The organism is Streptomyces sp. NRRL S-350 (genome assembly GCF_000719705.1).
Lineage (GTDB): Bacteria > Actinomycetota > Actinomycetes > Streptomycetales > Streptomycetaceae > Kitasatospora.
The window spans coordinates 229,726-281,800 of the sequence record NZ_JOHO01000011.1 but is presented as its reverse complement, the minus strand read 5'-3'; the positions used below and the strand labels follow the sequence as shown (position 1 = coordinate 281,800).

Annotated in this window: 69 protein-coding genes and 2 tRNA genes (2 of these 71 running past the window's edge); 62 read left to right on the top strand and 9 right to left on the bottom strand. The window is 73.3% G+C overall.

Annotated elements, in window-relative coordinates:
- On the bottom strand, positions 1 to 176 hold the 5' portion of the coding sequence (locus tag IF30_RS47720; protein ID WP_158834987.1) for a type II toxin-antitoxin system Phd/YefM family antitoxin. 1 nt of this gene lie to the left of the window's left edge; 176 of the gene's 177 nt are visible here — the first part of the coding sequence; it begins with the start codon at positions 174 to 176; only part of the stop codon is in view: it crosses the left edge, with 2 bases visible at positions 1 to 2.
- A gap of 102 nt (positions 177 to 278) precedes the next feature.
- Between IF30_RS47720 and IF30_RS47715 the strand changes: the two genes are divergently transcribed.
- The 18 genes from IF30_RS47715 to IF30_RS0113800 all read left to right on the top strand — a co-directional run bounded on the left by IF30_RS47715 (position 279) and on the right by IF30_RS0113800 (position 11,301).
- The gene (locus tag IF30_RS47715) at positions 279 to 785 is read left to right on the top strand and encodes a GIY-YIG nuclease family protein (RefSeq protein WP_158834984.1); all 507 of its coding nucleotides are present in this window, start codon (positions 279 to 281) and stop codon (positions 783 to 785) included.
- Between the two features lie 47 nt (positions 786 to 832).
- Positions 833 to 2,125 (top strand): hypothetical protein, encoded by a 1,293-nt coding sequence (locus IF30_RS0113880; RefSeq protein ID WP_158834981.1) that lies wholly within the window; start codon positions 833 to 835, stop codon positions 2,123 to 2,125.
- Between the two features lie 58 nt (positions 2,126 to 2,183).
- The gene (locus tag IF30_RS43520; RefSeq protein ID WP_051710174.1) at positions 2,184 to 2,615 is read left to right on the top strand and encodes a hypothetical protein; all 432 of its coding nucleotides are present in this window, start codon (positions 2,184 to 2,186) and stop codon (positions 2,613 to 2,615) included.
- Between the two features lie 120 nt (positions 2,616 to 2,735).
- A complete protein-coding gene (locus IF30_RS43515; protein ID WP_051710171.1) occupies positions 2,736 to 3,629 on the top strand; it encodes a hypothetical protein in 894 nt (297 codons plus the stop codon).
- Positions 3,630 to 3,654: 25 nt separating this feature from the next.
- Entirely contained in the window at positions 3,655 to 4,047 is a 393-nt protein-coding gene (locus IF30_RS0113865) for a hypothetical protein (RefSeq protein ID WP_030236956.1), read from the top strand.
- Positions 4,044 to 4,262 (top strand): hypothetical protein, encoded by a 219-nt coding sequence (locus IF30_RS0113860; protein WP_158834978.1) that lies wholly within the window; start codon positions 4,044 to 4,046, stop codon positions 4,260 to 4,262. Before IF30_RS0113865 ends, IF30_RS0113860 begins: the two co-directional genes overlap by 4 nt.
- Complete coding sequence (locus IF30_RS0113855; RefSeq protein ID WP_030236950.1) at positions 4,259 to 5,098, top strand: hypothetical protein; 840 nt, start codon at positions 4,259 to 4,261, stop codon at positions 5,096 to 5,098. Before IF30_RS0113860 ends, IF30_RS0113855 begins: the two co-directional genes overlap by 4 nt.
- 71 nt (positions 5,099 to 5,169) lie before the next feature.
- On the top strand, positions 5,170 to 5,676 hold the full coding sequence (locus IF30_RS0113850; RefSeq protein WP_030236947.1) for a hypothetical protein: 507 nt from the start codon (positions 5,170 to 5,172) through the stop codon (positions 5,674 to 5,676).
- Positions 5,673 to 5,876, top strand: coding sequence for a hypothetical protein (locus IF30_RS0113845; RefSeq protein WP_030236945.1), 204 nt, complete (start codon positions 5,673 to 5,675; stop codon positions 5,874 to 5,876). Before IF30_RS0113850 ends, IF30_RS0113845 begins: the two co-directional genes overlap by 4 nt.
- The gene (locus tag IF30_RS0113840; protein WP_030236940.1) at positions 5,876 to 6,568 is read left to right on the top strand and encodes a hypothetical protein; all 693 of its coding nucleotides are present in this window, start codon (positions 5,876 to 5,878) and stop codon (positions 6,566 to 6,568) included. Before IF30_RS0113845 ends, IF30_RS0113840 begins: the two co-directional genes overlap by 1 nt.
- Before the next feature lie 60 nt (positions 6,569 to 6,628).
- Positions 6,629 to 7,057: a hypothetical protein gene (locus IF30_RS0113835; protein ID WP_030236939.1), complete on the top strand. Its 429-nt coding sequence runs from the start codon at positions 6,629 to 6,631 to the stop codon at positions 7,055 to 7,057.
- A complete protein-coding gene (locus IF30_RS0113830) occupies positions 7,054 to 7,359 on the top strand; it encodes a hypothetical protein (RefSeq protein ID WP_030236936.1) in 306 nt (101 codons plus the stop codon). Before IF30_RS0113835 ends, IF30_RS0113830 begins: the two co-directional genes overlap by 4 nt.
- Positions 7,356 to 7,919 (top strand): hypothetical protein, encoded by a 564-nt coding sequence (locus tag IF30_RS0113825; protein ID WP_030236933.1) that lies wholly within the window; start codon positions 7,356 to 7,358, stop codon positions 7,917 to 7,919. The genes IF30_RS0113830 and IF30_RS0113825 overlap by 4 nt, the downstream gene beginning before the upstream one ends.
- A 3-nt stretch (positions 7,920 to 7,922) precedes the next feature.
- The gene (locus tag IF30_RS0113820) at positions 7,923 to 8,264 is read left to right on the top strand and encodes a hypothetical protein (RefSeq protein ID WP_030236932.1); all 342 of its coding nucleotides are present in this window, start codon (positions 7,923 to 7,925) and stop codon (positions 8,262 to 8,264) included.
- A 3-nt stretch (positions 8,265 to 8,267) separates the two neighbouring features.
- The gene (locus IF30_RS41420; protein WP_030236930.1) at positions 8,268 to 8,492 is read left to right on the top strand and encodes a hypothetical protein; all 225 of its coding nucleotides are present in this window, start codon (positions 8,268 to 8,270) and stop codon (positions 8,490 to 8,492) included.
- Positions 8,493 to 8,546: 54 nt separating this feature from the next.
- On the top strand, positions 8,547 to 9,182 hold the full coding sequence (locus IF30_RS43510; RefSeq protein ID WP_030236928.1) for a hypothetical protein: 636 nt from the start codon (positions 8,547 to 8,549) through the stop codon (positions 9,180 to 9,182).
- Entirely contained in the window at positions 9,179 to 10,714 is a 1,536-nt protein-coding gene (locus IF30_RS0113805; protein ID WP_030236927.1) for a hypothetical protein, read from the top strand. Before IF30_RS43510 ends, IF30_RS0113805 begins: the two co-directional genes overlap by 4 nt.
- Positions 10,711 to 11,301 (top strand): hypothetical protein, encoded by a 591-nt coding sequence (locus tag IF30_RS0113800; RefSeq protein WP_030236924.1) that lies wholly within the window; start codon positions 10,711 to 10,713, stop codon positions 11,299 to 11,301. Before IF30_RS0113805 ends, IF30_RS0113800 begins: the two co-directional genes overlap by 4 nt.
- 103 nt (positions 11,302 to 11,404) lie before the next feature.
- On the opposite strand, the gene IF30_RS0113795 is transcribed toward IF30_RS0113800, so the two are convergent.
- A tRNA-Leu gene (locus IF30_RS0113795) sits at positions 11,405 to 11,488 on the bottom strand.
- Positions 11,489 to 11,681: 193 nt separating this feature from the next.
- Here IF30_RS0113795 and IF30_RS0113790 point away from each other — a divergent pair.
- Positions 11,682 to 12,161, top strand: a complete 480-nt coding sequence (locus tag IF30_RS0113790) for a hypothetical protein (RefSeq protein ID WP_030236922.1) — start codon at positions 11,682 to 11,684, stop codon at positions 12,159 to 12,161.
- A gap of 81 nt (positions 12,162 to 12,242) precedes the next feature.
- Here the strand turns inward: IF30_RS0113790 and pyrE are convergent, their stop codons facing one another.
- From pyrE to IF30_RS0113770, 4 genes are all read right to left on the bottom strand, one after another.
- Positions 12,243 to 12,779, bottom strand: coding sequence for an orotate phosphoribosyltransferase (gene pyrE, locus IF30_RS0113785; RefSeq protein ID WP_030236919.1), 537 nt, complete (start codon positions 12,777 to 12,779; stop codon positions 12,243 to 12,245).
- A gap of 311 nt (positions 12,780 to 13,090) precedes the next feature.
- Positions 13,091 to 13,594, bottom strand: coding sequence for a hypothetical protein (locus IF30_RS0113780; protein ID WP_030236917.1), 504 nt, complete (start codon positions 13,592 to 13,594; stop codon positions 13,091 to 13,093).
- A 100-nt stretch (positions 13,595 to 13,694) separates the two neighbouring features.
- On the bottom strand, positions 13,695 to 14,324 hold the full coding sequence (locus tag IF30_RS45160; RefSeq protein ID WP_158834975.1) for a hypothetical protein: 630 nt from the start codon (positions 14,322 to 14,324) through the stop codon (positions 13,695 to 13,697).
- Entirely contained in the window at positions 14,293 to 14,610 is a 318-nt protein-coding gene (locus IF30_RS0113770) for a hypothetical protein (RefSeq protein ID WP_030236913.1), read from the bottom strand. Before IF30_RS0113770 ends, IF30_RS45160 begins: the two co-directional genes overlap by 32 nt.
- 215 nt (positions 14,611 to 14,825) lie before the next feature.
- Here IF30_RS0113770 and IF30_RS0113765 point away from each other — a divergent pair, with 215 nt between their 5' ends.
- The 8 genes from IF30_RS0113765 to IF30_RS0113725 all read left to right on the top strand — a co-directional run bounded on the left by IF30_RS0113765 (position 14,826) and on the right by IF30_RS0113725 (position 20,403).
- Positions 14,826 to 15,275: a hypothetical protein gene (locus IF30_RS0113765; RefSeq protein WP_030236910.1), complete on the top strand. Its 450-nt coding sequence runs from the start codon at positions 14,826 to 14,828 to the stop codon at positions 15,273 to 15,275.
- Complete coding sequence (locus tag IF30_RS47710) at positions 15,275 to 15,433, top strand: hypothetical protein (protein WP_158834972.1); 159 nt, start codon at positions 15,275 to 15,277, stop codon at positions 15,431 to 15,433. The genes IF30_RS0113765 and IF30_RS47710 overlap by 1 nt, the downstream gene beginning before the upstream one ends.
- The gene (locus tag IF30_RS41410; protein WP_037899886.1) at positions 15,433 to 15,654 is read left to right on the top strand and encodes a hypothetical protein; all 222 of its coding nucleotides are present in this window, start codon (positions 15,433 to 15,435) and stop codon (positions 15,652 to 15,654) included. Before IF30_RS47710 ends, IF30_RS41410 begins: the two co-directional genes overlap by 1 nt.
- A gap of 93 nt (positions 15,655 to 15,747) precedes the next feature.
- Positions 15,748 to 16,920, top strand: coding sequence for a hypothetical protein (locus IF30_RS48620; protein ID WP_051710164.1), 1,173 nt, complete (start codon positions 15,748 to 15,750; stop codon positions 16,918 to 16,920).
- Positions 16,917 to 18,236: a hypothetical protein gene (locus tag IF30_RS43495; protein ID WP_051710162.1), complete on the top strand. Its 1,320-nt coding sequence runs from the start codon at positions 16,917 to 16,919 to the stop codon at positions 18,234 to 18,236. Before IF30_RS48620 ends, IF30_RS43495 begins: the two co-directional genes overlap by 4 nt.
- Before the next feature lie 14 nt (positions 18,237 to 18,250).
- Positions 18,251 to 18,661 (top strand): hypothetical protein, encoded by a 411-nt coding sequence (locus tag IF30_RS0113735; RefSeq protein WP_063752618.1) that lies wholly within the window; start codon positions 18,251 to 18,253, stop codon positions 18,659 to 18,661.
- 3 nt (positions 18,662 to 18,664) lie between these two features.
- Positions 18,665 to 19,933, top strand: coding sequence for a hypothetical protein (locus tag IF30_RS48615; RefSeq protein ID WP_030236904.1), 1,269 nt, complete (start codon positions 18,665 to 18,667; stop codon positions 19,931 to 19,933).
- Between the two features lie 230 nt (positions 19,934 to 20,163).
- Positions 20,164 to 20,403 carry a hypothetical protein gene (locus tag IF30_RS0113725; protein WP_030236902.1) on the top strand — a complete coding sequence of 80 codons (240 nt, stop codon included), beginning with the start codon at positions 20,164 to 20,166 and terminating at the stop codon, positions 20,401 to 20,403.
- Between the two features lie 75 nt (positions 20,404 to 20,478).
- Here IF30_RS0113725 and IF30_RS0113720 read toward each other — a convergent pair whose 3' ends face one another.
- Entirely contained in the window at positions 20,479 to 21,009 is a 531-nt protein-coding gene (locus tag IF30_RS0113720) for a hypothetical protein (protein WP_030236899.1), read from the bottom strand.
- 158 nt (positions 21,010 to 21,167) lie between these two features.
- Here IF30_RS0113720 and IF30_RS0113715 point away from each other — a divergent pair, with 158 nt between their 5' ends.
- The 10 genes from IF30_RS0113715 (at position 21,168) to IF30_RS0113670 (ending at position 29,197) form a co-directional block, all read left to right on the top strand.
- The gene (locus IF30_RS0113715) at positions 21,168 to 22,664 is read left to right on the top strand and encodes a hypothetical protein (RefSeq protein WP_030236897.1); all 1,497 of its coding nucleotides are present in this window, start codon (positions 21,168 to 21,170) and stop codon (positions 22,662 to 22,664) included.
- Between the two features lie 68 nt (positions 22,665 to 22,732).
- Positions 22,733 to 23,113, top strand: coding sequence for a hypothetical protein (locus IF30_RS0113710; RefSeq protein ID WP_030236894.1), 381 nt, complete (start codon positions 22,733 to 22,735; stop codon positions 23,111 to 23,113).
- 208 nt (positions 23,114 to 23,321) lie between these two features.
- Positions 23,322 to 23,741 (top strand): SWIM zinc finger family protein, encoded by a 420-nt coding sequence (locus IF30_RS0113705; RefSeq protein WP_063752616.1) that lies wholly within the window; start codon positions 23,322 to 23,324, stop codon positions 23,739 to 23,741.
- A gap of 78 nt (positions 23,742 to 23,819) precedes the next feature.
- The gene (locus IF30_RS0113700; protein WP_030236889.1) at positions 23,820 to 24,428 is read left to right on the top strand and encodes a hypothetical protein; all 609 of its coding nucleotides are present in this window, start codon (positions 23,820 to 23,822) and stop codon (positions 24,426 to 24,428) included.
- A gap of 34 nt (positions 24,429 to 24,462) precedes the next feature.
- A complete protein-coding gene (locus IF30_RS41405; protein ID WP_037899883.1) occupies positions 24,463 to 24,825 on the top strand; it encodes a hypothetical protein in 363 nt (120 codons plus the stop codon).
- 132 nt (positions 24,826 to 24,957) lie between these two features.
- Positions 24,958 to 25,647: a nuclease-related domain-containing protein gene (locus tag IF30_RS0113690; RefSeq protein ID WP_030236886.1), complete on the top strand. Its 690-nt coding sequence runs from the start codon at positions 24,958 to 24,960 to the stop codon at positions 25,645 to 25,647.
- Positions 25,648 to 25,664: 17 nt separating this feature from the next.
- Entirely contained in the window at positions 25,665 to 26,306 is a 642-nt protein-coding gene (locus tag IF30_RS0113685) for a hypothetical protein (RefSeq protein ID WP_030236884.1), read from the top strand.
- Positions 26,307 to 26,374: 68 nt separating this feature from the next.
- Complete coding sequence (locus IF30_RS0113680) at positions 26,375 to 26,947, top strand: hypothetical protein (RefSeq protein WP_030236881.1); 573 nt, start codon at positions 26,375 to 26,377, stop codon at positions 26,945 to 26,947.
- Positions 26,948 to 27,188: 241 nt separating this feature from the next.
- On the top strand, positions 27,189 to 28,715 hold the full coding sequence (locus IF30_RS0113675; RefSeq protein WP_030236877.1) for a hypothetical protein: 1,527 nt from the start codon (positions 27,189 to 27,191) through the stop codon (positions 28,713 to 28,715).
- A gap of 41 nt (positions 28,716 to 28,756) precedes the next feature.
- Entirely contained in the window at positions 28,757 to 29,197 is a 441-nt protein-coding gene (locus IF30_RS0113670) for a hypothetical protein (protein ID WP_030236874.1), read from the top strand.
- A gap of 80 nt (positions 29,198 to 29,277) precedes the next feature.
- Here the strand turns inward: IF30_RS0113670 and IF30_RS0113665 are convergent, their stop codons facing one another.
- Positions 29,278 to 29,532 (bottom strand): hypothetical protein, encoded by a 255-nt coding sequence (locus IF30_RS0113665; protein ID WP_030236872.1) that lies wholly within the window; start codon positions 29,530 to 29,532, stop codon positions 29,278 to 29,280.
- Between the two features lie 51 nt (positions 29,533 to 29,583).
- Entirely contained in the window at positions 29,584 to 29,853 is a 270-nt protein-coding gene (locus tag IF30_RS0113660; RefSeq protein ID WP_037899880.1) for a hypothetical protein, read from the bottom strand.
- A 184-nt stretch (positions 29,854 to 30,037) separates the two neighbouring features.
- On the opposite strand from IF30_RS0113660, the gene IF30_RS0113655 reads away from it, so the two are divergent.
- The 25 genes from IF30_RS0113655 to IF30_RS0113525 form a co-directional block, all read left to right on the top strand.
- Complete coding sequence (locus IF30_RS0113655) at positions 30,038 to 30,406, top strand: hypothetical protein (RefSeq protein ID WP_030236864.1); 369 nt, start codon at positions 30,038 to 30,040, stop codon at positions 30,404 to 30,406.
- A gap of 92 nt (positions 30,407 to 30,498) precedes the next feature.
- Positions 30,499 to 30,873 carry a hypothetical protein gene (locus tag IF30_RS0113650; protein ID WP_051710158.1) on the top strand — a complete coding sequence of 125 codons (375 nt, stop codon included), beginning with the start codon at positions 30,499 to 30,501 and terminating at the stop codon, positions 30,871 to 30,873.
- A gap of 96 nt (positions 30,874 to 30,969) precedes the next feature.
- Positions 30,970 to 31,239: a hypothetical protein gene (locus IF30_RS0113645; RefSeq protein WP_030236859.1), complete on the top strand. Its 270-nt coding sequence runs from the start codon at positions 30,970 to 30,972 to the stop codon at positions 31,237 to 31,239.
- A 66-nt stretch (positions 31,240 to 31,305) separates the two neighbouring features.
- Positions 31,306 to 31,770, top strand: coding sequence for a hypothetical protein (locus tag IF30_RS0113640; RefSeq protein ID WP_030236858.1), 465 nt, complete (start codon positions 31,306 to 31,308; stop codon positions 31,768 to 31,770).
- 107 nt (positions 31,771 to 31,877) lie between these two features.
- Entirely contained in the window at positions 31,878 to 32,507 is a 630-nt protein-coding gene (locus IF30_RS46625; protein WP_030236856.1) for a hypothetical protein, read from the top strand.
- A gap of 110 nt (positions 32,508 to 32,617) precedes the next feature.
- A complete protein-coding gene (locus IF30_RS0113630; RefSeq protein WP_030236854.1) occupies positions 32,618 to 33,055 on the top strand; it encodes a hypothetical protein in 438 nt (145 codons plus the stop codon).
- Between the two features lie 64 nt (positions 33,056 to 33,119).
- Positions 33,120 to 33,503 carry a hypothetical protein gene (locus tag IF30_RS46620; RefSeq protein ID WP_030236852.1) on the top strand — a complete coding sequence of 128 codons (384 nt, stop codon included), beginning with the start codon at positions 33,120 to 33,122 and terminating at the stop codon, positions 33,501 to 33,503.
- A 65-nt stretch (positions 33,504 to 33,568) separates the two neighbouring features.
- Positions 33,569 to 37,120, top strand: a complete 3,552-nt coding sequence (locus tag IF30_RS47700) for a ParB/RepB/Spo0J family partition protein (protein ID WP_078891367.1) — start codon at positions 33,569 to 33,571, stop codon at positions 37,118 to 37,120.
- Positions 37,121 to 37,303: 183 nt separating this feature from the next.
- Complete coding sequence (locus IF30_RS0113610; protein ID WP_030236849.1) at positions 37,304 to 37,921, top strand: hypothetical protein; 618 nt, start codon at positions 37,304 to 37,306, stop codon at positions 37,919 to 37,921.
- A gap of 100 nt (positions 37,922 to 38,021) precedes the next feature.
- Complete coding sequence (locus tag IF30_RS0113605; protein ID WP_030236847.1) at positions 38,022 to 38,852, top strand: RsmD family RNA methyltransferase; 831 nt, start codon at positions 38,022 to 38,024, stop codon at positions 38,850 to 38,852.
- Positions 38,853 to 39,015: 163 nt separating this feature from the next.
- Positions 39,016 to 39,459: a hypothetical protein gene (locus tag IF30_RS0113600; protein WP_030236844.1), complete on the top strand. Its 444-nt coding sequence runs from the start codon at positions 39,016 to 39,018 to the stop codon at positions 39,457 to 39,459.
- An 86-nt stretch (positions 39,460 to 39,545) separates the two neighbouring features.
- Positions 39,546 to 40,010, top strand: a complete 465-nt coding sequence (locus tag IF30_RS0113595; protein ID WP_030236842.1) for a hypothetical protein — start codon at positions 39,546 to 39,548, stop codon at positions 40,008 to 40,010.
- Between the two features lie 76 nt (positions 40,011 to 40,086).
- Complete coding sequence (locus tag IF30_RS0113590) at positions 40,087 to 40,473, top strand: hypothetical protein (protein ID WP_030236839.1); 387 nt, start codon at positions 40,087 to 40,089, stop codon at positions 40,471 to 40,473.
- A gap of 123 nt (positions 40,474 to 40,596) precedes the next feature.
- Positions 40,597 to 41,052: a hypothetical protein gene (locus tag IF30_RS0113585; RefSeq protein WP_030236836.1), complete on the top strand. Its 456-nt coding sequence runs from the start codon at positions 40,597 to 40,599 to the stop codon at positions 41,050 to 41,052.
- A 64-nt stretch (positions 41,053 to 41,116) separates the two neighbouring features.
- A complete protein-coding gene (locus tag IF30_RS0113580) occupies positions 41,117 to 41,608 on the top strand; it encodes a hypothetical protein (RefSeq protein WP_030236833.1) in 492 nt (163 codons plus the stop codon).
- 82 nt (positions 41,609 to 41,690) lie between these two features.
- Positions 41,691 to 42,809 (top strand): hypothetical protein, encoded by a 1,119-nt coding sequence (locus IF30_RS0113575; protein ID WP_030236830.1) that lies wholly within the window; start codon positions 41,691 to 41,693, stop codon positions 42,807 to 42,809.
- A gap of 359 nt (positions 42,810 to 43,168) precedes the next feature.
- Positions 43,169 to 45,004, top strand: coding sequence for a DNA cytosine methyltransferase (locus IF30_RS0113565; protein ID WP_030236827.1), 1,836 nt, complete (start codon positions 43,169 to 43,171; stop codon positions 45,002 to 45,004).
- 172 nt (positions 45,005 to 45,176) lie between these two features.
- Positions 45,177 to 45,548 (top strand): hypothetical protein, encoded by a 372-nt coding sequence (locus IF30_RS0113560; protein ID WP_030236825.1) that lies wholly within the window; start codon positions 45,177 to 45,179, stop codon positions 45,546 to 45,548.
- Positions 45,549 to 45,621: 73 nt separating this feature from the next.
- Positions 45,622 to 46,740 carry a hypothetical protein gene (locus tag IF30_RS0113555; protein WP_030236824.1) on the top strand — a complete coding sequence of 373 codons (1,119 nt, stop codon included), beginning with the start codon at positions 45,622 to 45,624 and terminating at the stop codon, positions 46,738 to 46,740.
- A gap of 140 nt (positions 46,741 to 46,880) precedes the next feature.
- On the top strand, positions 46,881 to 47,354 hold the full coding sequence (locus IF30_RS0113550) for a hypothetical protein (RefSeq protein WP_030236820.1): 474 nt from the start codon (positions 46,881 to 46,883) through the stop codon (positions 47,352 to 47,354).
- 72 nt (positions 47,355 to 47,426) lie between these two features.
- Positions 47,427 to 47,723 (top strand): hypothetical protein, encoded by a 297-nt coding sequence (locus IF30_RS0113545; RefSeq protein WP_030236817.1) that lies wholly within the window; start codon positions 47,427 to 47,429, stop codon positions 47,721 to 47,723.
- A gap of 59 nt (positions 47,724 to 47,782) precedes the next feature.
- On the top strand, positions 47,783 to 49,798 hold the full coding sequence (locus tag IF30_RS49265; protein ID WP_051710157.1) for a phosphoadenosine phosphosulfate reductase family protein: 2,016 nt from the start codon (positions 47,783 to 47,785) through the stop codon (positions 49,796 to 49,798).
- Positions 49,799 to 50,105: 307 nt separating this feature from the next.
- Positions 50,106 to 50,177 (top strand) — tRNA-Gly (locus IF30_RS0113535).
- Between the two features lie 206 nt (positions 50,178 to 50,383).
- Positions 50,384 to 51,742 (top strand): hypothetical protein, encoded by a 1,359-nt coding sequence (locus IF30_RS0113530; protein ID WP_030236812.1) that lies wholly within the window; start codon positions 50,384 to 50,386, stop codon positions 51,740 to 51,742.
- Positions 51,739 to 52,075, top strand: partial view of a ParB N-terminal domain-containing protein gene (locus IF30_RS0113525; RefSeq protein WP_051710154.1) — the 5' portion only. It continues 626 nt past the right edge of the window; 337 of the gene's 963 nt are visible here — the first part of the coding sequence; the start codon lies at positions 51,739 to 51,741; its stop codon lies beyond the right edge, outside the window. The genes IF30_RS0113530 and IF30_RS0113525 overlap by 4 nt, the downstream gene beginning before the upstream one ends.

The window sequence follows — 52,075 nt, the reverse complement described above, 5'->3', positions numbered from 1 at the left end:
CAGTCGGCCTGGCCCTCGGGCTTCTCACCGAGGGCCGCCAAGGCGCGCTCGTAGAACTCGGGGGACACGAGGACGGCCTGGGGCTTGTCCCGGCGGGTGAGCACGATGCGCTGGTCCAGCAGCCGTGCCTTGGCGATGACCTCGGTGAGGTTGGCGCGGGCGTCGGATACGCCCATGCGGTCTTCCTGCGACTGACTCATAACGCAAGCGTACATGCCTGCCCGGCGGACGTGAATGTCCGTCGTACTTGCGTATGCGTCGTGTTGTACAATTCGAGCATGATCGAGAACGCGGATACGCCTGCCTGGATGCCGGTGCACATGCCGCTCCAACGGCTGGACCGCGAGGACCCGGTGGCCTCGCTGCACATCCCTGACGGCGCCCAGTGCGCAGCGGTGCTCTACCGCGTGTACGACGCCAGCCGCCAGGCCCTCTACATCGGCCAGACCTCCACGGTGTCGACCCGCCTCAAGGCCCACCGGCGCGATTCGAAGTGGTGGTCGCTGGCGGAGTACATCGCCCTGTCCTTCTACGGGGCGTACGGCTCGGCGGTGGAACCGGAGCGGACCGCCCTGCGGAACGAGCGCCCCCGCTTCAACACGCAGAGCGTCCGGGGCCCGGCGTACGTGCGCCTTCCGCTGCATGGAGACGTCAGGGACGCCGCTGAGCTGATCCACGCTCAGGCGGACCCGGGATTCGTGGCGGCCCTCGCGGAACTGCTGGCGGCACCGGGGAGCTTCCCCAGGCCGGCCCCGCCGCCGCCCGCGAGGCTCCCCGGCGAGTGACCCCGCCCTACTGCCCACCGCCCAGCCCAAGCAGAGGAATCGACCCCTTGAGCACCAATGCAGATCAGCAGCAGAAGGACGGGTGCCCCGTGCACACCTTCGGCCTGAGGCTGTTGCAGCACTGGACTCCCGCGATGCCCGCTGCCTTGAAGAAGTACAAGTTCGCGGGGGTGATGGCCCAGCTCCGCGCCGTGGCGCACAAGAGCGGCGAGCTGCGCCACCGGGACGGCAAGGCGTACCGCATCCAGGACATGGCGAAGTGGTGCGGGCTCCGCGAGCCGGACATGCGCCGGATGCTCCAGGCCGGCGTGCTGGCCGGGATCGTCGTGGTCATCGGTGAGAGCAAGCGGGGCAAGTCGACGCTCTACATGCTCGTGCTGTGCCCCTTCCCGAACTGGGAGGCCGCGCTGGTCTACCTCAAGGGGACCGCTCGCACGCCGAAGGACGACGAAGGCGATGCCCCGGCGGGAAGTTCGGACCACAGTGGCTCGAACTCGGAGTTCGGACCACAGTGGCCTGAACTTCCGCAGGGAACCCCGGAAGAAGTTCGGACCACAGTGGCACGACCGAGTTCGGACCACAGTGGCACGACCGGTTCGGACCACGGTGGTCCGAACAACACAGGGGGTTCCCAGGAGAACAACAGGGAGATGGCTGATGTAGTTGGTCAGCAACCCCTCCGCGCGAGCGAGGCTCACGGCCAAACCGATTTGATCTCTCGTCAGCGGAAGAACGAGCCGGTGGCGGGTGGGCTCGGCACGGGAGCCGCTGGCGCGGCCCCGGCCGAGCAGGCGACGGCCGTGCGGGTCTGCGCCTGCGGCAAGGGCCGGATCGTCCGGGCGGACCGTGACCGCTGCGGCGGGTGCCTCCGGGACGAACGCGAGGCCGAGAGCCGGGCCGAGCAGGAACGGCGGCGGGCCGAGCAACTGCGCCGGGACAACGAGAGCGCGGCGTTGGTGCTGGGCGGCGACAAGCCCGCCTCGGCCCCGGCCGCCCCTGCTCCGGCCGCTCCGGCCACCCCGGTGGATCCGGAAGCCGACCTGCCGCTGTGGGGCCCGTCCGGCGAGCTCATCGAGCCCGACGAGTACCCCGGCTGGGAGCCCCAGGACGACGCCCAGCGGCCCGCCCTGACGTCGGTGCGCGGCGAGGGCCGTCCGGCCCGGCCGGCGAAGGGCCAGGTGCCTGGGCAGAGGCCGCTGCTCGGCCTGCTCGCGGGCGGCCTGGCCGAGGGCGAGCAGACGTGCGTCGGCTGCGGCGGCACCTACCGGCCCGCCGACGAGCACGACTACTGCTGCCAGCGCTGCCGGTACGGGACCAGCGACGCAGCGGTGACCGGATGACCCCCGCACCGCCCCTGACGACCCGTTCGACGACCGACCCGTACGAAGGAGCGAGGCCATGAACCCCGACCACATCCCGGCACTGGCCGCAGCCCTGCGGGAGCTGGGCGCGATCCCGGACCAGCACGAGCTGACCGACGGCACCCTCGGTGAGATCGCCGAGAAGCTGGACCGCTGCCGGGGCCTGGTCGCCGTCGTGCGCGGCGCCGCCCGGACGAACAGCTGCGCCCGGCACCCGGCCGGCCCGGTCGACCCGACCGCGCCGAGCAACTGCCTGCTGTGCGGAGCAGCCGCCCGCCGCCCGGCCCCGCCGACCCCGGAGGGCGTCACCACCGAGATGGTCCTCGCCCTGGTCGACGAGCACGGCGAGCAGGCCGCCGCCGAGCGGTACGGCGCGCGCGCCCTGGCCCGGGCGCTCGCCAACCGGACCCGGCACCCGTCGGTGCGCCCGGCCGGCGAGGACACCGGGCCCCCGCGGGAGGCCGTATGACGACCCGTCAGCCTCCGGTCCGACGCCCGGGGGCCGCCCCGGGCGTCGGGGCCGCGAGAGCCCCACCGGCACCCCACACGAGCCGATCAACGACCAGCCCCGCAGAGGAGGAAACCGCAGTTGAGCACCGTAGACGTCCCCGAGGCCGACATCCTGACGCTGATCGGCCAGGGGCTGACCAACGCCGAGATCGCCCGCCGTACCGGCGCCGGGCGTGCCCGGGTCGGCCGGATCCGCCGTGCCCACGGCATCCCGGACGTCTCGCAAGCCGAGTACCGGGGCCGGATCGACCACCCGCAGGGACGGCTGATCCGGCTGCTCCTCGATGAGGGCTACACCAACGCGGAGATCCACCGGCGCACCGGCGCCGCCACGGACACCGTCCGCCGCTACCGCCGCCTCGGCAAGTTCGGGCCGGCGACGATCCTGCCCGACCGCACCCGCCGGCACCGCAAGCACGACGCGATCGTGGCCCGCCTCGGCCGCGCGACGAACATCCAGATCGCCGCCGAGCTCGGCGTGGACAAGACCGTCGTCAGCCGGATCCGCGTCGCGACGGGCATTCAGTTCAAGCAGCCCCGCAAGACCAGGTCGGTCACCGAGCGCTGGGCCGAGCACCTGGTCCTCGTCGACGGCGGCCACATGGAGTGGAACGGCCCGCGCTACCGGCCCGGCGGCTCCCCGACGCTCAGGATCCGGGGCCGCTGCACCTCCCCCGCACGCCTCGGCTTCGAGTGGGCCAACGGCCGGGCCCCGGTCGGCAGCGTCCTGCCCGAGTGCGGCTACCGCGGGTGCCTGACCCCCGATCACCTCGACGACGCCGCCGGGCGCACCGAGGTCCGCCTCCAGGTCCGCTACCTCCTCGGCAAGGGCGAGGTCCGCGACACCTGCACCCGCGGGCACGTCCTCGGCGCCGCGCTCCGCCTCCAGCCGGACGGCTCCGCGAACTGCGCGATCTGCCGCCGAGACGCCGAAGGGCTCCGGCGGACCCGAGGCCGCCACGCGGCGGCCTGACCAACCACCAAGGGAGACCACGAAGATGACCACCGAAAACCGGCTGAACGCCCTCGCCGCGCTCCTCGCCGCCGGCCAGACCTGGGAGAACGGCCGCCTCGTCTCCGAGCAGCGCTACTCGGCGTACGAGATCCGCGACGTCCTCGGCTGGCCCGAGCCCACCGCACCGCCCGCCCCGACCGTCACCGCCCCCGAACGCCCGGAGGACGTCGCGTTCCGCGACGCGATCCTCGCCGAGGGCGCCGACCTGATCGGCGGCGAAGCCCTCCGCCGGCTGGAGGCGATCGACGAGGACGAGCGGCGCCCCTCCGACGAGGCCCGCTACCAGGAGTGGGTGGCCGCCGGCGACGTCCTGCTCGCCGCCCGCACCTGCCAGAAGACCGGACGTGGTTGCACCTCCCCGGCGGCCGGCCGGTGACCGCCGCGACCCGCCACCGCTGGGCCGAGGTCGGCAGCCACCGCAAGCGTTGCGGTGCCTGCGACTTGCTGGCCATCCGCCGCCCGAACCCCTACGGCCGCCAGTGGTGGACCGAGTGGACCCGCGGCGAGCAGTCCTGGAACACCCTCCAGGGCGACAAGACGCCGCCCTGCCAGCCCGAGCAGCACCCCGACCGAGAGGACAACCAACCGTGATCACCCGAGAGTTCACCCACGCCGAGCTCGGCGCCCTCGGCGTCCCGCCCGGCAGCCCGGACGACATCGACGGCGACGTCATCCTCGACGACCAGAAGCTCTACACGCTCAAGTACAGCCAGGAGCGCGCCGTGGTGTTCCGCGACGCCGACGGCGACAACCGGACCTACACCGTCACCTACGAGGCCGAGCTGGACCTCGGGGACTTCGAGGTCGGCGGCGGCGCACCGGAGAACCACGGCTGGACCGGCGACACCGTCACCGCCGTCGAGGTCGAGGAGGTCCCGATCGTCGTCACCGCGTGGCGGCCCGTCGAGGCGCACTACGAGGACCCCGAGGAGCAGGCCGCGGACCGTACCGCGGTGCAGCGCCTCGTCGACCTCTACGAGGAGACCGGCGCGCACCCGGAGGACGCCCGCGAGTGGGCCGCCGCCCTCCTCGCCCAGTACGCCAAGGAGATCGGCGCGGAGCTCCCGTGCCCCCACGAGTCGTGGGAGATCACCTCCGAGTACGAGGAAGACGGGCAGCGCTGGCAGAGCCGCCGCTGCGCCGACTGCAAGGAACACATGCACCGGCTCCCCGTCACCTCGGAGCCCGCGCCCCGGCCGTCCTTCCGGGACGCCGCGGGCCGCACCGGATACGAGGGCGACACCGTCGGCGGGACCACGTCCGGCCGCTACCAGGCCACGATCCTCGGCCCCGTCATCAAGCTCGGCAAGGACCGGGTGAAGGTCCGCTGCACCACCGGTAGCGCGGGCAGCCTGCGCCCCGGCCCGGGCGACGAGGTCTGGATCAGCCACGACCGCGTCTTCCTCGTCCAGCCCGCCACCCCGTGAACGAGGCAGCCCGCCCCGACCGAACCGGGGCGGGCGCCCGCCCAGCCAACCACACGACCCCGGAGCACCGCATGATCCGCGTCACCGACGGCGAAGGCCGCACCACCGAACTGATCGCCGTCATCCCGCCCCGAACCGGCGGGCCCGCCTACGCCTACACCGACGCCAACGGCGACAAGCTGGCGGTGTTCACCGCCGTGATCCCCGCCCTCGGCCCCGGCATCCACATCGTCACCCGCAAGGCCGGCTGCCTGATCCCCGCCGAAGCCGCGGGCTGGTTCGTCCGCGAGCTGCGCACCGTCGGCCAGAGCGCCACCGGCGCCGACGAGCACGGACCGGTGGAGATCGGCGAGCCGGAGCCCGGCCCGTACAGCAAGCTCACCGGGTACCACTACGTGGACGCGGACAAGGACGTCGTCCGCATGAAGTGGTCCGCGCTCCCGGACGGCACCCCGGCCGTCCACGTCGTCACGAGCCCCGCGGGCTGCTCGATCCCGCTCGCGGCCCTGCCCCTCGTCACCGGCTGGCTCCTCACCACCGCCCGCGCCGCCGAGCAGCACCAGGGCGGTGCCCGGTGAGCGGCCTCGTCCCGGACTGGTCCTGCACCGGCCCCGACGGGGGCACCATCGGCCTCGCCCCCGTCCCGGACACCGGCATGGGCCCCGGTGTCCGCGTCACAACCACCCCGGCGGGCATCGTGATCCCCGCCACCGGACTGCAGGCGTTCGTCGCCGCCCTGGTCGACGTCACCACTGCCGCCGCCCGAGGTGAGAGCTGATGGGACTCACCGCCGAAGAACTGGCCGCGATCCGCGCCGACGTGGAACTCGCGGTCTCCGGGAAGTGGACCGGCGTCCCCGCCGGTGGGGAGCGGTTCGCCGCCGGGATGCGCGTCGCCGACGTCCACGCCGTCAAGCTCCTCGCCGAGGTGGACCTGCTGACCACGCTCCTAGCCGAGGCCCGCGAGCGGCTGGCCGCCTACGGCACCCCCGTCCTCCAGTTCCCGCCCCTGCCTGGGCCGGACCGCGGCGAGATCGAGCGGGCCAGGATCCGCACGATGATGGAGGCCGGGTTCACCGACTACCCGGCGTTCGTCGGCCTCGGGGTCTGCCCCGAGGGGGACCGCTGCCCGATGGGCCCGACCCAGGGATTTCACCTGACGAAGCGCGGCCGGCTCCCCGTCCACCGCCCGGACCTGTACGGCCGCCGCTGCGACGGCTCCGGCGAGAGGCCGCTCGTGGTCCTCGCGTACCTGCCCGAGCCCGCCCCCGAGCGGATGCGTGTCCACGACGCCACCGCCGCCTTCCCCCAGACCAAGCACGTCCTGGAGGACGACGGCCTCACTGTCTGCCGCGTGCCGGCCACCGGCCCGATCTCCGCCGAGCACGACGCCAAGCACCCGCTGTGCCGCGCCTGCCGCGAAGCCCTCACCCCCGGCACCGAGCCCGCCCCGGCCGCCGACCCGTCCTGACCCCCATGCGGCCACCGCCCGCACCGGGCGGTGGCCGCCCCGCACGAAGGGAACCACACCGTGGACTACGCCGACAGCATCGCCTCCGCCGCCGACCTGCTCCGCGCCGCCGCACGCGCCGCGAAGGTGCCCGCGCCGACCCCGTGGGCCATCGACCGCACCGGGCCCGCCGACCAGGGCGACGTCCTGTACGCCGAGAACGGCAACATCGTCGCCGACCGCTCCGCCGACCAGCCGGGCGAGGACGTCGACCTGCCCTACCTCGCCCTCGCCAACCCGGACTTCGGCCTCGCGGTCGCCGCGATGCTCGACGACGAGCTGAACGCCTACCAGGCGGCCGTCGCCGGCGTCGCCGCGACCTTCCCCCACGACGAGACCCGCCGCCGCGACTGGCTCGCCGCCCGGGAGAACGTCCACACGCTGAACCTGGCCCGCCTCATCCACGAGGCCGCCGCCCGCAACGGCCTGGCCGCGGCCGTCGCCCCGTGAACGCCCTCACCCGCGCCGCAGCGGCCCTTCCCCGACTCCTGCTCGCCGCCGCGCACCGCGCCGCCGGCTGGCTGTTCTTCGCCCTCGGCCGGTACGCCATCCCCCAACGGCCGCCCGCCCGCCCGAAGCCGCGCATGGCCACCAACGGACGCCGCCCCCGCATCCCCGAACAGCTGAACCTCGACCTGCTGGTGGCCTCCCTCATGGCCCGCTCCTGCGCCTGCGAGCGCTGGTGGACCAGCTGCGGCACCCTCCACGACCACGACTGCCCGGTCATGACCGCCAAGGAGAACTCCGGATGACCCGCCCCAGCACCCTCGACCACGCCGCACCGCCCCTGCCGGAGCTGCCCGACGGCGCCCTCGACTCCGCCGTGACCGGCGCCGCCGACGCCCTCGACGCCACCGACGGCATCCCGGACCTGCGCGACCTGCTCCACTACGCCCTCGCCGCCCTCGACCGCGACGGCTACCTCACCGACCGCCAGAACCCGGACCCCGACGGCCGCACCGAACGCCTCCTGCGCCACAACGGCCGGCTGCTGGACACCTACCACCGCCACCGCCGCGAGATCACCGCGGTCCTCAAGCAGGCCGCCCGGTGGAAGCGCCGCGCCCTGACCACCCGGGACAACGTCGGGCACCAGGCCCGCCGCGCCGCCACCGCGGAAGCCGAGAACGCCCGCCTGCGGGCCGCCGTCGCCGCCGTGCGCGCCCTCGACCAGCACCCCGGCGAGACCGAGGACGAGCGGGACGCCCGCCACCGGCAGCTCGACCCCGGCAACTACCAGTACACCCGCGGCATGGAAGACGCCCAGTGGGACGCCCGCCACGCCATCGACACCGCCCTCAAGGAGAACTGACCCGTGACCGACACCGCCCAGCCCGTCCCCGCCGACCTCGCGACGGCCGCCGCGCTCGCCTACGCCGCCTACGGCAACGCCACCGGCGGCCGGAACTTCCTCGGCGACCCGATGCCCGCCTGGGGCGACCTCCCCGAGGCCATCCAGCGCGCCTGGGGCGCCGCCGCCGCCGCGATCTGGCGGTACGTCACCCCGGCCAACGCCGACCACATGGACGAGGTCGCCCAGGCGATGCGCGAGGGGAAGGTCGGCCCCGAGGAGTGGACCAGCCGCGAGGTCCGCGACGCCGTCCAGTTCGCCGCCCGCCACCTGCGGGAGTCCGTCCACACCCCCATGGAGGGCTGACCCATGGGATGGAGCTCCGCCGGACCCAAGCTCTTCGACCCGATCGCCCGGCTCCTGGTGGACACCGGCGCCGAGCCCAAGCGCACGGAGGACGTCCTCGCCCAGGTGATCGGCGTGCTGCGCGAAGAGGACTGGGACACCGAGTACGACTCGCTGGCCCACTTCGCCGACCACCCCGCCGTGGTCCGGGCGTTCGCCCGCAACGGCGTCACCCTCACCGACAACTGACCACCCGAGCCCGGCCGCGCACCGCGGCCGGGCCCACCCCGCAAGGAGAACCCCGTGGAACAGATCCTCCTCACCGCGCCGGACCGCGCCGACCAGGCCGCCGTGCCGCTGCCGCCGTTCAGCGGCGACGAGCCGCCCTGCCCGAAGTGCCGCTGGGCCGGAGCCCTGACCTACTACCGGCCGCCCCTGCCCCGGCAGCGCTCCGAGTTCAACGGCCGCACCGACCAGCGCGGCCCCCTGCCCGAACGCCTGGAGCGCTGCTGCTCCCGCTGCGACTACCGCTGGGACGAGGCCCTGGCCGACCCCGCCGACCAGGTCGCCCAGCTCCTCGCCCACCCGGACGCCATCCCGGTGCCGCTGCTCATCACGCCCGCGATCGAGCGGCCCCCGGCCATCGAGGAGGACGTCCTCGCCATGCTGGAGCGCTGCCCGGAGGCGGACCGCCTGGACCCGGCCCACCACCGGGACCTCGCGGGCCGGCTCATCGCCCAGGCCGACATCTACCCGCGGTGGGACAGCGAGCCCCCGGCCGGAGGCTGGCCGACCCGGGCCACCCGCGAGGACGTCGCCAAGATCCTGGGCGTGGTCCTGCCGGACATGTACGTGGAAGGCCGGAGCACCCTCGCCGACACCGCCGACGTCCTCCTGGCGCACGCCATCGTCCACCTCCGCCCGGCGGCGACCGCATGACCGGCCGCATCCCGCTCGACGACCTCACCAGCGACCAGCTCGACGAGCTCTACGACCGGCTGGAATCCGCCGAGGCGGCGGCGGCCTGCACCCGGCACGCCATGCCGCTGCTGCGCCAGGCCCTCGGCGACCTGCCCGCCGCCTGCCGCTACCACGGCGCCCGCCTCGACCCCGATCGGTTCGCCTGGGGCCGGGAGGCGTGCTGCGACACCGGCGTCCCGTCCCGCAGGCGCCGGGAAGCCGAAGCCGCGCTCGACGTCCTCGCCCAGGCCGTCGAGCCCGTCCGCCGCACCGGCCCGAGCGCCGCCACGATCTCCGCGCGCGGCCAGGACCCGCGCCAGCCGGCGTGGGACGCGGTCTTCGCCATGATCGGCACGCTGCCCCGCGACGCCTCCGGCGCCGTTCACGGCGTCGCCCGCAACAGCCTGATCTGGCACGCCGTCGACGCCGCGCTCGTCGCCCTCGGCTACCAGTCCTCGTACGCGAAGCCGCCGCGTCCGGACACGGCGGCGGACAGCGTCCGGACAGCCGGACACGCCCCCGGCGGACACGCCCGCGCCCTGCCCGCGACCAGGGCGGACACCGTCCGGACGCAGCGCCGGGACAACGGAGCGCTCCGGCTCCCGTTCCGACACCGGCCGACCGCTGTCCGGGTGACCGTCCTCGGCACCGACGGCTCGCCGACGACCGCCCTCGTCGTCCACCTCCCGGAGCCCGACCCGTTCACCACGCCGGAGACCGACCCGTGGGCGACCGCGGGCCGTGTCGTCACCCGGGCCCCGGCCGACGCCTTCACCCGGCCCGCACCGACGGCCGGCGACATGACGGTGGTCCTCGACATCGCCCTCCCGGTCGACGACGGCCTGCGCCTGCTGGACATGTGCACCGTCCCCGGCGCCGACTACCCGCCGAAGATGCGGATGGTCAGCGTGGAGCTCTGGGCTCCCGCCGAGCTGCCCGGCGAGTGGGTCCACGCGACGTTCGGCGGGCTCTCCGGCCCGTCCGGACCGGAGATCGACGACGACCTGATGCGGTTCCAGTGCTCGGCACCGGTCGGCCCCCGCACGGGGCCGCTGACCACCGTGGCGGCCGCGATCCCGTCGGCCACGGACACCCGCCCGGACACCGGACACGCCACCGGCGGACATGTCCGCAGCCTGCCCGTGATCGGCGAGGGCGGGACCGGCTGCACGTTCCCGACCAGGGCGGACACCGCCCGGACACCGCCCGGACAACCGTGTCCGGACGCGGGCCCGGACTGCCCGGACACCTGCCGCCCGGACACGGCGGACAACCGGTGTCCGGACACCGGCGGACACGGCGGCGGACAGTGTCCGGACATCGTGATCAACACCAGCGGACTCGAGGACGAGACCCGCCGCCGACAGCTCGCCGCCGCGTTTGCCGCCGCCTTGGAGATCCCCGTCGACCTGATCGCCGGGCCCACCGAGGCCGTCCCGCCCGCGTGCGACCCGGCACCCGCCCACGACGCCGGCCCGTCGGCCTGCGACACCACAGGAGGGTTCGAATGACCCACCCCACCGACGAGGAGGAGACGCCGCTCCACTTCCGGCCGGACGCCCTGCGCCTGACCGTCCTCCAGCCCGACGCCCCGCCCGCCTTCACCTTCCACGCGCCGCCCAGGGAGCCGTTCTCCACGCCGGGCAGCGACCCGTGGACGATCCGCGGCCGGTCCGTCCCCCCGGACGCCGCGCACCTCTCCGGCAGCTACGACCAGCTCGGCCGCCCGCTCGCCGGCCAGCGCATGACCGCGCTGCGCATCCCGCTCCCCACCGCCGACGGCACCCGCCTCCTCGCGGCCTGCGTCACCGACACCGCCCCCGGCATCCCGCCCGCGGTCCGCCTCATCGCCGCCGAGATGTGGCTGCCCTCCACCACCCGGGGCGCGTGGACGCACCTCCTCTTCCCCGGCCTCACCCACGAAGTGGAGCTGGTCCCCAACCCGGACCGCCTGCTGCTCCACTGCCGCACCATCGCGACGAACACCTGGGGCACCGGCCCGCACGGCGACGGCCCGCCGGTCGGCCCGCACGCCCTGATGGTCGTCGCCCAGACCAGCACCCCGCCCCCGCCACCCGGCTGGAACCCCCTCAAATGAGGGCCCAAAAGTAGAACCGCCCCTACAAAGCCGCAGGTCAGCGGCACCAAAAAGCGAGAGGCCCCCGCCGCCTGCGGGGGCCTCTCACCGTTTCCGGGAGCCGTGAGCGAGGTGGGAGTCGAACCCACACGCCGCGAGCGGCCGCGACTTTTAAGGTCGCTGCGTCTGCCGGTTCCGCCACTCGCCCGAGCAAGAAGTGATCACGCTACGGCCAATCTCCCTGACCCGCCGTCACGAGTCAAGGCCGCTTCTGCGCCATCTGCCGCAGAAGCCCGGCCCAACTCCGCGTGAGCCCCGCCACGCCCCCAGCGCCCAGCACTGGGCACCACCACCCGGCAGCAGCCGGGAAACTGATGACACGTCAGCTCGAAGGAGCCACCATGCCCGCCCAGCCCACCACCACCGCGGCCACCCGCGCCGCCGCCGCGTACGCCGCCCTGACCGCCGCCCACGAGATCGGTGACTACCTGGTCCAGCGGGACGAGGACGCCGCCGCGAAGGGCCACCGCGGCCCGGCCGGCGCCGCCGCCTGCGCACGCCACGTCGCCAGCTACACCGCCACCCAGGCGCTCGCCCTCTGGGCCGCGAACCGCTACCTCGGCCTCGGCATCAGCCCGGCCCGGGCCGCCGCCGGCCTGGCCGTCTCGGCGCTCACGCACTACGCCGCCGACCGCTGCGCCGGGCACTGGGCCGAGACCGGCCCCGACGCCCCGCTGCTCGTCCGCGCCGCCCACCGCGCGGGGAAGGGCGGATGGCTCACCCGCGACCACCGCGCCGGAGCCCTCCTCGACCAGGCGTGGCACAAGGGATGGATCGCCCTCGCCGCCGCCGTCGCCGCCGGGCCCGGACACCGCGCCTGACCAGCACGGACACCGTCCGGACAGTGTCCGGACACGACAGCGGCCCCCACCCCGGAAGGGGAGGGGGCCGCCGACCCGGGCTCACAGCCCCAGGTCGTCCAAGGTGTACGCGGTCACGTACGGCAGGCCCGTCTCGGCGATCGCCGGGGCCGCGCCGCGCTCCACGATCACCGCGACACCCACCACCTCGGCGCCCGCCTCGCGCAGCGCCTCCACCGCGGTCAGCACCGAACCGCCGGTCGTCGAGGTGTCCTCCACCGCCAGCACCCGGCGGCCCTTCACGTCCGGGCCCTCGATCCGGCGCTGCAACCCGTGCGCCTTGCCCGCCTTCCGCACCACGAACGCGTCCAGCTTCCGACCGCGCGCCGCCGCCGCGTGCAGCATCGCCGCCGCCACCGGGTCCGCGCCCAGAGTCAGCCCGCCCACCGCGTCGAACTCCAGGTCCGCCGCCGCGTCCAACATCACCTTGCCGACCAGCGGCGCCGCCTCCGCGTCCAGCGTGATCCGGCGCAGGTCCACGTAGTAATCAGCCTCCAGGCCGGAGGAGAGGGTGACCTTGCCGTGCACGACGGCCTTGTCCTTGATCTGCGCCAGCAGGGCGTCCCGGTCATTGCTCATGAGTGATCAGTCTAGGGCCGCCCAGCACACCCGGAGCCCGCCCCGACCAGCGCGGACACCCCGCGACGGAAACGCCAGTGGCCCCCGCCCAGAAGGGCAGGGGCCACTCTCGAATGCATGGACGGCCGGATCAGGTACTCTCCCCAGCCGGTTGGGCCGTACCGCCCGGGCGGCCGTCCACGCCGCCCGGGCCGCGACCACCAGCAAGGCCCTGCACCAGCGCCGCTACCTCGTCCACCGCCTCACCAGACGCACCGGACAGCACCCGCCGCCGGCCAGCACAGACCACCTCCACCCAGTCGACATCCACGTCAGGTCAGCTCCTCGATGTGCGTCACCCGCACCGAGACGATGTCCCCGGCCCGGCCCGACTGGATCTCCGCACCCAGCGGCGCCGTCTCGCCCTCCGCGGTCGCACCCGCCGCCAAGTCCAAGGCGGTCACGGCCGTGCTGCCGAGCGTGTTCCCGTCCCGATCGGCGAACGTCAGCTTCGCCATGTACGACTCGGTGTCGTCGTCCGTCGACGTGATCGACCACTGCACGACGTAGGCGTGCGCCCCCCACACCGCATGATCCTGGTACCCGGCCGACACCACCGAGGCGAACCCGTCGTCATCGCCGACCTCCCCGGGCTTGAACGCCCGCTTCGCCTTCGACTTCGCCTTCGACTTCGCCTTCGACTTCGACGGCGCCGGCTTCGCCTTCTTCGACGCGGACGACGACGGCTTCGACTTGCTCGGCTTCGCGCCGTTGCAGCCGGCCAGCAGACCGACGGAGACGGCGGCCGCGAGCACCGCGGCGGTGATCCTGCGCATGGTGGAACCTGCTCTCTGTGCTGAGGTGGGTGCAGAGGGTAGCGGCCACTGGGCATGCCGGGGCCGCGCCGGGCGGCGTCGACGCCGCCGAGGTGGTGAACTACTTGGACGGCGGCGTCTCGGACGCCGACACCTTCCCGGCCCCCGTGCGGGGCCGGTCCTGGTACGAGCCGGAGTAGCCGCGCACGATGTCCTGGACGGTGCCGACGGAGACGCCGAGGTCGGCCGCGATGGCCCGGAACGTGATCTTGGCGGCGCGCTGCCTGAGGACGTACTCGCGCCGAATCCCCTTGAGGGCCTTCACTGCGCCGGGCTGGGCCTGCAAGACCTGGGTGATGGCGCGTGCCTGCGCCGCCGGGTCCTTCATCTGCTTGAGGACTTCTACGGCGGCCATGAAGCGCTGCGCCTCTTCCTCGGCGGCCCCGGCCTGGCGCACGACCTGGACCTGCGCCGGGCCGGTGTGCTGGTCGGTGCAGGCGAAGTTGTACGCCGGGTTCTCCTCCTTGATCGCGCGGCGCTCCTCCCCGTACGCGATGTCACGGCTGTCGTACCACTCGTCCGTGCGGCGCTCGACCAAGGGCCACCACGCTGTGCGCTGGTGGCCCTTGCAGCGTCCTTCGGGGTCGTACGAGGAGCCGATGTAGAGCAGCGCGCCGTCGGCGGCGTACAGCCGGTACACCGCCGCGCGCCTCGTCTCGCTACTGGGGTCCTGCCTTGTCGTGGTGCTCATCGCTGGGGGGAGCCTCCTGATCTCGCTTGAGGTCAGTCCGCTCCCCGGGGCGCAGCTTGCGCTCGCGGAAGTACTCGAGCACTGGGGGCCAGTTGAACAGGCGCAGGTTGCCCCGCTCCCAGACGGGGCCAGGGAACTCGGGGGTGGCGGCAAGCTGCCGGATGCGCGCCTCGGTCAGGCGCTTGAGACCGGCCTCCGCCAGGAGATCGGGCATCTCCGGGATGGTGCAGAGCTTCAACTGCGCCTCTTCGGCCCCGGCTTGACGCTCGTTCGGGGAGTCGGACACGGCTCCATCCTCTCAGACCTGCTTGCGCCAGCGCAAGCAGGTGGGTAGTCTCGTACTCATCAGCGGTCACCCCGGCCGACGTGGTTGCACACGGAGGCCAGGGTCGCTGAAAACGACGCTGCCCGGTGGTTGCACACCGGGCAGCGCCTAACAACCCCGCCCCGTGGTTGCACACGGGCCGGGACGTCCACCCCTGAGTCACCAGGAGCAGACGCATGAACCTTACCGATGTGATCACGCCCCCCGAAGAGGCGGCCGGTGCCGTTCTGGCGCGCGTCGCCGAGACGCTGCGCACCGCGTACCCGGGTGCCGCGCTGGGCGGCTCGGTGTACGGCCTGCTGTTCGCCGAGGCGTACAAGGCGGTCGACGCCGAGGCGGAGGCCGGGCTGCTCGCGCAGATCGCCCTCCGTCTCCTCCCGGAGATCACGGGCGGCATCACCCGCGGCGAGTACGCGCTGGTTCTCCTCAAGGCGGCCCGCGCGGCCGGCTACGAGTGGACCGAGGCGGACAACGAGCCGGTGATCCCGTCGATCCCCGGGTTCCCGCACCCGCGCAAGGAGCAGCCGGCGAAGGGCCCGGAGGACTTGGCGGAGGGCCCGCGCGGTCCGAAGGACCAGCCCGCCCCCGGTGGCTCGAAGGGCCCGCGCGCGGAGGTGGCGGCCTGATGGCGGACATCACCGAGGGCGCGGCCCGCGAGCACGAGCTCGCCCGTCAGGCGTACGGCACCCCTGAGCAGCGCGAGCAGCGGTCGGTGGACGCGCGCGATCAGCTCGCTGGCGCGCAGAGCCACGGCAACGAGGCCGCCGGATCGGTGGGTCTCTGATGCTCGACTGGCTGTTCGGCGGCAACGACGGCGAGACCGCGGCCACCGCCTACTCCGGCCGTGAGTCCGCCTCCGACCGGGCCACCCGGAAGGACCGCGAGAAGCGCCAGGCGCGGGAGACCAAGGAGAACCGGCGCCGCTCCAAGGCGGTCGGCGCGGCGGACCGCGCGGGTCGCGCGGCGCACCAGGCGGGCGAGCAGCGCCGCTTCGGCGGCCGGTAGCGCTTCCCGGCCTGCCCGCCCTGTTCACCGGCCGGGCCCACCCCCGTGGGCCCGGCCGCACCCTGTAGGACCGAGCGCGAAGGGCGCAGCAGCATGACGACCGAGACCCCGACCGAGCAGCCCCGCGTCCCTGGCGTGAAGTACCGCTTGGTGACCCGGCAGCGGATGGTCGAGACGACGATCGGCGGCGAGACCCGGCTCACCCCGCAGACCTACCAGGAGTGGGAGCCGGTACCGCCGCGCAACTTCGACGCGATCGGGCTGCGGGCGGTCGTCGGCCTCGCGGTCGGTATGACCGCCGTGTCGGTGGCCTGGTCGACGGCGAGCATCGGCGACCAGTTGTCCGGGGTGGTGACGCCTTGGATCGCCTACGGCGCGGCGGCTCTCTTCGAGCTGACGTGGATCGGTCTCCAGGTGATCGAGTGGCTGCTGCGCTACGACCCTGCGCGTGCGAAGCCGGCGATGGTCGGCGGCTTCCTCGCGCTGGCGGTCGTCGTCGCCTCGGTCATCACCCACGGCGTGGGCAAGGAGAAGGTCGCGGCCGGGGTGATCGGCGGCGGCGTCAGCATCCTCGCGAAGGGGATGTGGCTGGTGGTGATGCGGATGTTCGCGGTGCCGCTCGGTGAGGGCGCCGCTTCCTTCCTCCAGCAGAAGCGCGAGGAGCTGGCCGTCAACCGGGTCGTGCTGGGGGAGCAGCAGCGCCTCGACGGCGTCCAGGCGTACCTGGCCGCGGTCTACGGCCCGGAGGCCGCGCGGGCCATCGAGCCGCCCCGGCCCGCCCCGGCGCCGGAGCTCCCGGCTGCCGCACCGGCGGTACTCGAGGCCGCGCCGATCCCGGCGCAGCCCGAGCTCCAGCCCGTCCCGGCACCGGCCATCCCGGCACCGGCGGCGCCCGCCGCTCCGGCTCCGGTGCCCGCGCCGCCCGCCCCGCCCGTTCCGCCCGTTCCGGCCGCGCAGGTTCCGGCGCCGGTCGCTTCGGTCGCTGCCCCGGCCGCGCCCGCCGCTCCGGCGGCCCCGCCCGCCCCGGCCGCGCCCGCGCCGCAGCCGGCCCCGGCCGCACCGCCCCTCCAGGCCGTCGGCGGGACCCCGTCCGTCGCGGCTACCATCCGCGCCGCCCTCGCGGTCAACCCGGCCATCAGCGACGACGACCTGATCGCGCACGTCGCCAGCGTCCACGGCCCCAGCCGGACCTACGCCGAGACCGTGCCGCGCACCCGCCGCCGGATCGAGAACCCGACTCCGAAGAAGAGGAGCAAGACGGCATGAGCGCCACCCCGCCCAGCGACGTGAACGACCTGCTCGCCGGGATGGCCGAGGACGACGCGGCGGACGCCGCCGCGGACCTGGCCGTCGTCGAGGCTGCGGCTACGGTCGTCGAGCAGGCCGTCGGGACGGCCCGGGCCGTCCCGATCGAGGTCGATGCCCTGCTGACCAGCATGGTGGCGGCCGACGCGACGGACGCCTTCCACGACGCCGTCGGCGACGCCTTCGGCCCGATGATCGTGGTCGACCCCGAGCCCTCGGCGGCCCCGGCCATCCCGGCGCAGCCCGCCGAGTTGCCCGCGGTCCCGGCTCAGCCCGCCGAGTTGCCCGCGGTCCCGGCTCAGCCCGCCGAAGAGGAGGCCGCCGAGCCGGCCGCCGTTGAGGAGGAGCCCCCGGCGGCCCCGGCCCCGGTCATCCCGGCGCAGCCCACCGAGCCGCCCGCCGAGGTGCGCACCCAGAAGTACGACCTTCCCGAGGGGCACATCGTCGGCGGCGGCCGGTACCCGCGCCCGGGGGAGACCGTCGACCTGACCCCGCAGCCCGAGCCGGAGCCCGCCCCCGCCCCCGCCCCCGCCCCGGAGCCGGAGCCGGACGACGACGAGGAGCCCGAGGAGGAGCAGCAGGAGCCGGAGGCCGTCTTCCCCTGGTGGTCCTCCGTCAAGGTGAAGGCGTTCGCGAAGAACGCCCCCTCCGCCACCCCGGCGCCCCCGGACGGAGGCCAGGCCCCGGGCGCGCCCGTCCCGCCGAAGCCGAGCCAGCCCCCGACCGCCGGCGCCCCCGCCGCCCCGGCCGCGAAGTCCGAGTCGAAGACGGGCGGCAGCTGGAAGCCGAAGGACAAGCGCACGCGGTTCGTGCTGTTCAACGGCGCCGCCGCCGCGATCGGCTACGGCGTCGGCGGCTCCGACTACGTCTCCGGCTTCATGCCCGCCGCCGAGCACGGCATCGTCGGCACCTTCGGCCTCGCCTTCAACCTGGCCGGCTGGTACGGCGCGTGGAAGCTCCTCGGCCACCAGGCCGTGCAGCACGTCCTCCCGTACCCGTTCATCGCCCGGTTCGTCGGCACCCTCGCCGCAGGGGAGCTCGCCCGCAACCTCGCCCCGGTCGGCGTCCGCTGGGTCAACCAGTACGGCACCGAATGGGGCCTGGGCCCCAACGCCGTCTCCCTGATCCTCACCGCCGGGATCGTCAACGGCGGCCTGTACTTCCTGGTGGACCGGAGGGTCCGTCACCGCGGCGCCCTGGTCCGCTTCATCCTCCGCATCCCCCTCGCCACGGCCGCCGTCGCCACCCTCCTGTACGCCCCCGGCCCCACCCTCTGAAAGGCACCCGCACCATGAGCCAGATGATCGGCGCGATCACCTCCACCGGCTTCGCCGCCGGGTCCTCCCTCGCACTCATCGCCGGACTGCGCGGTAGCGACCGGATCAGCCTCAAGCGGGACACGGCTACCGGCCTTGGCTTCGTCACCGGGAGTCTCTGGATCGCCGCGGGGAGCATGTGGCTGGACTTCGCCAACAACGTCAACGAGATCCCCTCCTCCGTGTTCGGAGACGGCGGGGTCGGCAACGTCGGGCCCGGTGGCGTCGTCCTGTGCCTCGGGATCACCGCGCTCTGCTTCAAGTGGAAGAAGATGATCGTCCCTGCCGTCCTCGGCATCAGCATGGCCGTCTCGGCCCAAGCCGCCGGTGGCCTCGGCGGCACGGCCGTGAACGCGATCATCAAGATGTCCGGAAAGCTGGGCTGACCCATGACGAAGGGGGAGACCACCACCACCGAGGCTGCACCGGAGGACGAGCTCGACGCCCGCGCCGTCCTCCGGGCCCTCGGCCCGATCGCCGTTCTCCGCGGCTCCGTCGTCCTGGCCAAGCTGCTCCTGCTGCTCCTGATCCGCGCGCTCCGGGCCGCGGCCAACATGCAGCAGGAGGACAAGCCGGCCGAGGAGGAGGACGGGGAGGAGGGCAAGCCGAAGACGAAGGCCGCCAAGGGAAAGGGCAAGGCGAAGGCGAAGGGGAAGTCCATCGCCGACACCCTGGAGGGCCTGGGGATCGCCGCGCTGTGCGTCGCCGCCGCGGTCGGCACCGGCGGCGCGTTCGGCGGCCTCCTCTGGGCGCTCCTCACTCCCTGGCACGGCTACATCATCGGCGTGCTGATCGTCGCCTGGTACCTCGCCGCCGCCGGCGTCAGCCTGAGCCAGCCGCGCACCCGGGCTGCCGAGGAGGACGAGGAGGAGGAGGCCGAGGAGGAGGACACCGAGGAAGACGCGGAGGGCGACGAGGACGGGGAGTGGGAGTACTACGACGAGGAGGAGGCCGACGCCGAAAACGATCATGAAGCGGCGGGGGAGTGCCACTCCCCCGCGGTCCCGGCCCTCACCTTCGCGCAGGCCGAGGAGGCCCTGATGCGGCACGCCCTCTCCGAGGTCCTGGCCGCCGTCGCGGCCGGCCGGAAGGGCGTGCACCTCTCCGCCCTGGTCGAGGCCATGCCCCCAGGGTGGGACGTCTCCCTGCTGCGCATGGTCCTCGCCCGCTACCGCATCCCCGTCCAGAAGATGCAGATCCGCGGGTTCGGCAACACCTGGGGCATCCACATCGACGCCTTGAAGCGCGCCCTCAGCCGGTCCCCGGAGGAGTGTCTGGCCATGTTCGCCGACGCCCCCGGGCCGCACCTCATCGGCACCTCCTTCTGGCCCGAGCAGGTGGCCGCTCGGGCCGCCGTCCCGCCGGCCCCCGGGGCACCCGCCCAGGCCGCCCCCGGGGCACCCGCCCCGGCCGCCCCCGCAGCCCCTCCGGCCGCCCCCGTGGCCCCCGCCCCGGCCCCCGTTCCGGCCGCCCCCGTGGCCCCCGCCCCGGCCCCTGCCGCGCCCCCGGTCTCGGCCCCCGCGGCACCCCCGGCAGAGGCCCCCGTCCCGGCCCCCGCGGCACCCCTCGCAGAGGCCCCCGTCCCGGCCGCCGAGCAGCCCGCGATGGCCCGGATTCTGCACCTCGTCAAGGGCCCCTCCCCCGACCAGGTCGCGTGAGCCCGATCGGACCCGGTTGCCCCATCGACCATGGCCCCTGACCTGCGCATCTACCGTTGCCGGTTGACGGCATCAACCGCCTCCGGTTGCCCGGCGACCACCCCGGCGACCACCCCGGAAGGGGCGCTCCGGCCTCAGCTCTCGCGGCCAGAGCGCCCCTTCCCTCTTGCGCAGCGCGCTATCGTGGAGTCACACGGAGTGATCACGCCCCGGAGAAGGGGGGAGCAGCAATGCCGGCCTACCGCTGCGAGAAGTGCGGTCTCACGTCACGCGCGTTCCTGACGGCCGCCGGAGCCCGGGAGCACGGCGCCGAGCACCGGGCCCGCGCCCACGGCGGCGACTTCCCGGACGGCGAGTGCCTGGTCGCGAACGAGCCGTTCCTCCCGCAGACCTCCCAGGAGTGGAAGGCCGTCCTCGCGGTCGTCGCGCTCCTCGCCGCCTCCTGGGTCTGGCACCACGTCTTCGGCTGACCGCGGGCCGCGCCGGTCGCGACGAAGGGCCGCACCCCTAACGGTTAGGGGTACGGCCCTTCGTGCTGCCCGGGGTCAGCCGGCGAGCTTGGAGCGCAGCGTCCGCGTCTTGCGGCGGCGCCCGCCCGGGACGCCGTACTCCTTGGCGATGACGCGCACGGTCTCCTCGGTCCACGGGACGTGCTCGGCCATCTCCGAGTTGGAGATCATCGACGCCTTGAGGTCGTCGGCGACGGCCTCGCGGGCGGTCTTGCGCGCGATCTCCTCGTCCGTGACGGACTGAGCCCACGCCTTGAGCGCGGCGGCCAGCGCGGGGCTGGGCTTGTACTTCGGGCGGTCGGCGTGGCCAGGGGCGTTGCTGCGGATGAGGTCGCCGACGCCGTACTCGTTGGTGATGCCGTGGATCGTCGCGGTGGTCCACGGGACGTGCTCGGCGATCTCGGCCACGGGGATGCGGTACTCGCGGAGGTCGTCGGCGACGGCCTTGCGGGCGGCATGGCGAAGCCGCTCCTCCTCCTCGACGGAGTCGTGCCACGCCTTGAGCGCGCCGGTCAGGGCGGCGCTGGGCTCGTACGGCGGGGCGGTGGTGGCGTGATCGGTCGGCATGCCTGGAGTGTGCCACGAACCGGCTTGGGCAAACCCGCTTTGGGATGCAGGTTCGAGAGAAGTTCGGAAAATTAACTTGGGAAACCTGGGTTAGCCAAATGGATTTGAGGAAATGATGGAGGTGTACCACTCCACACCACCCCACCGAGAGGCCCCCAGTGACCGACCGCACCGACCGCGCGAGCTACGCCGAGTACCTGGCCGCGCACTCCCCGCTCGCGAAGGCCGCCCTCCTCTTCGGCGAGACCGTCGCCGAGGTCGACGCCGAGCGCGCCCTGGCCGAAGCCGAGGCCGAGATCGACGCCGCGTACGCGGACATGCCGAACACCCACTTCTTCGGCAGCAGCAAGGAGATGCGCGCCGACATCGAGCGGCGCACCGACATCAGCGACCGCGACGTCCTGGTCATCCCCAGCGAGGGCGTCATCGGCGTCCTGATCGGGAACCGGCCGGTCGCCATCACCCAGGAGCGCGGCGACCTGAACCTCCCGGCCGGCCCGATCGACGCCGAGCGATACGGCCGGAGCCTGGGCCGCGCGACCGAACTCGCCGGTCAGTACGGCTTCCCGATCGACGCCCGCCACCTGCCCGCCCCGGCCGACCCCGACGAGGGGACCACCACCCGCGGCCGATACCTGGCCATGGTCGGCTCCGAGGAGCACTGGCCGAGCTTCCACAGCCGCGACCTGGCCGTCCAGCACGCCGCCAGCTACGGCCTCACCGCCAGCGCGGTCCGCGACGTCACCGCCCAGGCCCCGGCCGCGCACCCGGCGCTGGCCCACCTGCCCGCCCTGACCGCCTCGCCGATGCCCGAACCGCACTGGACCCCGGCCGGCGGGCGGCGCGGCGAATCCGTTCTCGACGCGCTCGCCGACGCCTTCGCCAACCGGGTGGAGCCGAGCATGGCCAAGGTCGACATCCCGCTCGCCCCGAACCACTGGCAGCTCGCGTTCCAGCAGCCGCAGCCGGCCCCGGCCGCGCTCGGCACCTACCCGCGCCACGACACCCACCCCGACGTGGTCGCCGCCCGCGCCGCGCTCCTGCCCATGCCCCCCGCCCGGCTCGACGACGACTTCGACCCCGAGGATGCCGGGCCGGACGTCCATGGCTTCTTCGTCGAGCCCCGCGCCGAAGGCGAGGTCCGTGGGTTCTGGATGGAGGCCGGCCAGCTCGCCAACGTCCGGCGCGGTGCCACCGGAGGCATGCGCCTGACCGCGATGGCCGCCAAGTTCACCGCCGCGGGCTGGACCGCCCACTCGGACGGCTTCTTCGTCACCGCCCAGCGCGCCGCCGCGCCGACCGAAGGCGACCTGGTCATCGCCGAGCTCGCCAAGCTCGACCGGCGCTGCTGGCTCAACGACGAGGGCACCGGCATGACCCATCTGGTCGTCGCCCTGGACCGGCAGGTTGACGACCACGGCGACGCGCTCGGCGGCCCGCACATCCTGATCTACGCCGGCGAGCAGGCCGACCGACCCACCGCCGAGCACGACGAGCCCTGGTCCGCTCACCTCCACGGCGCCGACGGCGACTACGTCACCGAGATCGGCCCGAACTTCTCCGGCCACCTCGACGCCCGCGCCGACGCCGAGCGCATCGCCCGCGAGGTCGACGCCTGGATCCGCGCCTTCACCGGCGCCAGCACCCGCGCCTGACCGGCCCCGCCCACCGGCCGCCGGGCGCCCGCCCGGCGGCCCGCCCCATCCCACCAGGAGGAACCCCCATGTACGAGATCCGCGTCAGCCACCCCGCCCTGATCAGCCGCACCTTCACCGCGAAGGACGGCGGCGAGCTCCGCAATCTGGTCTGGGCCGTCGCCCGTGCCGCTGGCCAGCCCATCGGCGACGGCGAGGACCGCGAGATGGTCCACGAGGTCGGCGACCTCCGCTCCCGCGCCGACATCGAGGGCGTCGGTGTGCTCGACGTCCGAGGCGTCACCGTGCGGGTCATGAGCACCGCCCGCGGCGACTGGGAGGAGTGCGAGGGCCACGACGACAACCCGGACGTGGGCCTGGGCGAGACCGACTACTGCGACGGGACGTGCGTGGTCCGCCCGATCTTCGGCTGCGAGGACGAGGCCGCCCTGGCCGCCGCGCTCGCCTGACCGCGCGCCAGCCACCGGCCGCCGTGCGGCGGCCGACGGAGCCCCGTCCCCGACCCCGGGGGCGGGGCTCCGTCATGCCCGACCCGGAGAGCCTTTGCCAACTCTTTGCCAAACCAACTTGGGAAAACTGGGTTAGTCAAATCGACTTCCGGAAATGATGTGAATAGAACCACACGCCACCCCACCCCAAGAGAGCGAGGGCCCCCACATGGCCAGCACCGCGACCACCAAGGCCCCCGCCCAGCCCGAGCAGCAGCGCTGCATCAAGTGCCACCGGATCCTGCGCAACGCGAGCCCGGACGGGCTCGGCCCCAAGTGCAGGGGCCGGGTCCGCAAGGCCACCAAGGCGCCCGCGATGGCCGCCTTCAAGCCGGCCCTCGTCGAGAAGGCCGTCGAGATGTTGGAGCAGGGCGCGGTCCAGCCGCTCCGCAAGAGCGGCAAGAACGAGGTCTTCCTCGTGGTCAGCGAGGACGGCAGCCAGACCTACCGCACCGCGCGCGCCGCCTGCACCTGCAAGGCCGGGCTGCGCGGCCAGCACATGTGCAAGCACCGCATCGCGGTGATCGCCCTGACCGTGCGGGCCACCGCCGAGCAGAGCGCCCCGATCGCCCTGGGCATCGCGGCCTGACCCCCACCAACCCCCCGGCCGCCGGGCGGGGCGGGAATCCCGCCCGGCCGGCCACCCCCACCAGGACAGGAGAACGCCATGTTCGTCGAGGTCGTCACCCACGCAGGAGGCTCCACCCCCGGCATCGCCGCCGAGGCCCACGCCCTGATGCTGCTGCGGCGCGCCCGCCAGCAGGACGCCGCGATCGAGGCCACCCCGGAGGGCGGCGCCCGGATCACCTGGTCCCGCCCGGCGGGCGGCGGCGCGGTCGCGATCCGCTCGATCGAGCTCACCCCGGCCGCGACCCCCGAACCGCTGGACGCCACGGTCCTGCCCTACCTCGCGATCGTCGCCACCGGCGACGCCTGGATCGAGAGCGGCGCGAGCGGCGAGGCGATCCACACGTTCATGAACTCCATCGCGCCCGGCGCGACCGCCCGCCTGCTGGCCCGCGGCCTGGTCGCCGAGTACGGCGCGCACCGCAAGGTCCGCCTGACCCTCGCGGGCGGCCTCGGCCTGGTCGCCGCCGCCCACTACGCCGAGGCCGTCAAGACCGCCGCCCGCTGCACCTGCGGCCACGTCGACGAGCGCGGCGACCAGCAGGCCGCCCGCCTCGCCGCTCGCGCGCACGTCCGCGAGCAGGCCGCCCAGTTCGTCGACCGCCTCGCGCCCGCCTTCATCAACGCGGTCACCGTCGCCGCCCGCTGACTTGCCCTCACCCCGCAGAACGGAGACCCCCGCGATGACCCAGCTCCTCAACCTGACCGCCGCCCAGGGCACCGGCTACGGCGCCCGCACGATCCGCCTCGCGGACGGCAACAGCCTGTCCCTCGCCGCCGGTCCGCGCGCGGCCTGCGAGCCCGCCCCCGGCGAGAACGGCGTGCCCGACGACTACGCGGGCCCGTTCACCAGCCTGGAGGTCTACCTCTTCCCGGGCCTGGACGCCCCGGCCGGCGCCGACTGGCGCACGGAGGTCGACACGGCGGTGCTGGTCGCCGCGCACATCACCGCGAAGATCGACGGCCGCCTGTTCCTCACCGTCCCGGTCGACGCGGTCCGCGCCCTGATCGAGGCCCACGGCGGCGAGGACCCCGACCGCAACTGACCGCCCGGACACGGGGCGGACAGTGTCCGCCCCGCGTCCCGGACAACCCACGGACAACCCACCTGACCACCCACCCCGGTGAGGGGCCCGGCCAGGGCCCCTCAGCCGACCCCCGAAAAGAGGAAGACGCCCATGTCAGGACTGCTCGTGCTCGCCCTGATCGCCGCGGCGGTCTGGGCCTGGCACCGGTACGGCCAGAGCGGCGGGACCGGTGCCGGAGCCTCCGCCGCCGCCCGCGCCCGCGAGCTGCGGACCCTGCGCGTGCGCCTGGCCGCCGCACTCGGCATCCAGACCGACGCCGGGAAGCAGGCCGCCCGCTGGGCGGCCGGAGCCGAAGGCGAACGCCGCGTTGCCGACCGCCTCGCCCCGCTCATCCGCGATAAGTGGACGCTGCGCTTCGACCGCGCGCTGCCCACTGGCCGGGCGAACGTCGACTGCCTGGCCATCAGCCCGACCGGCCGGGTGTTCCTCCCGGACGCCAAGCGCTGGTCGAGGCACTACCCGGTGACCGTGAGCGGCGGACGCCTGTTCCACGGCGACCGCGACGTCACCGGCCGACTCGACGGCCTGCGCCACGAGGCCCGCGCGGTCGCCGGCGTCCTCGGCGTCCCGGTCACGCCGATCGCGGTGATGGACGGCGCGCCGCTCGTCGGCGCGAACGGCCAGGCCGTGCGCGAGCTCACCGTCGACGGCGTGCGCATCGTCCCCGCCGACCGGATCGCCGACGTCCTGCGGGTCTCCGGCGCCCTGCCCGGCCAGCGCACCGCCGCCCACCTCACGAAGACCGCCGACAGGGCCCTCAAGCCCTACACCAGCCGCTGAACAGGAGACCGACCACCATGCACCCCAACACGAGGTTCAAGCGGACCCACATCCTCACCCCGCGCTCGTACGCCCCGACCGGGTTCACCGGAGCGGCGTTCAAGGAGTCGCCGTTCACCGCCAGCGGCAGCTACGACTTCGGCTACCTGACCGGCCGGGAGACGGACCTGCGGGTGGACATCGCCCGCAACCGCGGCCAGCGGATCGTCCCGGACGTGACCGGTGCCCTGACGATCCACAGCGAGCGCCGCCCCGGCAGCTTCGTGCGCCTGGACGTCGTCGCGCACGCCCGGAAGCTGACCGGCCGCCAGGCCGAGGATCTGGAGATCATCGCCCGCAGCGAGCACCGCGCCCGGGTCGTCCGCGACGGGCACGGGCACCCGGTGCAGATCCTCGCCGGCCTCTGCGCGATCCCGCGCGTCCAGACGGAGATCCTGCTCCAGCGCGGCTGGCTGGCCGAGCAGCCGTACAGCGACCGGGTGTGGATCTCGACGGCCGGACGGATGGCCATGGCCCACCGGTACGCGGCGACCGAGGGCCTGAACACCCGGGTCCTCAAGGGCCTGTACCTGGACGCGGCGCTCACCGCCGCCACCCGGGCCCGGCTCGTGAACAGCCAGGAGACCGCCCGCCACGCCGAGGCCGTGCTGTCCGCCTGACCACCCCTCGCGGCGCCCGGGCAGCCGGCCCGGGCGCCCGGACCACCACCAGCAAGGAGCCACCAGCCGTGACCGTCTACCTCGCGCTCGGACCCTGCACCCCCCGCTGCATCGCCCCGCGCGGCGAGCACTTCCCCGACGAGCGCTGCACCCCGGCCGCCGACATGCGCAAGGGCGACACCGTGTCCGCCGCCGGCGCCCTGTCGATCCTGCTCGCCGACCCCACCACGGACCCGGAGCACCCGGGCTGGGTGATCCTCGCCTTCGACACCTGCGACCCGCGCTCCTACCCGGCCGGCGAGGTGTTCCAGATCCGCCGCCCCGCCCCGGTGCGCGTCGCGCCCGAGCTGCCCGAGGGCACCCGCCGGTTCCGCGTCCACCCGGTCGGCGGCCAGGCCGTCGACTGCCACCTGTGGCCCTGCGGCAAGCTCACGATGGACATGGGCGGCCAGCGCTGGCGGTCCGCCTTCTCCTTCGCCGAGATGCGCGAGATGGGCTGGAAGGACGCCCGGATCGAGTGGGACGTCGAGGGCCCCGCCCCGCAGGACCAGCCGCTCCCGCCGACCGGACCGCTCGCCCTCTTCGACGTGTCCGGACACGCGGACGCCGGACGTCCGGACAGTGTCCGCGCCTCGGGCTGACGCCTGGGCGGCCGGCGCCCGGGCGGACACCCGGGCGCCGGTTGTCCGGACAGTGTCCGGACACGCCTGACCTGCGGAAACGGGCGCAGCGCGGACAGTGTCCGCAGATGTCCGGCGGACACCGGCGGACATGTCCGGACACCGTGTCCGGGCGGCCCGCGATCCACCGCGATTCCCCGGTACCCCAGGGTGTCCCCAGCGTTGGACATAGTGCCTACCCACTAACCATGAACGGAGCCAGATGACCCCCCAGCCTCCCAAGACCCCGGCCGTGGCCCTCGCCCGCGTCCTGCGCTCCCTCGGCCTGACCCAGGGCAAGGGCGGCGACTTCCGCGTCACGGGCGAGTACCGCAACGGCGAGCGCATCGGCACCTTCGCCCTGCTCCTCACCCGCCGCGCGGACGAGGTCGCCACCGAGCACGCCGACGAGATCGAGAAGCTGGCCAACGAGGACGGCTTCTCGTTCCGCGTCTCGGTGCGCTACATCGACGGCAAGCCCCGGCCGTTCGCCACCATCGCGAACTACGGCTCCCGCATCCGAGACACCCCGCCAGCGGCCGAGGCCGAGCCGGTGACCGCTTCGACCGCCGAGGTGCCTGCCGCGGCCGAGCCGGAGGCGCAGCCGGACCCGGACGCCGGACTCACCGCGATGGCCATCGCCGAGCGCCGTCAGGCGTACGCCCTGGACTGGTCGATCGGCCAGGCCGCCCTGATGGACGCGGCCGGCTCGGTGCGGCTCCTCTACGACCGCGACGAGCAGGGCGCCCTGCGGCACTGCCCGGTGCCCGGCGAGATCGGACGGGTCGTCGAGGACGAGCGCGTCGCCCCGCTCGTGGACGCCGGGTTCCTCGCCATCACCGAGCCGTACGGCCCCGGCAGCAAGCGCATCAGCACCACCGAGGACGGACGGCACGCACTCCAGCTGTGGAGGCGCTGGCGGCCCGACCCGGCCATCAAGGAGCGGACGGAGCTCCAGCCGCTCATCGGCGGCCAGGAGGAGGACCGGCGCAAGGCCGCGGTCATCCAGGAGGCCCGGGAGCGGATGGAGCGGCGCCAGGCCGAAGCGCTCAACTGGACCAGCACGCAGGCTGACCTGATGCTCACCGCCGCAGGCGGCCAGCTCCGCATCGACCCCGGCGACGTCCTGCGCCACATGTCCGCGCCCGGCCGCCCCGGCCGCCGCCTCGACCTGCGCCGCCTCCTCCCGCTCACCCGCGCCGGATTCCTGACCACCGCCCCGGCCGACGCGGCGGGCTGCAGGCCGGTCGCCCTCACCGCCGACGGCCGCCGCGCCGTGGAGGTCTGGAAGCGCTGGGAGGCCAACAAGGAGCCCCGCCGCCCCTGGTACGAGGAGCTGATGCCGCTCGTCCCGCTCTTCGGCGGCCAGGAAGCCCTCTGCCGGGACCGCGAGCGCCGCGAGGAGGACGCCGCCCGCGACGCCACCAGCCAGGCGTTCCACGACGCCTTGGACCAGCTCCTCACCTGGGAGGAGCGGCAGGCCCGGATGCGCGCCGCCTGGGCCAAGGTCGAGGGCATCCGCAACCCGGTCGCGCCCCGCCCGGCCGGCTGGGCGCCCACTGACGACGAGGCCGCGCGGCACGGCCTCGCGCCGACCGTGGTCCGCGAGCTCCGCGAGGAAGCCGCCAACCCGGAGCCCCGCCCGGCCCTGCCAAACCCGCGCACCCCGGCCCGGCCGGAGCGCGCACCGCTCCCGGCCGTCCCCAGCGGCTCGGAGCAGCTTGGCCTGTTCGACCTGATCGCCGCCTGACCCACCGATAGCCTGATCACGCCCGACCGAAGGAGAACCCGATGGGCGCCTGCCTGGACCCCACCCCCGCGATGACCCCCTGGTGGAACATCGAGATGCGCGGCGAGTCCGCGTACCTCTACGCGACGGTCTACAACGCGGCGACCAGCCGCGAGCGCTTCGAGGAGGGCGTGGCCACCCCCGAGGAGCTGGACGCCTCCTGGGTGATCGTCGACGCCGAGAGGACGCAGGTCCCCGGCACGCCCGAGGCGTTCATCGCCATGCTGGACCAGATCCTCGGCCACCCCGGCTACCCGCGCTGGATCGCCGAGGGCGGCGAGCCGCGCACCACCGCCCGCGCCGAGGGCGTCGACGGCCGCCTCGTCATCACCGCCGAGCTGTACCGCTACGAGGAGGGCCGCGAGGACGGCCGCCTCGGCTGCGTCGAGATCGTGTACGAGGACGTCGCCGCCCTCCGGGCCGCCGTGGCCGCCCTGATCTGACCGGCCGCCGGCGACAGCGAAGCGCCCGCCACCACCCCGACCGAACCGGGGGCGGAGGCGGGCGCTTCTCCGTGCCGGGGTCAGTCCCCGGGGCGGGTGATGCGGACGTTGGAGAGCGGACCGGACTCGAGGTCGCCGCCGCTCTGCGGCGGGGCGTAGCGGCCAGGTACCGGCGGGGCCGGCCGGTCGGCCCGCGCGAGGTCCGCGCGGGCGTGGATGTTGTCGGTCTCCACCCGGGTGATGCGGACCTGGCCCCAGGTGATGATCAGTTTCCAGAGGACGCCGGACGCGCCGGCGATCCCACAGGCCAGGACGAATGCGGTCGTGTCCTTCATGGGCCCGAGCCTACGAAGCGTCCGGGCCTGGGCCGGTGCGGCGCGCAGCGGTCAGCGCTTCGGCGCCTTGGTGTGGGAGTGCCCGGAGGCGATGTCCGCGACCCGCTGCGTGGTGAGGCCGAGGTGCGTGGCGATCTCACCGTTGGAGTGGGTGGTCTTGAGCGCCTGGAAGACGTCCTGTCGCTGCTCGCGCAGCCAGCGCTGGAGCTGCGGAACGGCGTTGAGGGCTTCGCCGAGCTGGGCGGCGGTGTGCATCGTGGGGCCGCCGGCGATGAGCTCGGCGAGGGCGGCGAACGGCTCGGGCAGGGGGGTGGAGGCCATGCGGCCAGCATAGTGGGCACCCACTATGCGCAGGGGCCGACGCGGGGCGGCGCGACCGGGCGCAGCGTCGCTGACCTGCGAAAATACGTGAAACTCATTTGGTAAAACTGGTTTGGTCAAATGGGTCACCGGGGATGATGAAAGTAGAACAACAAGCCACCAAGCACCGACCAAGGAGTCAGCCGTGAACGTCACCACCGCCACCGACCGCATCGCCACCCTCGGCGCTCGCGCCTTCACCGCCGCGGCCGACGCCCGCGCCCGCCTGACCACCGCGCTGGCCGCGCCCGGCGCCTTCCTGCCCGGCCTGATGGACGAGGTGCTGGCCGCCGAGGCGAAGGCCAAGCCGTGGATCAAGCTCAGCAAGCGGGCCGAGCGCATGGGCATCCGCGAGGCCCTGGCAAAGACGCGCCAGGAGGCCACGGAGGCCGTGATCGGCTGCGGGTTCTCCTCCAGCACCAGCCTGGTGGTCACCGCGGCGTCCCTGGCCGAGCTGGAAGGGCAGCGCCGCTTCCTGGTCGCCACGGAGAACTTCGAGATCGACGCCGACTGATTCTGCGCGCCCACCGCGTAGTGGGTAGCCACGAAAGGCTCCGGCCGGGCATCATGCCCGGCCGGCCCCGTTCCAGCCGAGAGGACAGCACCATGCGCATCCCCACCCCCCGCCGCACCCGGGTCGACATCGCCACCGCCGCCGCAGTCCTCGCCGCGGCCGCCGCGCGCGGCACCTGGCGCCCGGTCGACGGCGGCCTGGAAGCCATCGTCGGCCGCGACGGCTACGGCTGGACGGTCGCCCTGGTCCCGGCGGGCACCGACCGCAAGGGCCGCGCGATCCCGGCCCAGGCCCGCATCACCCACCGGCAGGGACTCGGCGGCTGCGAGCCCGTCGACGTCCGGGCCACCGGGGAGCAGGCGGCAGCGATCGTCGCGAGCCTGGCCGCCGGCGAGCGGCCCGCCTCCGCGCGCGGCCTGCTGCCCGGCCAGCGGCGCGCCGGGCTGGTCGCCGAAAACATGGCCTGACCTGCGATTTCTTCGCGTCACCCCGGTACTCCAGGGCGGGTTCCGCGTTGAACATAGTGCCTACCCACTAAGCCCCAAGTCCGAGAGGCCAGCGCCATGACCGTCACCGCCGAGACCGCCACCGCCGTGTTCGCCGCCGCCGCGAGCTCCACCTACTGGATCCGGACGAACCTCGGGCCGCGCACCGTGGTCAGCCACGAGGGCTACGACTGGACGATCGAGCTGCCCGCCGGCGACCAGCCCGGCCGGGCCCGGATCACCTACTGCGCGGCCTGGGGCAACACCGAGTTCCTGGACGTCCCGGCCGCCTGGGGCCAGACCATCCAGATCGTCGAGGCCGCGATGGCCGCCACCCGCGTGCTCTGACCCGAGCCCGCACCCCGACCGGCCGGGCGCCCGCCCGGCCGGCCCCACCCAGAGAGGACGCGCACCATGACCGCGAGCACCATCGCCTTCCCCACCGACCCCGCCCAGCTCGGCGACGCCGTGGGCCGCATCGCCGGCTGGACCGCGAAGTGGCTGAACGAGCTGAACCCGAACCTGTCGCGGGAGATGCTGACCGAGCACTTCACCAACGACCACTCGGTGGCCGCCATCGCGGCGGTGTACACCCGCGGCCTGGCCGACGGCCTCACCCCCGGCGACGCCGCCGCCGCGGCCGGGAAGATGCTGATCGAGACCTGGACGAAGGCCGCGCTGGAGGCCCAGGACGAGGTGGTCCGCGAGAGGGCCGCCGCGCGCGAGGCGGAGATCGACCGCCTGCTCGCCGAGGACGAGGCCGAGACCGAGGCCACCGGCGGGTGCCCCGCCTGCGACACCCAGGCGATCGAGATGTGCGTCGGCTGCGGGTCCTGCCGGTGCGACCGGCACGACGACTGCGAGCGCCCCGCCGAGTAGGGCGCAGCACCGGCGGCCCGGGCGACCGGCCCGGGCCGCGATTCCCTGCGTCCAGCCACGCGGCGGACGTAGTGCCTACCCACTAAGCCCAGAGAGAGGCGCACCCCATGCGCGAGATGACCAAGGCCCCCTGCACGTTCCTCCTCGTGGTGAACGACGAGGAGCCGACCCACCCGGACTTCTGGCTCGGGCTCCGGGAGCCGGAGCGCGACGTGCTCCACGTCGAGGCCGCCCCGGCCGACCCGGCCACCCGCGCCGAGCGCAAGCAGGAACTGCTCGACCAGGCGGTGACCGAGCAGGGCAACCTCCAGGTCTTGGAGTACGCGGCCGTGAGCGCGGACGCCGCGGCCGGCCAGGCCCGCGCCGAGTTCGCGGCCGACCGGGCGATGCTGCGGACCCCGGCGGACGTGATGCGCCTGGCCCTCGCCGAGTACGGGATCACGGCCCAGCACGGCGAGGACGTCGGCAACAGCTGGCTGGAGGTCGACGGGCCGGGTGGGAGCTACGCGGTGATCTACGTGGACACCTCGGCGGCCGAGGGCTGGGACCTGCCGGACACCTGCGTGGACATGCCGCTCGCGGAGCTGGGCGGGAGCGAGTGGTTCGTCCTGGCCGTCGGCCGCGACCACGCGGAGCGCCTGGCCCTGTCCACCCCGATCGAGACCGGGGTGCCCGCCTGCGTCGAGTACATCGCAGACTGGCTGACCGCACCGGAGGAGCCCGGACAGGCGGCCTGACCTGCGAAAACTCCGGAAATCCATTTTGTAAAACTGGTTTGGCCAAATGGATTTCCGGAAATGATGAAAGTAGGACAACAAGCCACCACCCCAAGAGCCAAGGAGCCCCCATGCGCTACGCGACCGAGACCAAGAGCTACGCGATCTACCTCGGCGGCCCCGGAGCTTGGAAGGCCGCCGAGACCACCGAGAGCGGCGACCTGGCCACCGACTGGTACGAGGAGGAGGACCTGGTGGACGCCATGCAGGCTGCCCTCCGCGCCCGCCTCGCCAGCTTCACCGAGGCCATGCCCGAGGTGACGGGCGACTGGGCCGGCTACTGGGCCCGCGTGCGCGAGGCGGACGCCCGGGTCGGCGTCCAGGTCGGGTTCATGGAGATCCCGGGCCTGGGCACCGGCTACTTCCTGGTCGCCAGCCAGATCGAGATGGACGACGACGAGCCGGCCGTCGACCCCGCGTGGGACGCCCGCCTCCGGGTCGCGACCGACGCGCTCGGCCTGACCCCCACGACCAGCGCGACCTGGATCGACGCCCCGATCGAGCTCTGATCGGCCCGCCCGGCCCCCACCTCGGGGGCCGGGCCCCTGCCCACTAGCCCAGAAAGGCCCCGCCATGACCGCCACCGCCACGCCCGACCCGGCCGCGACCACCTTCTACCTGTGCGACCTGGCCCCCTACGTCGCCCGCCTCCTCGGCCCCAGCTGGACGGGCCGAGAGCTCGGACACCGCGAGGTCATCGAGGACGGCGTCCTGGAGGTCATCTTCGCGGGCATCTACGACGACGCCCTCGACGAGGACCTGATCGGGGTGACCGTCGCCAAGGGCAACCTCAGCACCAGCCGGGACATGCGCCCGGAGGAGGGCGAGGACCTGGCGGCCTTCGGCGAGCGGGTCGCCGCGGCGATCCGCGAGATGCGCGCCCAGCTCGACCGGGCCCGGCTCGACGCGGCCCCCTCCGGCCCGGCCCCGTCCGACGGGCAGGACCCGCTGTTCTGACCGGCCACCGGCCCGGCCCCAGCCCGGGGGCCGGGCCGCCCCATGCCACGAGCGAGAGGAAGACGATGGAGAGCACCGAGAAGACCCCGGCCGACAGCGCCCGGCCGAAGCCGCACATCACGATCACGCACACCCGCGAGGCGGGCACCCTGCTGGACGGCTCCAGCCCGGGCGACGGCGTCTGGGAGATCGTCCACCCGCTCGGCGTCCGCTCGTCCAGGACGGTCGGCCTGTACCTGCGGAACTCGCGCGACAAGCGGGCCAGCTGGAAGATCAACGAGATCCAGCGGGCCCTGGAGGCCGCCGGCTACCCGGTGACGGTGGAGGTCGACGAGTACGTGCGCCGGTCCTTCGCCGAGGCCGAGGACGACCGCACCGAGCGGGCCGAGGACCGCGCCGAGCGCTTCGAGGGCTACGCGGGCCGGGCCGCCGCCGAGTCCGACGCCCGCCACAAGGCGGCCGGGGACATCGTGCGCCACATCCCCTTCGGGCAGCCGATCCTCGTCGGCCACCACAGCCAGCGCCGCGCCGAGAAGGACGCCGAGCGGATCGACTCGCACATGCGGAAGTCGATCGAGGCGGCCGACCGCTTCCGGCACTGGGCGGACCGCGCGGTGTCCGCCGAGCACTACGAGCAGCACCGCAAGGACCCGGGCGTCACCCTGCGCCGGATCGCCAAGCTGGAGGCCGAGGAGCGCGGGCTGCACCGCCAGCAGAGCAAGGCAGTGAAGAGCGCCATCGCGGGGAAGATCGGGCCCGAGGTGCTGGTCGACGTCCTCGCGGCGAACGACCTGGACCTGCTGGACCTGGCCGACGAGCTCGGCTACTGGCGGCGGGTCGTCGCCGACGCCGAGGCCGCCGGCGCCAAGATCTGGCGCCCGGAGGACTTCGTGCCGGGCGACTACGTCTGCTACATCGGCACCTGGCACCAGGTGGCCCGGGTGAACGCAAAGTCGCTGTCGATCGCGTGGAACCTGCGACTGTCCGGCAACGTGCTGACCGTGGCGGACGCCACGCAGGACGGCCTGGTCGGCACGCACACGGCGGACTACACGAAGGTCAAGGGCCGGTGCCCGGAGGCGACGATGGACGCCTACATGGCGGACGGGAAGGTCCCCGGCCTCAAGACGGCCCGGGAGGCGTCGGCGGCGCACCCGGCGAGCGCCCTGCGCGAGGCCGCAGCGGCGAAGCCGAAGGCGCCGAAGAAGCGGGCCGACCCGAAGGTGCCAAAGCGGGTGAAGGTCGAGTGCCGGTGGGACGCCACGGAGGCGGCGCTGTCCTGGCTGAACGGGGTGGGCAAGCCGCACGGCGCGCACGAGCCGGTGACGATCCGGGCGGCGGAGGGACGGAAGTACACCGAGTCGGTGTGGTCGAGCGCCCTGCTGGCCCAGGTGACCGCGGTGCTGGCCGAGCACGGCTACCGGCACCGGGGAAGCTGGAAGGGCTCGCCGGGCCAGGGCATCGTGTGCGCCATCGAGCCGGTCCCGGCGGCGGCCGAGCAGCAGGCGCCGGAGCCGGTCCCGGCCGGGCAGCCGGCTGCGCCCGACGTCCCGCCGGTCGAGCCGGAGCCCGTCACGGAGGAGCCCGCCGCGAAGGCCGAGCCGGAGCCGGAGATGGCCTCTGACCTGCGGATTTGCGGTAACTTCTTTACTCAAATTGGTTTGGACAAGTCGACTTCCGGAAAGGATGGAGGTGTAACCAATCACCACTCCACCCGGAAGGCCAGCGCCATGCCCAACGCCACCACCCCCTACGCGGATTGGTTCCAGGCCCTGCTCGGCGAGAACAAGCCGCTGGCCATGGGCGCCGAGGAGTTCGAGCGCGCCGCGTACAGCGGCCACGTCTCCTACGAGCTCGGCGGCACCGACGGCCACTACGCGCCCGAGCCGCTGGAAGTCTGGGTGAAGGGCTTCCGGCAGGACCCGATCCGCTCCCTCTATCGGGGCAACGACTCCCGCAACAAGCTGGCCCCCTACGCGAACGCCTACGCGGTCGCGGTGGGCGCCGCCCAGCCGGCCCCGGCCGCACGACCCGGCGAGGACCGCGACGACCTGGTCCCGATGGTCTGTGCGCACTGCGACGAGAGCGCCCCGGTGCGCGCCCGCGAGCGCGGCGACTTCGGCTGCGACGCCTGCGGGAAGCCGGTGAACATGGCGCAGCTCGGCCTCGCGGACGGCGAGGACTGGGCGGTCCGGCCGAACGGCCAGCTCTTCCGCGTGCCCGCCGGTGAACCGACCCTGGTCGAGCCGATCGAGGAGCCCGCCGACGAGGTCGAGCAGGGGGCTGGCGCGGCCTCTGACCTGCGGATTTGCGGCAACTACTTTGCTCAAATTGGTTTGGACAAGTCGACTTCCGGAAATGATGATGGTGTAGCCACCCACCACCCCACCCAGAAGGCCAGCGCCATGACCGCCACCCCTGCCACCAAGGCCGCCAAGCCCCGCGCCGCGAAGAAGGCCGCCGCGCCCGCCAAGCCGGCGGCCGCGAAGAAGGCGGCCCCCGCCAAGCCGCGCGCCGCGAAGAAGGCCGCCGAGCCGATCGAGCCCACCCGGGTCCAGAAGCGCCGCGAGGTGGCCGCCGAGAAGGTCGAAGCGGCCGCCAGTGAGGTGCGCGAGACGCACAAGCTGATCCCGATCGAGCAGATCGAGCCCGACCCGGACCAGCCCCGCGAGGAGTTCGACCCGGTCAAGATCCAGGAGCTCGCCGAGTCGATGAAGGAGCTCGGCCAGCTCCAGGCGATCACCGTCCGCAAGATCGGCGTCAAGCGCTACGTGATCGTGGTGGGCGAGCGACGGTGGCACTCCGCGCAGCTCGCCGGCCTCACCCACATGAAGACCGTCGTCCGAAGCGGCGGGGAGGCCGAGGCGGGCAAGACCTTGGCCGAGCAGGTCGCCGAGAACGCGGCCCGCGCGGACATGACCCCGATGGAGGAGGCGAAGTCCTTCAAGCGCCTCGTGGACGAGCACGGCTACGAGCCCGCCCAGGTCGCGAAGATGGTCGGCAAGTCCGTCCAGTACGTGGGCTGGCGGATCGACCTCCTCAAGCTCAGCGACGCCGCGCAGGACGCCCTCGCCAAGGGCCACCTGCCGGTCGGCCTCTCCTGGTACGTCGCGCAGCTCAGCCCCGACAACCAGCAGCGGTTCCTCGGGAAGTGGGCGCGCGGCGAGTTCAAGACCGTCCGCGACGCCGAGGCGTTCGCCCAGGCCGCCCACTCCGAGGAGAAGCGGCAGGCCGACCAGGGCAGCTTCTTCGTCCTCGCCGACGAGGCCCCGCGGCAGACGAAGGACCAGCAGGGCGAGCTGCTGCCCGGAGGTGCGGCGCACCTCCCCGAGTCCGAGCGCGAGCGCATCCAGGGCGAGCGCAAGAAGCTCGTCGGCCGGGTCGACAGCATGAGCGGCGCGGGCCAGGTGCTCGCCGACCTGGCCGCGGCCGACCCGGAGGAGCTGGCCCTGCTGCTCGCCGGCACCCCCGGCGGAGTCGGCGGCTACTCGCTGCGCCTCAAGCACCTGGCCGACGTCATCTCCAAGGCGCAGGCCAACATGCGGAAGGCCGAGGCCATCGCCTCGGTGCGCGAGGGCTCCATCATCCGGATCAACCCGGAGCTGGCCGCCGCCTGACCTGTTGATAGTGGGTAGCCACTATGAGTGGCCCCACGGGGTGCGTCCCGACCGAACCGGGGCGCGCCCCACCACCCGCCCTCCCCTGCGAATTCACCGCGATCCACCCGGCACCACAAGCCCCCTCAAGCGTTAGTCATATTGGCTACCCACTAAGCCATCCCGCCTCACCAAGGAGCCCCAATGCGCACCACCACTCCCGCCGCGGCCGCCATCATCCGCCACACCATCCCCCGCTCGGCCGTCGGCCGCCCCGGCATCCGCGAGATGGTCGAAGCCGTCCTGGAGAGCTACGCGATCGACACCGCCGCGGTCTACCTCTCCCAGGGCGAGGTGTGGTTCGACGGCAAGAGCGACTCCAGCGGAGAGCAGTACGTGTCCGGCGCCGACCTCCGCGCCGAGCTCTACGCCTGCCTCGTGGCCCCCTACAACGTGATCGAGCAGGAGGAGGGCTCCTCCACCATCACCGTGCGCTGGACGCTGCCCAGCAAGAAGAACGGCCAGATGACCCGCCGGCGCATCTACACCAAGGTCAGCACCCCGATTCTGGACGTCGACACGGACGCCACCTACAAGATCGAGACCGTGGCGTTCCGCAAGGAGCGCCACGTCGAGCCCGAGCAGGTCGGCACCATCGCCGGCGCCGATCTCGCCGAACTGGTCGACGCCCAGTTCCCGGCCGACTTCCAGCAGCTCAAGGTCGCCCCCGGCACCATCACCCTCGGGTACGCCCGGGCCGCCCAGTACGGCATTCCGGTCGACAAGTTCTGGCAGCTCGTCTACACCCGGATTTCCGCTTGACCCTCACATAGTGGGTAGCCACTAAGGCCACCCAGGGGCGCACCCCGACCGAACCGCGGTGCGCCCCACCCCACCCCCAGCCGAGAGAGATCGGAGCCCCATGCGATTCCCCAGCGACGCCCTGGCCGTCCTCACCGACCCGCGCACCGAGATCCGCGACGACCGGGTGCGCATCCCCTTCGAGCTCGACCGCCCCGTGTACGAGCAGGTGGACCGCGTCCTCAAGGAGATGGGCGGCCGCTGGGACAGCCGCACGGCGGTCCGAGCCCACGTCTTCCCGTACCGGGTCGAGGAGCACATGCGGCAGTGCCTCACGGCCGGCGAGTTCCCCACCCGCACCGAGCAGGGCTGGTTCCCGACCCCGCCGAGCCTGACCATGCAGATCTGCGACCTCGCCGGCGTCTACGCCGGGACGACCGTCCTGGAGCCCTCGGCCGGGTCGGGCGCCCTGACCGCCGAGCTCGCCAGGCGCGGCGCCCTGGTCGACGCCGTCGAGATCGACCCCGTGCGCGCCGACGTCCTCCGCCGGCAGGGCGACTGCCGGGCGGTGATCCGCGACGACTTCCTCTCCCTGGACCCACTGGACTACCCGGAGGGCTTCGACCGGATCGTGATGAACCCGCCCTTCGCCAGGGGCCTGGACCACATCAAGCACGCGATCGGGTTCATGAAGGACGACGGGATCCTGGTCTCCGTGATGTCCCAGGGCCTGATGTGGTGGAGCGACCGCGCCTCGGTCGAGTTCCGCGCGATGGTCGAGGAGGTCGGCGGCGAGATCGAGGCTCTGCCCGAGGACAGCTTCGCGGTCTGCGGGACGAACGTCCGGACCTGCCTGGTGTTCATCCCCGGGTACGCGGGCGGCCCGCTCCGCACCTACGACTGGCTCCAGCGCCAGCCGCTCCAGCTCGGCTTGTTCGGCATCGCCGCGTAAGCCGGTGACCTGCGGTTTTGCAGCGAACCCCCGGGGTCCTCCCGGAACCACAGGGCGGCTCAGGCGTTGGCCATAGTGGCTACCCACTACACCGCCACCCCGAACCGCGAAAGGCCCCAAGATGACCCCCCACCACCAGCAGCACCGAAAGGAACCGCCCAGCATGATCCTCAACCTCGCGACCTGCACCTACCAGGAGTACCGGCCCCCGATGGGCCTGGCGGTCCGGACCACGGTCGGAGGAGCCAGGTTCTTCACCGAGCCGGTCGCCGGCCACGCCCAGAGCATCACCCCGAGCCGCGACCTGGTCGACGCCGCCCGCAACGGCCTCCCGGCCGACGCCTACGAGCTCCAGTACCGGCGGATGCTCAACGCGACCGGCATCGACGCGATCCGCGCCGAGCTGGAGTTCATCGCCCGCCGGAGCGGGGCGGGCGACACCCCGCTCGTCCTGCTCTGCTTCGACGTGCTCAGCAAGCCCGGCAACTGGTGCCACCGGAACCAGTTTTCGCGGTGGTACGAGGAGGTCACCGGCGAGGTGATCCCCGAGCTGGGCGCCCAGCCCCGGCAGGCGCCCGCCGCGCCGCCCACCCTGTTCGATCTCTGACCGCCAGGCCGGGCCAGGGCACCCCCAAGCGGCGCCCCGGCCCGGCCGGCTTCCCTCACCCCACCCGACCCCGCACAGGAGGCCCAATGCCCGCCCACAGCCCCACCCAGCCCCCCGCCTACAACCTGCCCGACGGCGAGGCGATCGGCGCTGCGGTCGACGCCGTTCTCATCGAGGAGCAGGGCGACCGCCAGCGGCTGGGCCGCGTGATGCTCGTCGTCCTGGCCGCCGCGGTGCGCGACATCCTGACGAACTGCGAGCCCGGCGCCGGCTTCGACGCCGCGCACGCCGAGCTGGTCCAGGGCGCGGACGGCGAGCTGTCCCTGACCGGCCGCTACTGGACGGGCGGCTGGGAGGAGCTGACGTTCGCGACCACCCCGGGTGTCGAGGACGCCGAGGTGGGCCTGCACGACGTCACCGAGTGGACGCAGTACCTGGACGAGTCGACGGCGCCGACCTGGCGCCCGGTGTGCACCGCACTGCCCAGCCGGGGCGGCCGCCCCGCCTACCGGGTCGACCTGGGCCTCGCGGCGACCCTGCCGCTCGACTGACCGACCGCCAGACCAGCCGGCCGGGCCGGGGCGCGAGCCCCGGACCCGGCCGGACCCATAACCGGAGGAGAGACCGATGATCCAGACCCTGGTGTGCTGCAACGACCGCGACCGGTACCCGGCGATGGTGGACCCCGCCGACCAGCGCGACGGCTACGTGAAGCCCTGGTTCGACCTGGAGACCGTGCGCGAGATCGCGGCCGCCAGCCAGGAGGAGGCCGCCCGGTACGGGCACGGCTCGGTGGACACGGTGCACGTGCTGGACGGCGACGTGAGCGGCACCGCGCACGCGGTCGTGCTGGTCGTGTGCTGGATGTACCTCGGCGGCGAGCGCGCCGAGGAGGCCGCCGAGATCCTGCGGCCGAACGCGGACGGCCGGTACGCGGTCGGCGGCCACGAGTGGTGCTGGTACGCGACGGACGGCCTGTTCCCGCTGATCCCGTTCGAGCCGGAAGCCCTCTGACCTGCGGGTTCCTGGCGAACTCTTTGTCAAATTCATTTGGCCAAATGGGTTAGCCAGGGCCCCACGGGAAATGATCTTGGTAGCACCACAAACCACCACAGACCCCGACAGGAAGGACGCGCGATGCTCCCTGGCCAGCTGAACCTCGCGACCTGCACCTACCAGGAGTACCGGCTCACGATGGGCGTCCCCGTGCGCACCACGGCCGGGGCGGCCCGGTCCTTCTTCGAGCCGGTCGCCGGGCACGCCCGCACCCTCACCCCGAGCTGGGGGCTCCTCGCCGCGGACCTCGCCGAGGACGCCTACGAGCTCCGCTACCGCGACCAGCTCGACAAGGTCGGCGTCGCCAAGGTCCGCGCCGAACTGGAGGCCATCGGCGACGCGATCGGCGCCGGAGACACCCCGCTCGTCCTCCTGTGCTTCGACGTTCTGAGCAAGCCCGGCAACTTCTGCCACCGCCAGCACTTCGCGAGCTGGTGGACCGAGCGGACCGGCCAGCAGGTCCCCGAGCTCGGCGCCAAGCCGCGCATCCGCCGCCCCGCCCCCGCCCCGGCCCTCGCTCAGCCGGCCCTGTTCTGACCGACCGCCAGCCCCATCCAGCACAGCCCACCAGCAACCGCAGACCCCGACAGAGGAGAACGCCATGCACCTCACCCCCACCCGCCTCCTCCTGGACGGCGACCAGGTCGTGAACGCCGAAGTGGACCTCGACGCCCCCGACCGCGCTCACGCCTTCTCCCTGGCCGACGCCCGCGCCCTCGCCACCGCCACGCAGGCCCTCGCCGAGCGCGCCGGCCACGACGGCACCGTGACCGTCCACGTCCTCGGCGACGACAGCGGCAACGACCCCGCACCCCGCGACTTCGACGACGAGGACGAGGACGAGGACCCGTCCGTCCCGATGGCCGTCGTCATGGTCATCACCTGGGACCGCGCGGTCAATAGCCCGCGAGCCGCGACCCGCATCGTCACCCCGGACCGCACCGGCCGGTACTGGATCGGCAACCACTGGGCCTGGGAGACGGCGTCCTGGCAGTGCGCCTGCGGCCTGCGCGACGAGTGGCACACCGCCACCTGCGAGAACTGCGGCCGCGCCCGCGACGACCAGGCCGCGCCCGCCGACGCCACCGCCTGACCCCCACTCACCTCCGCCGACCGGGCGGGGCGGGAATCCCGCCCGGCCGGCCACCCACCACCGACCCCAGCAGGAGCGAACGATGACCTCCACCCGCTACCCCAACCGTGTCGCCACCCTCGTGACCCTCGACGGCCCCGACTTCCCGGCCATGGTCGACCCGACCAACCGGTGGAACGGCTGGCTGTCACCCTGCTTCGACCTGACCACCGTCCGCAAGCTCGCCAAGTTCCTCGACCAGCAGGCCGAGGAGTTCGGCCGCGACTGCGTCGACACCGTCCACATCGTCGAAGGCGGCACCAACCCGGACGGCACCCCGCGCGCGATCGTCACCAAGGTCTCCTGGCAGTACCTCCCCGACTCCGGCCCCGAGGAATGCACGGACATCATCGAGCCCGACGAGGACGGCCTGTACGGCATCGGCGGCTGGGAGTGGTGCTGGTACGCGGCGTCCTGGTGGTGCGTCGACTGCGACGACGGCACCGACTGGCACGAGACCCACTGCTCGGGCTGCGGCCAGCTCCGCGAGGACTGCGAGATGCCTGCCGACGAGAAGGCCGAGCAGTACGCCGCGAACCAGGCCGCCGAGCAGCAGGCCGCCGCACGGGCCGCGAAGCCCGAGCCCGCCGGCGACATCGACACCCGGGTGTGCATCGACACCGACGTCATCAGCGCACCGGCCCGGGTCACCCCGCCCGCCACCCGGAACAGTTACGTCAGCCCGCGCTTCACCCTGGACGCCGCTCGCCAGCTCGCGGCCGACACCGCCCGCCTGAACGAGCAGTACGGCGCGGGCACCTTCGATACCGTCCACGTCATCGACGGCGGCCTCGGCGGCGACGCCCTGGCCGTCGTGATGCTCGTCGGCTGGCAGCACTACGACGAGCGCGACCCGGAGCGCACGGTCGAGATCATCGCCCGCGACGCCGACGGCCTGTACGCCATCGGCGGCGGCAGCGGCTGGACCTGGTGCATCGAGACTTGGTCCTGCGACTGCGGCGCGTTCCCCGAGGCGCACGAGGCGCAGTGCCCGAAGTGCGGTGCCGAGCAGCACCCGGAGCCGGTCGAGCGCTGCAAGAACGGCCACGCCTACGACGAGGCGAACACCTACCGGCACAAGAGCCGCCGGACCTGCCGCACCTGCCGCCGCGAGCGCGACCGCGCCCGCCGCGCCGAGCGCCGCACCAGCGCCGCGGCCTGACCGAGCGCCAGGAGGCGGGCGGCGGGCACAATGCCCGCCGCCCGTTCGCCTGCGAGCCCCGAATCTTTCCTAAATCCATTTGGTCAAATGGGTTAGCTCAAATCCACTTGGGAATGATGGAAGTAGATCAACAACACACCAACCCACCAGCGAAGGAAGAACATGCGAGCCACCAGCGACAGCGCCCCGAGCCTCGGGGGCCTCCCCGAGAGGCTGCGCGGAAGCGTCGTCCAGACCAGCGCCGCGCGCCGCGGCTGACCTACCCTCACCACCCCCGCCGACCGGGCGGGGCGGGAATCCCGCCCGGCCGGCCAACCCACCACCGACCCCAGCGGGAAGAGAGCGAAACGATGGCAGCGATGCGGACGAAGTGGGCCGACCAGAACGAGCTCACGGTCCAAGACTGGTTCAGCGGGGCAGGCGGCTCGTCCCAGGGCATGCACGCGGTGCCCGGCCTGCGGGTGGCCCGCGCGGCGAACCACTGGAAGCAGGCCATCGACAGCCACGAGGCCAACTTCCCCGGCGTCGCCCACTACCGGGGCGACATCCGCAAGGCCCCGGTCTGGGCGTGGGAGATTACGGACCTGTTCTGGGCCTCCCCAGAGTGCACCAATTGGTCATCCGCCAAGGGCAAGAAGCGGGACTTCGACAAGGCGATGCAGGGTGACCTGCTGAGCCTGTACGCCGAGCAGGAGGCCGCGCTCCTCGACGAGAACGGGCAGCCGGTCGGCCCCACGAAGGAGGAGGAAGAGTCGCGGGCCCTGATGGAGGAGGTGCCGCTCTACCTGCGCGGGGTGATCGAGCGCGGCGGCCTGGTCAAGGCCGGAGTGGTCGAGAACGTGACGGACGTCAGGAGCTGGGTCGACTGGGACCAGTGGCTGAACGAGATCCGCAAGCTCGGCTACTTCGTGCGGGTCATCGCGCTGAACTCGATGCACGCCGACCCGCGCAGCGTGCACCGTGCCCCGCAGAGCCGCGACCGGCTGTACGTCGCGTACTGGCACAAGTCCCTTGGCCGCCACCCCGACTGGGACAAGTGGCTCCGCCCCAAGGCGTTCTGCGTCAACTGCGCCGAGTGGGTCGACTCGATGCAGGTGTTCAACAAGCCAGGCCAGGACATGGGCCGGTACCGCGCCAGCTACACCTACCGGTGCCCGAAGTCCTCGTGCGGCCAGGTCGTCGAGCCCGACGTCCTCCCGGCCGCCGCGGCGATCGACTGGGGGATCGAAGGAACGCCCATCGGTGACCGGCCGAAGTCCGAGGAGTGCCCGGAAGGGCTGGCCCCGAACACGATGGCCCGCATCCGGGCCGGGGTCGAGAAGTTCTGGCCGACCCCCGGCGGCCCGCTCGGGGACCAGCAGGGTGCGCTGTTCGGCGACGATCTGACCGGCGGCCAGCCGGGCCCGCTGCTCGTCCCGACCGGCGGCACCTGGCGGAACGGCGCCGCGAGCGTCTGCGACCCGATGGCGACCCGCACCACCCGCGAGAGCGACGGCCTGGTGATCCCGCCGCTGCTGATTCCCTGCGAGGGCCGCGACGGGAAGAAGGCGATGCGCCTGGACGACCCGCTGCGCACCCAGACGACCAGGCTGGAGACGGCCCTCGCCTACGCGCCGTTCATCATCCCGATGCGCGGCGGCGGCGACCTGGAGAAGGCCAGGCACATCCGGGAGCCGCTGCACACCGTGTCGGCCGGCGGCAACCACCACGGCTTGGTGACCTCCGCGTTCGTGATGCGGAACAACACCCCGAACGGCGATCCCGGTCAGATGTGCACCCCGGTCAGCGAGCCGCTGCGGACCCTGACCGCGGCGGGCCACCAGTCGCTGGTGACCCCCGGGGACGGCCTCCTCGTCCCGTACTACGGCAACGGCCGGGCCAAGCCGGTGAGCGAGCCGATGGGCACCCAGTCGACCCGCGACAGGTTCGCGTTCATCACCCCGGACGGCGAGTGGGACCTCTCGCGGGTCCTGTTCCGGATGCTCCAGCCCCACGAGATCGGCCGCGCGATGAGCTTCGCGGACGACTACATCGTGCTCGGCTCGAAGAGGGCCCGGGTCAAGCAGTACGGCAACGCGGTGACGCCCAACGTCGCCGAGATCTTGATGTGCGCCCTGACCGAGTGCATCACCGGCGAGGAGATCAGCCGGTACGCGCCGGGCCAGGGGCGCCCCTGGCTGGCCCTCGCGGCCTGACCCGCACCGGGCGTGGCCGGGCGGGAGTCCGGCTGCGCCCCCGGCTCCGGGTGAGGACAAATGCCCGCTGAGCTGCGATTTTCTGAAAATACCCGGCGTCACCCCGGTACTCCAGGGACGCCCCGGCGTTGAACATAGTGCCTACCCACTAAGACCGCCAGAGGAGAACCCGATGCGCATCACCACCGCCCTCATCGCCGCCAGCGAAGCGGCCTACGCCGCCGCGCTCCACGCCCGCGAAGCCCTGGCGACCGCCAGCGTCGCGATGATCGCCGAGGCCATCCGCGCCGAGCACCCCGGCGCGACCGGCATCACGATCCACGCCGCGAACGCGACGCTGACCGCCATCCACCAGGGCGGCGAGACCGTGTGGGCCCACGACCCCAAGGTCTTCAACCTGCTCGCCGACGACGTCCACCGCATGCTGGCCGACCTCCTGGGCTTCGTCCGGGACGGCGACGACGAGACCCTGTGCGACTTCGGCTGGGAGCAGGACGAGCACCAGGTGGAGGTGTTCACCGTCCCCCTGCCGACCGCGGCCTGACCGCCCCGGGCGCGGCCGGGCGGGAATCCGGCCGCGCCCCGACCCCCAAGCCACCAGCCAAGAGGAGAACCCGATGACCACCATCACCACCACCACCGCCGACGGCATCGACCTGGCCGTCAAGCTCACCAAGTACGGCCCGAACCGGCCCGGCCCGGCCCCGATCGAGACGGACGCCCTGTACGGCCGCGAGGGCTACCTGTTCACCGTGCCCGCCGACTTCCCGGCGGACGTCCCGCCGGCGGAGGACGCCACCGACTGGCAGGTGACCGTCTACCGGTCGTTCGGCGGCTGGGAGGTCCGGGACGTCGACGGCTTCAAGAAGGTGTGGGCCACCGGCCACACCCGGCGCAGCGCAGTCCGGAGCGCGGTCGCGGAGATCGCCCGCATCCGGCGGCGGAACGCCGCCAACCGCGTCCAGCAGGCCGCGGCCGCCGCCCCGGCCCCTGCCCAGGCGGAGGCCGACGACATCACCGGCAGCTACGAGTGGGCGTTCGAGGACGCGCAGCGCGCCCGCGAGGCCATGATGAAGGCCGGGCTCGCGATGATCGGCATGGCCGTCCGCGAGCAGTACCCGGACGCGACCGACATCACGGTCCGCACCAAGGGCCTGGCCCTGGCCGCCGTCCACCAGGGCACCGAGACCGTGTGGACGGAGCCCCAGGACGGCGCGTTCGACAAGCTCGCCTTCGACGCGAACGGCTACCTGACCGACACCCTGACCTTCGTCCGGACCGACGAGGAGATCCTGGGCGACTTCGGCTGGGAGGAGGAGGGGCGCGGCACTGGGGTGTTCACCGTCGCCCTGCCCGGCACCCCGCGCGCCGCGACCACCCGGCCGATCGCCGGGGCGCTCGAACTGCTCGGCGCGGTGGGCGTGCTGAGCGCGGTGCGCGCGGCCGTCGAGCTGCTGGGCTCCTACGGCGACCCGTACGACCAGCTCAGCAGCGCACAGGTCGGGCAGGTGACCAAGCTCGCCGGCCTGTTCGCCGACTACGACGGCGACCTCGACGGCCCGCTGCGCCTGGTCGGCGGGCTCGGAGTGCGCGGCGCGCTGCGCACGGCGGTCGAACTGTACGACACGGTCGGCGACCCGGACGGTGCGCTCACCGCCGAGCAGGTCGACCAGCTGGGACAGCTCGACGCGATGTTCGCCGCCGAGGAGAACGGCGACGAGGCCGCCGCGGCCTGACCGGCAGGTGCGCGGCCGACGGGCGCAAAAGCGTGGGAATCCGTCGGCCGCGCTGGTCGCGCCCGCCCCACCAGGTACCTCGACCCCAGGCGAACGCGACCCCCACAGCCTCCCACACGACCACCCAGAGAGGGATCACGATGCGCAGCACCTCCACCATCGCCCGGGCCGCCCAGGTCGTCACCGCCGCGTTCAACGTCGTCTTCGAAGACGACGCCCGGATCACCCTCGCGGTCATCGCCGAGCGCGGCGGCTTCGCCCAGGCCGTCGGCGAGCTCGGCCCCGAGTGGGAGGTCGGCTTCGACCGGCTGGAGCTCGGCCGGCTGCTCGACACGATCGCCACCGCGCTGGACGACGACGCGCCCGCCGTCGTGGCCGTGACCGTCCCGGACGTCAACGACGACGGCGCGCACGGCCTGTGGGCCTGGAACCTGGCGGACGGCACCGCGCTGACCAGCGACGAGGCCGACCGGCTGCTCGGCAAGGGCGACCGGTACACCGGCGGCGAGTACCCGTACCCGCTGTGCCCCGAGACGGTCACCGACCTGATCGCGACCTCGGTCGACGAGACCGCGCGGGAGGTGCTGGCCGCCTGCCTGGCGACCGCGGCCTGACCGCGCCGGGCGCGGCCGGGCGGGAATCCGGCCGCGCCCCGACCCCCACCCACCACCACGAAGGAGAGCCCGATGAGCACCACCGCCCAGACCCCCGCGACCGGCACCGCCGACCCCGGCGAGCGCGAGTTCGTCATCGTCGGCCGCGACGGCGCCGGCTACACCCTGTGGGACGCCGCGCCCGCTCCGACCGACCCGGTCCGGCGCGCGCGGGTCCTCGAGGAGCTCGGCGTCGAAGCGATGGACGCCCTCGGTCGCGTCGACACGGCCCGGGGCGCCACCGCCCGCGAGGCCGTCGACCGGCTGCTCGCCCGCCTGGGCCTCGCGCTGGCCCCCGACAGCGACCTGACCGCCTACCAGGCGAGCTGACCGACCGACAGCCGGGCCGGGGCCGTAAGGTCCCGGCCCCCACCCCGAAGGAGGAGCAGATGGCGCGACGAGTCATCCCCGGGCAGGCCGCGTTCGACCTGGTCGAGCTGCGCCCCGAGGTGCCGGACCTCGCCTCGTACCGGTGGATCATCGCGAACGTCAGTGGGGGCAAGGACTCGCAGGCGATGCTCGCGGAGCTGATGCTGCACGCCACGGCGGCCGGCGTCGCGGACCGGGTCGTGGTGGTGCACGCGGACCTCGGGATCGTCGAGTGGCCCGGGGTGCGGGAGCTCGCCGAGGAGCACGCCCGGCACTACGGCCTGCGGTTCGAGACGGTGCAGCGGGTCGGCTCCAACCTGATCGAGCGCGTCGAAGAACGCGGCATGTGGCCTTCGGCCGACAACAGGTGGTGTACATCGGATTTTAAGCGCGGGCCGATCCGGAAGCTGATCACCATGCTGGTGAACGAGGCCCGGGCCGCCGGCCACGTCGGCGTGGTCCGGATCCTCAACGTGATGGGCCTGCGCGCGGACGAGAGCGCCGCCCGGCGCAAGCTCGTGCCCTTCTGCCACGACGGCTCGAAGACCTGCCCGTGCGCGGAGTGCCAGCGGCGCCGGAAGGCCACCGAGGCCGCGAAGGAGGCCGCCAAGGCCGCCGAGGCCGCCGGGCTCAAACCGAAGAAGATCCCGGCCAAGGACCGGATGCAGCACGGTGCGTCGAACACCCTGCGGTGGGTGGACACCTGGCTGCCTATCCACGGCTGGTCAACGGCGGACGTCTGGGCCGCGATCTTCGTCGCGGGCACCCGCCCGCACCCCGCCTACAAGGCTGGGATGCCGCGCCTGAGCTGCGTGTTCTGCCTCGCCGGTGAGACCGAGGTCGTGACCCGGGCCGGGCTGCGCCCGATCGCGGAGCTCGCCGGCGGGCGACATGAGCTGCTGATCCCGAAGGTCACTCCGTACGGGCTGAGCGGGGCCGGATCGTTCAAGGAGGTGGAAGTCCGAGCGTTCGGCGTCCAGCGGCTGTGGCGCATCACGATGCACCGCGGGCGGCAGACCCGGATCGTCCACGCCACCGCCGAGCACCGGTGGCTGACCTGGGACCGGAAGCTGCGGCCGCCGAAGAAGGACGGCCGCCACAACGGCTACGAGGACGTGACGGTCGAGCTGGTCACCAGCGAGCTGACCCTGGGCACCAGGCTGCGCAGCGTGAAGGCGCAGTCGCTGGCCCAGGGCGGGGAAGTACCGTTCGCGGTCGCGCAGGGCTTCGTGTACGGCGACGGGACGAAGGGGTCGGGCGACCGCCCCGCATGCCTCGACATCCACCTGGCTGAGAAGGACGGTGCGATCCTGCCCTACTTCGCCGCGCACCGGCCCAAGCCGACCAGGCTGAACGGCAAGGACGCACTGAGGATCTACGGCCTGCCCCGGCTCTGGAAGGAAGGCCCGGACTTGCGGGAGTCCCGGTCGTTCCTGCTGTCCTGGCTCGCTGGCTACTTCGCGGCCGACGGAACCGTGACCGAGCACGGCTCCGCCCGGATGGCCTCGGCGAGCAAGGAGTCGATGCAGGTGATCCGGGATGTCGCCGCGGTGTGCGGCGTCGGGTACGGGCCGGTGAGGACGTCGATGCGGGTCGGGACGGGCAAGGCGGCCACGCCGCTCTACACGATCACGCTGGACGCCACCGACCTGCCGGACTGGTTCTGGAAGATCGACGCCCACCGCGACCGGATTGCCGAGAAGGCCACCGTCCGCGAAGCGCACGACAGGCTGTGGGTGGTCGACGAGGTGACCCCGACCGATCGGGTCGAGGAGGTGTACTGCGCGGTCGTCCCCGGCGCCCAGGCGTTCGCGCTGGCCGAGGACCTGATGACGGGCAACTGCGTGTTGGCCTCCCGGGCCGCGCTCGTGCGTGCCGCCCACCTGCAGCCCGCGCTGGCCGCCCGCTATGCCCTCGCGGAGGAGATGACCGGCCACCGCTTCCGCCTGGACGTGAGCATGGCCGAGATCATCGCCGAGGCCGCGACCGCACCCGCCCCGGCGGCCGGGATGGTGGTCGCCTGCTGGGAGGGTTGACCGGCGCCGAGCGCGGCGAAGGGCCAGGGTGGACCGAGCGCCCTGGCCCTTCGGCCTTCTCCAGCTCCCGCGCCGCCCGACTGCCCAGAAGGTCCGGCCCGGATCGGAGGGGTGAAGCCCCCGCAAGGCCCCTCCGGCACGTCTAAGAGTGCCACCCCCCGATGCCCTCCCCCCTCCCACGACCCGCCCGACAGGCCGCCACAGGGCCCGCCGGACACGCTCCGTACGTGATCCGTTACCGGCCCCACCGTCCGATGTGTCATCATCTGTCCTGTCCGGCTGAGCGTGCAGCGTCGCAGCCGGGCGTGCGCCGGTAGTGCAGTGTGAGCACGCTCGCCTTCCAGGTTGAGAGGCCCAGGTTCAAATCCTGGCTGGCGCTCCCCAGCGAAGCCCCCGCCCCGCGGCGGGGGCTTCGCCCGTTCCGGGCCGCGGCGACCGGCGCCGGGCGTCCACGATCGTCCGGAACCGTCCAGGACTGTCCAGTAACGTCCGCCCACGTCTGATGTGTCATCATTCCTGGCCGCGCGGGCCGGTGCAGGTCAGCCGCTGGCCGGCGCCCTTCCCCAGGCGCACCAGGAGGCCGACGTGTTCCGTGGCTCGATCCCCGCCCCGCTCCGCTCGATCATCTACGAGCACGCCGGCGAGTGGCCCGGGGAGGACATCTACGTCGGCTGCTCCGGCAACTTCACGATCGAGCGGGTGCTCCACTCCCGCTTCGGCGACGCCCGCCGCGTCCACGGCAACGACATCCAGGCGTACTCGTGCTCCCTCGGCTGGTTCCTCGCCGGGCAGCCGCTGGAGTTCACGCTGCGCCCCGAGTACGAGGACGAGCTGGGCTGGCTCCACCCGTACCTGGATGACCGCACCGACCTGATGGCGACGCTGATGCTCGGCACCCGCTTCCTCCAGTTCGTCGGCAAGGAGGGCGCCTACTACCGGCGGATGATGGCCGCGACGCAGGACCAGTGGCCCCGGATGCACGAGAAGACCGCCACCAAGCTCAAGGGCTTGCAGACGAAGCTCGGCGGGTTCTTCGCCGGCGACGTCCGCGACTACCTCGACCAGGAGGTGCCGCCCGAGGCGCCGGTGGTGATGTTCCCGCCGTTCTACTCGGGCGACTACCAGGCCCAGTTCGCCCCGATCGACGCCGCGTTCGCCTGGCCCGAGCCGACGTTCGGCGACCTCACCGAGGAAGGCAAGGAGCGGATCATCGAGCAGGTCCAGGACCGGCCGCACTGGGTCCTCGGCCTGCACATCGAACGCCCGGAGCTGCGCCCGCAGCTCGCCGGCGTCGTCCAGACCGCCAACCGCGGCCTGCCGATCTACGTGTACGCCGCCTCCGGACCCCGCCGGATCGTCCGGCCCCACCAGCCCATCGAGACGATCAAGATGCCGAAGATCGGCCAGGACGAGGAACTGGGCGAGCGGATGGCCCTGCACGTCCTGACCGGCGGCCAGTTCGCCGCGATCCGCTCGCAGTTCATGTCCAAGAGCATCCTGCCCGGCAGCCCGCTGCTCGCCTGCGGCGTCTCCGTCGACGGCAAGCTGATCGGCGCGTTCGCCTACCTGCCGCCGAAGTTCGACCCGAACTGCGCCTACCTGATGTCCGACTTCCCGGTGTCGTGGTCGCGGTACCGGCGCCTGGCCAAGCTGATCGTCATGGCCGCCTCCACAAAGGAGGCGCAGCTCCTCGTTCAGCGGTCCCTGTCCAAGCGGATCGACGCCTGGTCCACCACGGCGTTCACCGACCGGCCCAACTCGGCGAAGTACGGCCGCGGCATCCCCGGCGTGAAGCTCCAGAAGCGCACCCAGGCCAGCGCGAAGGACCCCGGCGACGGCATCCACGCCTACCAGCTGCAGTACGGCGGCCCCCTCGGCACCTACGACCTCGACGGCGCCCTCGACCTGTGGAAGCGCAAGCACGGAAAGGACCTCAACCGATGACGATCAAGCCCCGCCTGGTCCGCCGCGACCCGCGGCTCCTCACCCGCCTCCAGGTGAACGCGCACTACCAGACGAAGGAGGAGTTCGACCGGCTGGTGGCCAACGTCAAGGCCGACGGCTGCCTGACCAGCGTCCCCCTGATCTACGGCGGCGCCGGCGAGTACGAGGAAGGCCGCGAGCTCGTCCTGTCCGGCAACCACCGCTGCGACGCCTCGGTGGCCGCCGGCCTCGAAGAGATCGACGTCATGCTGATCTCCGACCCGCAGCACAAGGACGAGCTGATCGCCCGCCAGCTCTCCCACAACGCCATCACCGGCAAGGACGACCCGGCGA

Bases quoted from the DNA above. Each gene is read 5' to 3' on its own strand.
- IF30_RS0113800 (WP_030236924.1), top strand. From the start codon at position 10,711: ATGACCCACCCCACCGACGAGGAGGAGACGCCGCTCCACTTCCGGCCG.
- IF30_RS0113560 (WP_030236825.1), top strand. From the start codon at position 45,177: ATGCGCATCACCACCGCCCTCATCGCCGCCAGCGAAGCGGCCTACGCC.
- IF30_RS0113605 (WP_030236847.1), top strand. From the start codon at position 38,022: ATGCGATTCCCCAGCGACGCCCTGGCCGTCCTCACCGACCCGCGCACC.
- IF30_RS0113700 (WP_030236889.1), top strand. From the start codon at position 23,820: ATGTTCGTCGAGGTCGTCACCCACGCAGGAGGCTCCACCCCCGGCATC.
- IF30_RS0113720 (WP_030236899.1), bottom strand. From the start codon at position 21,009: ATGCCGACCGATCACGCCACCACCGCCCCGCCGTACGAGCCCAGCGCC.
- IF30_RS0113585 (WP_030236836.1), top strand. From the start codon at position 40,597: ATGCTCCCTGGCCAGCTGAACCTCGCGACCTGCACCTACCAGGAGTAC.
- IF30_RS43495 (WP_051710162.1), top strand. From the start codon at position 16,917: ATGAGCGCCACCCCGCCCAGCGACGTGAACGACCTGCTCGCCGGGATG.
- IF30_RS0113710 (WP_030236894.1), top strand. From the start codon at position 22,733: ATGTACGAGATCCGCGTCAGCCACCCCGCCCTGATCAGCCGCACCTTC.
- IF30_RS49265 (WP_051710157.1), top strand. From the start codon at position 47,783: ATGGCGCGACGAGTCATCCCCGGGCAGGCCGCGTTCGACCTGGTCGAG.
- IF30_RS41405 (WP_037899883.1), top strand. From the start codon at position 24,463: ATGACCCAGCTCCTCAACCTGACCGCCGCCCAGGGCACCGGCTACGGC.
- IF30_RS0113840 (WP_030236940.1), top strand. From the start codon at position 5,876: ATGGGACTCACCGCCGAAGAACTGGCCGCGATCCGCGCCGACGTGGAA.
- IF30_RS47700 (WP_078891367.1), top strand. From the start codon at position 33,569: ATGGAGAGCACCGAGAAGACCCCGGCCGACAGCGCCCGGCCGAAGCCG.
- IF30_RS41410 (WP_037899886.1), top strand. From the start codon at position 15,433: ATGCTCGACTGGCTGTTCGGCGGCAACGACGGCGAGACCGCGGCCACC.
- IF30_RS0113580 (WP_030236833.1), top strand. From the start codon at position 41,117: ATGCACCTCACCCCCACCCGCCTCCTCCTGGACGGCGACCAGGTCGTG.
- IF30_RS45160 (WP_158834975.1), bottom strand. From the start codon at position 14,324: ATGAGCACCACGACAAGGCAGGACCCCAGTAGCGAGACGAGGCGCGCG.
- IF30_RS0113670 (WP_030236874.1), top strand. From the start codon at position 28,757: ATGGGCGCCTGCCTGGACCCCACCCCCGCGATGACCCCCTGGTGGAAC.
- IF30_RS0113725 (WP_030236902.1), top strand. From the start codon at position 20,164: ATGCCGGCCTACCGCTGCGAGAAGTGCGGTCTCACGTCACGCGCGTTC.
- IF30_RS0113865 (WP_030236956.1), top strand. From the start codon at position 3,655: ATGACCACCGAAAACCGGCTGAACGCCCTCGCCGCGCTCCTCGCCGCC.
- IF30_RS0113595 (WP_030236842.1), top strand. From the start codon at position 39,546: ATGCCCGCCCACAGCCCCACCCAGCCCCCCGCCTACAACCTGCCCGAC.
- IF30_RS0113805 (WP_030236927.1), top strand. From the start codon at position 9,179: ATGACCGGCCGCATCCCGCTCGACGACCTCACCAGCGACCAGCTCGAC.
- IF30_RS46625 (WP_030236856.1), top strand. From the start codon at position 31,878: ATGCGCGAGATGACCAAGGCCCCCTGCACGTTCCTCCTCGTGGTGAAC.
- IF30_RS47715 (WP_158834984.1), top strand. From the start codon at position 279: ATGATCGAGAACGCGGATACGCCTGCCTGGATGCCGGTGCACATGCCG.
- IF30_RS0113850 (WP_030236947.1), top strand. From the start codon at position 5,170: ATGATCCGCGTCACCGACGGCGAAGGCCGCACCACCGAACTGATCGCC.
- IF30_RS0113690 (WP_030236886.1), top strand. From the start codon at position 24,958: ATGTCAGGACTGCTCGTGCTCGCCCTGATCGCCGCGGCGGTCTGGGCC.
- IF30_RS0113545 (WP_030236817.1), top strand. From the start codon at position 47,427: ATGAGCACCACCGCCCAGACCCCCGCGACCGGCACCGCCGACCCCGGC.
- IF30_RS0113705 (WP_063752616.1), top strand. From the start codon at position 23,322: ATGGCCAGCACCGCGACCACCAAGGCCCCCGCCCAGCCCGAGCAGCAG.
- IF30_RS0113645 (WP_030236859.1), top strand. From the start codon at position 30,970: ATGACCGTCACCGCCGAGACCGCCACCGCCGTGTTCGCCGCCGCCGCG.
- IF30_RS0113555 (WP_030236824.1), top strand. From the start codon at position 45,622: ATGACCACCATCACCACCACCACCGCCGACGGCATCGACCTGGCCGTC.
- IF30_RS0113575 (WP_030236830.1), top strand. From the start codon at position 41,691: ATGACCTCCACCCGCTACCCCAACCGTGTCGCCACCCTCGTGACCCTC.
- IF30_RS0113685 (WP_030236884.1), top strand. From the start codon at position 25,665: ATGCACCCCAACACGAGGTTCAAGCGGACCCACATCCTCACCCCGCGC.
- IF30_RS48615 (WP_030236904.1), top strand. From the start codon at position 18,665: ATGACGAAGGGGGAGACCACCACCACCGAGGCTGCACCGGAGGACGAG.
- IF30_RS0113600 (WP_030236844.1), top strand. From the start codon at position 39,016: ATGATCCTCAACCTCGCGACCTGCACCTACCAGGAGTACCGGCCCCCG.
- IF30_RS0113675 (WP_030236877.1), top strand. From the start codon at position 27,189: ATGACCCCCCAGCCTCCCAAGACCCCGGCCGTGGCCCTCGCCCGCGTC.
- IF30_RS48620 (WP_051710164.1), top strand. From the start codon at position 15,748: ATGACGACCGAGACCCCGACCGAGCAGCCCCGCGTCCCTGGCGTGAAG.
- IF30_RS0113780 (WP_030236917.1), bottom strand. From the start codon at position 13,594: ATGCGCAGGATCACCGCCGCGGTGCTCGCGGCCGCCGTCTCCGTCGGT.
- IF30_RS0113550 (WP_030236820.1), top strand. From the start codon at position 46,881: ATGCGCAGCACCTCCACCATCGCCCGGGCCGCCCAGGTCGTCACCGCC.
- IF30_RS0113640 (WP_030236858.1), top strand. From the start codon at position 31,306: ATGACCGCGAGCACCATCGCCTTCCCCACCGACCCCGCCCAGCTCGGC.
- IF30_RS0113765 (WP_030236910.1), top strand. From the start codon at position 14,826: ATGAACCTTACCGATGTGATCACGCCCCCCGAAGAGGCGGCCGGTGCC.
- IF30_RS0113650 (WP_051710158.1), top strand. From the start codon at position 30,499: ATGCGCATCCCCACCCCCCGCCGCACCCGGGTCGACATCGCCACCGCC.
- IF30_RS0113565 (WP_030236827.1), top strand. From the start codon at position 43,169: ATGCGGACGAAGTGGGCCGACCAGAACGAGCTCACGGTCCAAGACTGG.
- IF30_RS47710 (WP_158834972.1), top strand. From the start codon at position 15,275: ATGGCGGACATCACCGAGGGCGCGGCCCGCGAGCACGAGCTCGCCCGT.
- IF30_RS46620 (WP_030236852.1), top strand. From the start codon at position 33,120: ATGACCGCCACCGCCACGCCCGACCCGGCCGCGACCACCTTCTACCTG.
- IF30_RS0113610 (WP_030236849.1), top strand. From the start codon at position 37,304: ATGCGCACCACCACTCCCGCCGCGGCCGCCATCATCCGCCACACCATC.
- IF30_RS0113630 (WP_030236854.1), top strand. From the start codon at position 32,618: ATGCGCTACGCGACCGAGACCAAGAGCTACGCGATCTACCTCGGCGGC.
- IF30_RS0113660 (WP_037899880.1), bottom strand. From the start codon at position 29,853: ATGGCCTCCACCCCCCTGCCCGAGCCGTTCGCCGCCCTCGCCGAGCTC.
- IF30_RS0113665 (WP_030236872.1), bottom strand. From the start codon at position 29,532: ATGAAGGACACGACCGCATTCGTCCTGGCCTGTGGGATCGCCGGCGCG.
- IF30_RS0113825 (WP_030236933.1), top strand. From the start codon at position 7,356: ATGACCCGCCCCAGCACCCTCGACCACGCCGCACCGCCCCTGCCGGAG.
- pyrE (WP_030236919.1), bottom strand. From the start codon at position 12,779: ATGAGCAATGACCGGGACGCCCTGCTGGCGCAGATCAAGGACAAGGCC.
- IF30_RS0113590 (WP_030236839.1), top strand. From the start codon at position 40,087: ATGATCCAGACCCTGGTGTGCTGCAACGACCGCGACCGGTACCCGGCG.
- IF30_RS0113735 (WP_063752618.1), top strand. From the start codon at position 18,251: ATGAGCCAGATGATCGGCGCGATCACCTCCACCGGCTTCGCCGCCGGG.
- IF30_RS41420 (WP_030236930.1), top strand. From the start codon at position 8,268: ATGGGATGGAGCTCCGCCGGACCCAAGCTCTTCGACCCGATCGCCCGG.
- IF30_RS0113790 (WP_030236922.1), top strand. From the start codon at position 11,682: ATGCCCGCCCAGCCCACCACCACCGCGGCCACCCGCGCCGCCGCCGCG.
- IF30_RS43520 (WP_051710174.1), top strand. From the start codon at position 2,184: ATGAACCCCGACCACATCCCGGCACTGGCCGCAGCCCTGCGGGAGCTG.